This is a genomic window from Paenibacillus sp. FSL K6-1330, assembly GCF_037976825.1.
Classification (GTDB): domain Bacteria; phylum Bacillota; class Bacilli; order Paenibacillales; family Paenibacillaceae; genus Paenibacillus_AQ.
In genome coordinates, this window is the sequence record NZ_CP150269.1 from 260,344 (window position 1) to 318,014 (window position 57,671).

The 57,671-nt window shown below is 50.4% G+C and carries 43 protein-coding genes, 1 pseudogene and 1 other annotated feature (2 of these 45 only partly in view); of the genes and pseudogenes, 29 read left to right on the forward strand and 15 right to left on the reverse strand.

Annotated elements, in window-relative coordinates; genetic code table 11:
* Positions 1-538 carry the 3' portion of a Fe(3+)-hydroxamate ABC transporter permease FhuB gene (gene fhuB / locus NYE54_RS01250; RefSeq protein ID WP_339269415.1) on the forward strand. The gene continues 1,454 nt to the left of window position 1, outside the view, so 538 of the gene's 1,992 nt are visible here — the last part of the coding sequence; its start codon lies beyond the left edge, outside the window; the stop codon is at positions 536-538.
* A gap of 131 nt (positions 539-669) precedes the next feature.
* On the opposite strand, the gene NYE54_RS01255 is transcribed toward fhuB, so the two are convergent.
* A complete protein-coding gene (locus NYE54_RS01255) occupies positions 670-1,602 on the reverse strand; it encodes a helix-turn-helix domain-containing protein (RefSeq protein WP_339269416.1) in 933 nt (310 codons plus the stop codon).
* A 147-nt stretch (positions 1,603-1,749) separates the two neighbouring features.
* On the opposite strand from NYE54_RS01255, the gene NYE54_RS01260 reads away from it, so the two are divergent.
* Positions 1,750-4,539 (forward strand): sugar-binding domain-containing protein, encoded by a 2,790-nt coding sequence (locus tag NYE54_RS01260; RefSeq protein ID WP_339269418.1) that lies wholly within the window; start codon positions 1,750-1,752, stop codon positions 4,537-4,539.
* Positions 4,540-5,219: 680 nt separating this feature from the next.
* On the opposite strand, the gene NYE54_RS01265 is transcribed toward NYE54_RS01260, so the two are convergent.
* The 3 genes from NYE54_RS01265 to NYE54_RS01275 form a co-directional block, all read right to left on the reverse strand.
* On the reverse strand, positions 5,220-5,840 hold the full coding sequence (locus NYE54_RS01265; RefSeq protein WP_339269420.1) for a class I SAM-dependent methyltransferase: 621 nt from the start codon (positions 5,838-5,840) through the stop codon (positions 5,220-5,222).
* A 262-nt stretch (positions 5,841-6,102) separates the two neighbouring features.
* Positions 6,103-7,284, reverse strand: a complete 1,182-nt coding sequence (locus NYE54_RS01270) for a phosphotransferase (protein ID WP_339269422.1) — start codon at positions 7,282-7,284, stop codon at positions 6,103-6,105.
* Between the two features lie 263 nt (positions 7,285-7,547).
* The gene (locus tag NYE54_RS01275; RefSeq protein ID WP_339269424.1) at positions 7,548-8,210 is read right to left on the reverse strand and encodes a M50 family metallopeptidase; all 663 of its coding nucleotides are present in this window, start codon (positions 8,208-8,210) and stop codon (positions 7,548-7,550) included.
* A 138-nt stretch (positions 8,211-8,348) separates the two neighbouring features.
* Here NYE54_RS01275 and NYE54_RS01280 point away from each other — a divergent pair, with 138 nt between their 5' ends.
* The 16 genes and pseudogenes from NYE54_RS01280 (at position 8,349) to metG (ending at position 34,853) form a co-directional block, all read left to right on the forward strand.
* Positions 8,349-10,322 carry a TerB N-terminal domain-containing protein gene (locus NYE54_RS01280; RefSeq protein ID WP_339269425.1) on the forward strand — a complete coding sequence of 658 codons (1,974 nt, stop codon included), beginning with the start codon at positions 8,349-8,351 and terminating at the stop codon, positions 10,320-10,322.
* A 62-nt stretch (positions 10,323-10,384) separates the two neighbouring features.
* A complete protein-coding gene (locus NYE54_RS01285) occupies positions 10,385-11,722 on the forward strand; it encodes an ATP-binding protein (RefSeq protein WP_339269426.1) in 1,338 nt (445 codons plus the stop codon).
* Entirely contained in the window at positions 11,719-13,938 is a 2,220-nt protein-coding gene (locus tag NYE54_RS01290) for a DEAD/DEAH box helicase (RefSeq protein WP_339269427.1), read from the forward strand. Before NYE54_RS01285 ends, NYE54_RS01290 begins: the two co-directional genes overlap by 4 nt.
* On the forward strand, positions 13,931-14,374 hold the full coding sequence (locus tag NYE54_RS01295) for a hypothetical protein (RefSeq protein WP_339269429.1): 444 nt from the start codon (positions 13,931-13,933) through the stop codon (positions 14,372-14,374). Before NYE54_RS01290 ends, NYE54_RS01295 begins: the two co-directional genes overlap by 8 nt.
* Entirely contained in the window at positions 14,332-14,742 is a 411-nt protein-coding gene (locus NYE54_RS01300) for a hypothetical protein (RefSeq protein ID WP_339269431.1), read from the forward strand. Before NYE54_RS01295 ends, NYE54_RS01300 begins: the two co-directional genes overlap by 43 nt.
* Positions 14,743-14,916: 174 nt before the next feature.
* Positions 14,917-15,936, forward strand: coding sequence for a LacI family DNA-binding transcriptional regulator (locus NYE54_RS01305; RefSeq protein ID WP_339269432.1), 1,020 nt, complete (start codon positions 14,917-14,919; stop codon positions 15,934-15,936).
* Between the two features lie 117 nt (positions 15,937-16,053).
* Positions 16,054-17,043: an ABC transporter permease subunit gene (locus tag NYE54_RS01310; RefSeq protein ID WP_339269434.1), complete on the forward strand. Its 990-nt coding sequence runs from the start codon at positions 16,054-16,056 to the stop codon at positions 17,041-17,043.
* Between the two features lie 24 nt (positions 17,044-17,067).
* Entirely contained in the window at positions 17,068-17,952 is an 885-nt protein-coding gene (locus tag NYE54_RS01315) for a carbohydrate ABC transporter permease (protein ID WP_083659649.1), read from the forward strand.
* Between the two features lie 95 nt (positions 17,953-18,047).
* Entirely contained in the window at positions 18,048-19,691 is a 1,644-nt protein-coding gene (locus NYE54_RS01320) for a sugar ABC transporter substrate-binding protein (protein ID WP_339269436.1), read from the forward strand.
* A 121-nt stretch (positions 19,692-19,812) separates the two neighbouring features.
* On the forward strand, positions 19,813-21,153 hold the full coding sequence (locus NYE54_RS01325) for a glycoside hydrolase family 30 beta sandwich domain-containing protein (RefSeq protein WP_339269437.1): 1,341 nt from the start codon (positions 19,813-19,815) through the stop codon (positions 21,151-21,153).
* Positions 21,154-21,335: 182 nt separating this feature from the next.
* Positions 21,336-23,048, forward strand: a complete 1,713-nt coding sequence (locus NYE54_RS01330; protein ID WP_339269439.1) for a PrpR N-terminal domain-containing protein — start codon at positions 21,336-21,338, stop codon at positions 23,046-23,048.
* Between the two features lie 237 nt (positions 23,049-23,285).
* Positions 23,286-24,275 (forward strand): 2-keto-3-deoxygluconate permease, encoded by a 990-nt coding sequence (locus NYE54_RS01335; RefSeq protein ID WP_339269441.1) that lies wholly within the window; start codon positions 23,286-23,288, stop codon positions 24,273-24,275.
* 15 nt (positions 24,276-24,290) lie between these two features.
* Entirely contained in the window at positions 24,291-25,592 is a 1,302-nt protein-coding gene (locus NYE54_RS01340; protein ID WP_339269443.1) for a four-carbon acid sugar kinase family protein, read from the forward strand.
* A complete protein-coding gene (gene pdxA, locus NYE54_RS01345; RefSeq protein ID WP_339269445.1) occupies positions 25,589-26,593 on the forward strand; it encodes a 4-hydroxythreonine-4-phosphate dehydrogenase PdxA in 1,005 nt (334 codons plus the stop codon). Before NYE54_RS01340 ends, pdxA begins: the two co-directional genes overlap by 4 nt.
* A gap of 1,296 nt (positions 26,594-27,889) precedes the next feature.
* Complete coding sequence (locus tag NYE54_RS01350) at positions 27,890-32,524, forward strand: isopeptide-forming domain-containing fimbrial protein (RefSeq protein ID WP_339269447.1); 4,635 nt, start codon at positions 27,890-27,892, stop codon at positions 32,522-32,524.
* 367 nt (positions 32,525-32,891) lie between these two features.
* Positions 32,892-33,161, forward strand: a binding site (T-box leader).
* Between the two features lie 46 nt (positions 33,162-33,207).
* A pseudogene (gene metG, locus NYE54_RS01355) lies at positions 33,208-34,853 on the forward strand (methionine--tRNA ligase).
* A gap of 612 nt (positions 34,854-35,465) precedes the next feature.
* Here the strand turns inward: metG and NYE54_RS01360 are convergent.
* Together NYE54_RS01360 and NYE54_RS01365 are read right to left on the reverse strand one after the other, a co-directional pair.
* Positions 35,466-36,320 carry an alpha/beta hydrolase gene (locus NYE54_RS01360; RefSeq protein WP_076322631.1) on the reverse strand — a complete coding sequence of 285 codons (855 nt, stop codon included), beginning with the start codon at positions 36,318-36,320 and terminating at the stop codon, positions 35,466-35,468.
* A 345-nt stretch (positions 36,321-36,665) separates the two neighbouring features.
* A complete protein-coding gene (locus tag NYE54_RS01365; protein WP_339269449.1) occupies positions 36,666-37,784 on the reverse strand; it encodes an ATP-binding protein in 1,119 nt (372 codons plus the stop codon).
* Positions 37,785-38,015: 231 nt separating this feature from the next.
* Here NYE54_RS01365 and NYE54_RS01370 point away from each other — a divergent pair, with 231 nt between their 5' ends.
* Entirely contained in the window at positions 38,016-38,888 is an 873-nt protein-coding gene (locus tag NYE54_RS01370; protein WP_339273355.1) for a GNAT family N-acetyltransferase, read from the forward strand.
* A gap of 89 nt (positions 38,889-38,977) precedes the next feature.
* On the opposite strand, the gene NYE54_RS01375 is transcribed toward NYE54_RS01370, so the two are convergent.
* Both NYE54_RS01375 and NYE54_RS01380 read right to left on the reverse strand, forming a co-directional pair.
* The gene (locus NYE54_RS01375) at positions 38,978-40,021 is read right to left on the reverse strand and encodes a hypothetical protein (protein ID WP_339269451.1); all 1,044 of its coding nucleotides are present in this window, start codon (positions 40,019-40,021) and stop codon (positions 38,978-38,980) included.
* A gap of 308 nt (positions 40,022-40,329) precedes the next feature.
* Positions 40,330-41,094 carry a DeoR/GlpR family DNA-binding transcription regulator gene (locus NYE54_RS01380; protein ID WP_076322628.1) on the reverse strand — a complete coding sequence of 255 codons (765 nt, stop codon included), beginning with the start codon at positions 41,092-41,094 and terminating at the stop codon, positions 40,330-40,332.
* A gap of 252 nt (positions 41,095-41,346) precedes the next feature.
* Between NYE54_RS01380 and NYE54_RS01385 the strand changes: the two genes are divergently transcribed.
* The 5 genes from NYE54_RS01385 to phnX are packed head-to-tail and all read left to right on the forward strand — an operon-like array spanning position 41,347 to position 46,679.
* A complete protein-coding gene (locus tag NYE54_RS01385; protein ID WP_339269453.1) occupies positions 41,347-42,099 on the forward strand; it encodes an ABC transporter ATP-binding protein in 753 nt (250 codons plus the stop codon).
* A complete protein-coding gene (locus tag NYE54_RS01390) occupies positions 42,092-43,708 on the forward strand; it encodes an ABC transporter permease subunit (protein WP_339269455.1) in 1,617 nt (538 codons plus the stop codon). Before NYE54_RS01385 ends, NYE54_RS01390 begins: the two co-directional genes overlap by 8 nt.
* A 43-nt stretch (positions 43,709-43,751) precedes the next feature.
* Positions 43,752-44,747, forward strand: a complete 996-nt coding sequence (locus tag NYE54_RS01395) for an extracellular solute-binding protein (protein ID WP_339269456.1) — start codon at positions 43,752-43,754, stop codon at positions 44,745-44,747.
* A 22-nt stretch (positions 44,748-44,769) separates the two neighbouring features.
* Positions 44,770-45,864: a 2-aminoethylphosphonate--pyruvate transaminase gene (gene phnW / locus NYE54_RS01400; RefSeq protein WP_339269458.1), complete on the forward strand. Its 1,095-nt coding sequence runs from the start codon at positions 44,770-44,772 to the stop codon at positions 45,862-45,864.
* A complete protein-coding gene (gene phnX / locus NYE54_RS01405) occupies positions 45,861-46,679 on the forward strand; it encodes a phosphonoacetaldehyde hydrolase (protein WP_339269460.1) in 819 nt (272 codons plus the stop codon). Before phnW ends, phnX begins: the two co-directional genes overlap by 4 nt.
* A gap of 172 nt (positions 46,680-46,851) precedes the next feature.
* On the opposite strand, the gene NYE54_RS01410 is transcribed toward phnX, so the two are convergent.
* Complete coding sequence (locus tag NYE54_RS01410; RefSeq protein ID WP_339269462.1) at positions 46,852-47,799, reverse strand: alpha/beta hydrolase; 948 nt, start codon at positions 47,797-47,799, stop codon at positions 46,852-46,854.
* A 216-nt stretch (positions 47,800-48,015) separates the two neighbouring features.
* Here NYE54_RS01410 and NYE54_RS01415 point away from each other — a divergent pair, with 216 nt between their 5' ends.
* A complete protein-coding gene (locus NYE54_RS01415; protein WP_339269464.1) occupies positions 48,016-48,453 on the forward strand; it encodes a DUF3888 domain-containing protein in 438 nt (145 codons plus the stop codon).
* A 148-nt stretch (positions 48,454-48,601) separates the two neighbouring features.
* On the opposite strand, the gene NYE54_RS01420 is transcribed toward NYE54_RS01415, so the two are convergent.
* Positions 48,602-50,350 (reverse strand): M28 family peptidase, encoded by a 1,749-nt coding sequence (locus NYE54_RS01420; RefSeq protein WP_339269466.1) that lies wholly within the window; start codon positions 50,348-50,350, stop codon positions 48,602-48,604.
* Positions 50,351-50,517: 167 nt separating this feature from the next.
* Entirely contained in the window at positions 50,518-51,279 is a 762-nt protein-coding gene (locus tag NYE54_RS01425; protein ID WP_339269468.1) for a kanamycin nucleotidyltransferase C-terminal domain-containing protein, read from the reverse strand.
* A 196-nt stretch (positions 51,280-51,475) separates the two neighbouring features.
* On the opposite strand from NYE54_RS01425, the gene NYE54_RS01430 reads away from it, so the two are divergent.
* A complete protein-coding gene (locus NYE54_RS01430) occupies positions 51,476-52,189 on the forward strand; it encodes an SAM-dependent methyltransferase (protein ID WP_339269470.1) in 714 nt (237 codons plus the stop codon).
* 131 nt (positions 52,190-52,320) lie between these two features.
* On the opposite strand, the gene NYE54_RS01435 is transcribed toward NYE54_RS01430, so the two are convergent.
* Both NYE54_RS01435 and NYE54_RS01440 read right to left on the reverse strand, forming a co-directional pair.
* A complete protein-coding gene (locus NYE54_RS01435) occupies positions 52,321-52,938 on the reverse strand; it encodes a GyrI-like domain-containing protein (RefSeq protein WP_339269472.1) in 618 nt (205 codons plus the stop codon).
* A gap of 98 nt (positions 52,939-53,036) precedes the next feature.
* Positions 53,037-54,014, reverse strand: a complete 978-nt coding sequence (locus NYE54_RS01440; protein ID WP_339269474.1) for a YafY family protein — start codon at positions 54,012-54,014, stop codon at positions 53,037-53,039.
* Between the two features lie 159 nt (positions 54,015-54,173).
* Between NYE54_RS01440 and NYE54_RS01445 the strand changes: the two genes are divergently transcribed.
* Together NYE54_RS01445 and NYE54_RS01450 are read left to right on the forward strand one after the other, a co-directional pair.
* Positions 54,174-54,839 (forward strand): TetR family transcriptional regulator, encoded by a 666-nt coding sequence (locus NYE54_RS01445; protein ID WP_339269476.1) that lies wholly within the window; start codon positions 54,174-54,176, stop codon positions 54,837-54,839.
* Between the two features lie 311 nt (positions 54,840-55,150).
* Positions 55,151-55,894 (forward strand): SDR family oxidoreductase, encoded by a 744-nt coding sequence (locus NYE54_RS01450; protein ID WP_339269477.1) that lies wholly within the window; start codon positions 55,151-55,153, stop codon positions 55,892-55,894.
* A 166-nt stretch (positions 55,895-56,060) separates the two neighbouring features.
* Here NYE54_RS01450 and NYE54_RS01455 read toward each other — a convergent pair whose 3' ends face one another.
* Positions 56,061-56,639 (reverse strand): TIGR00730 family Rossman fold protein, encoded by a 579-nt coding sequence (locus NYE54_RS01455; protein WP_339269479.1) that lies wholly within the window; start codon positions 56,637-56,639, stop codon positions 56,061-56,063.
* Between the two features lie 218 nt (positions 56,640-56,857).
* Here NYE54_RS01455 and NYE54_RS01460 point away from each other — a divergent pair, with 218 nt between their 5' ends.
* Entirely contained in the window at positions 56,858-57,175 is a 318-nt protein-coding gene (locus tag NYE54_RS01460; protein WP_098741415.1) for a MazG-like family protein, read from the forward strand.
* Positions 57,176-57,353: 178 nt separating this feature from the next.
* Here the strand turns inward: NYE54_RS01460 and NYE54_RS01465 are convergent, their stop codons facing one another.
* Positions 57,354-57,671 carry the 3' end of an electron transfer flavoprotein subunit alpha/FixB family protein gene (locus tag NYE54_RS01465; RefSeq protein WP_339269481.1) on the reverse strand. It continues 660 nt past the right edge of the window, so the window shows 318 of its 978 coding nt (coding positions 661-978); its start codon lies off the right edge, out of view; its stop codon occupies positions 57,354-57,356.

Consider the following 57,671-nt stretch of genomic DNA (forward strand, 5'->3'; position numbering starts at 1 on the left):
TGCCGCGCTTGGTTCTGCCATCATCAATCTGATGATCATTCATGCGAAGGTCGACGTAGCGCCCGCATTATCCTGGATGGCGGGAAGCACGTATAACCGGGGCTGGACGGAGGTCCAGCGGATTGTTCCCGCCATTCTGATCCTGCTGCCTCTGGCTGCGTGGCTCGGGCGGAAGGTGGATCTGCTGACGTTCAGCGAAGAAAGCTCCACCGGTCTTGGCCTTCATGTACGGAATACCCGGATGTACGTCGCCATCATTGCGGTGCTGTTGGCTTCGATTGCCGCAGCCAATGTCGGCTCGGTCGGCTTTATCGGACTGCTTGCGCCGCATGCCGCCAGAATGCTGGTTGGGGCCCGCCATCGGCAATCGATGGTTATCGCTGCGCTGCTCGGCGGAATTTTGCTGGCTGGGGCAGACTGGATCGGGAGGGTGGTCATGATTCCGAAGGAACTGCCTTCGGGTATCGTTACCGCGCTTCTGGGTGCGCCGTACCTGTTATATTTGATGGGGAAAACCAATAAACTGAAACATAAATAACCGTATGTTGAATATCCAAAAAGGCTATTCCATAGTCGCCAAGAGAGGTGACATGGGATGGCCTTTTTTTGTCTTCAATCGGTTGATTATTAGATTTGCCTCGCTTTGCTTCTTCTGGCTGTGGTCGGCTGTTAGGCTTCCGTGTACCGCACAAACGACAGGATGATATCCTGCGGATGATCTCCGAAACCCGAACCATATAGATTCAGGCCGTTCGGGTGCTCGGCGTCTTTCTTCACTTCAAAGCGGACGCGGATGGGCCGGTTAAAGGCAAGCTCCAGCGAATCGATGGTCGTAGCACTGGATTCGTGGCCATTGACCTGGCTGCCCTGCTTGGTTACGCGCCATTCCGTCAGCATGCCGTACTCACTGCCGCTCCTCCATTTATCCGGGGTGAGTTTCCCCTTGCGATCACCAAAATCACCGGGACTTGTCCAAGTGCCTACAGGGAGGTCGTTGATGCTAACGGTGATGTCGGATGGCCAATCCTGCTGGAAGGAAGGCGCCTCAGAGCTAAGCTCCGCGCGGATGCGGAGCTCATCAAGAGCCGCTCCAGGCGGCATAGGGTTCGCAAAATAATATTCGATATATCCTGATCCCGAGAACCAGAGCAGCGCAGCCTCCGTTCGTTCCGGCATGTAAAAGGCGCGTGGATCGTCAGGCGATCCGATCAGAGAACCGTCCCGAGCTGCCATGCCGCAGGTTGGCTCGATATAGCAGTGGGAGAACATACCGATCGGCATGTGGATTTCTTCCGTGCGCTGCAGCCCCTCGCCGGGCTTCGAGGGGAGTTCGAGAAAAATGGAGCGGCAGGTGACGGCGCAGATTTTTTCCCGATTCGCTCCTTGCGAAGAGACGATCAGATCCGCTTGCTCTAGCATCTGGACATTAATGGATACCGTAGGCTGCGCAATCCCAAGCGCCTCCGCCAACTGACCGACACTCATCGGTTTATCGCCGAGCGCTTCAAGGATGCGAACACGGACATCACTGGATAGGGCCTTGGCTACTTCCACGATCCGGGATGCCGGATAACGGTTGGTTTCCAGCTTCGATTCGTTCATAATCCCCTTCCTTTACTGAAGAGTTGTAGTAGCTCCAAGTGTACAATAAATTCGATGTATTGTAAAAGTATAATGTACATTGCATTTATTATATACAGGTGCTAGAATAGGGGCAAATTCAGAAAAAGGAAAGGTTGTGTTCGCTTCATGAAGACTCCTGTAGCACCCTCCATTCACACGGAAATTCCGCGCGCGGAGTACCCCAGACCGGATTTTGAGCGAAAAGACTGGTTGAATTTGAACGGCCAGTGGTCGTTCCGGCTCGATACGGAAGGATCAGATGAGGTACGACAGCAAGCGGGTACGAGTACCGGTGATGACACTACTGCCTTACAGGGCGGAGACGCTAGCCTTTTTACCTCAGAGATTACGGTGCCGTTCTCTTGGGTTAGTCCCTTGTCCGGGATTGAGCGTAACGAGAAGGGGGTTGGCTGGTATCGTCGGTCCGTGAAATGGGAGCCGGCGAAGAAGCAGTCCCGAATCTTTCTGCGGTTTGGCGCCGTCGATTATCTGTGTGATGTATGGGTCAATGGCAAGCATGTCGGCTCGCATCAAGGCGGCTACGGAACCTTTGAATTTGACGTGACAACGGTGTGGGATTCGGCAAAAGATAATACGATCGTTGTGCGTGCAGAGGACTTCGACCATAATTACCAAGCCCGCGGGAAGCAGGGGTATGGTGAGATCCGGGGCATTTGGCAGCCAGTTTGGCTGGAGGCCCGGCCGCAAACCTACATGGAGCAAGCCATCTTTACGACTTCTATTGACGGTCAGATCGAGTTGAAATCCAAGATCCAGGCTCAAGAAGCAGGCGTAGCGACACTCCAACTCTCGTTTGCGGAGGGCTCGGTTACGCATCAGGTGGAGTGGGAGCTGCAAGAAGGCGCGAATGAACGGACAACGGTATTCCAAGTCCACGAACCGCGGCTGTGGAGCCCCGAAACCCCTCATTTATACGAAGGGGAGCTGCGCCTGGCGGGTTCCTCGGGCGAGGATGTCGTCCATACTTATTTTGGCATACGCGAGATCGGAACGGCGAAGTTTGATGGACGGGATTATCGCTGGATTACGCTCAACGGAAAGCCGGTCTATTTAAACGGGACGCTGGACCAATCCTACCACCAGACAGGATTTTTCACCTATCCGACGGATACGGAGATGCGGGACGAGATCTATCTGATGAAACGGCTTGGACTGAACTTCGTGCGAATTCATATCAAACCGGAGGAGCCTCGCAAGCTGTATTGGGCGGATAAACTCGGGATTCTGGTGATGGAGGATATGCCATGCTTCTGGGGGAATCCGGATGAAACGGCACGTTCTGCTTATGAACGCGAGGCGCTGGAAGTGATTGAACGGGACCGGAATCATCCGTCGATTTTTTCATGGGTCATGTTTAACGAAACTTGGGGACTCCGTACCGACAGTAAAACGACGGGTTTAACGGGCGGAGAGGAGCAGCACAGCTACTATCTTCCGGAGACGCAGGAATGGGTAAGGGAGAAATACAGATGGGCCAAGGAGCTGGACCCGACTCGGATTGTGGAGGACAATTCTCCATGCGCTTACGATCATGTGGAGACGGATATCAACACGTGGCATTTTTACATCAATGGGTATGAACCGCTGCGCAATCATATCGAGGAGATTGTCCAGAAGACTCATCCGGGATCCGAACATAACTATATCGGCGGCAATCAGCAAGGCGATGCTCCGCTCATGAACAGCGAATGTGGAAACGTGTGGGGAATTGACGGAGGAGCCGGGGACAGCGATCTCGCGTGGCATTACCGTTACATGCTGAACGAATTCCGGCGCCATGATAAGCTGTGCGGTTTCGTATTTACGGAATTCCGTGACGTGACAAACGAATTCAACGGCTACTACCGTCTGGATGGGACGGACAAAAAATTCGGGTATGAGGATTTTGTGCCGGGCATGACGATCGCCGACCTGCACACGCCAGACTTCATCGTGATTGACGCACCGCCTTGCCAGACGCTGGAGCAAGGGGCTGAGGCCGTCATACCGCTGCTGCGCTCCAGTTATTCGGATCAATACCATGGACAGAAGCTTATTCTGGCTTGGGAATTATCCTATGATCAGCTCGGAACGAAGGTTGTCGCTGATCAAGGGACCTTGGAAGTGGCCTGGGACGGCTACGGTGTTACGCCACTAACGGAATTGAAGCTTCGCATGCCGAAGACCGATGCGGTTGCGATCCTCGGAGTTCGTCTCTTGAATGCTGCGAACGGTGTGGTAACGCGCAACTTTACAACGTTTGATGTGCGTGGAGGACAGGGACAGGGGAACGATGGAGTGGAAGGCAAAACCGTAAGCATCCCGGTTAACACATTCCGTAAACAAAGCTTCGCCTATATGTGGGAGGCCCTTCAAGGCTCCAAAGTGAATGGCGGCGGAGAAGGCCGATTCGTCTATGAGGTGCAGCTGCCAGATCATGACGAACAGCCGCTGATCCGCGATATCGAGATTTTCTTCGAGGCTGGCGCGAAACGCTTATTAGCCAGAAATATCGAGGGTGCACGGCATCGCACGCACGGAATCGACTTTATGCACGGGGCGTCGGCAGACGTGGAGTATAACCCAAGCACTTATTATATGACGGATGAAGAGCTGCATGAATCCCGTGTATCCGTGTGGGTGGACGATGTCCAAATCGGCGAGGCTGTGCTCACGGATGATCCGGCCGATAGCCGAGGCGTTCTGTCGTGGCACTATCAGCCGGTCAACAACCTTCTGGAAGAAGCTGGTTCGTATGGATACTTGTGCCAGTCGCAGGTACCGGGGAGACTCGCGGCAGAGCTTGACCGCAAGCGCAGCTTCAGACTGGAGCTGCGGGCCGAGGAGGGCGGCATCAGTCTGTACGGACGGAATGCGGGCCGCTATCCGATCGATTTGTTGGTACGGTGCCGGTGATCATGGCAAATACAAACCATTAATGTAGAGTATAATACGAAGTGGGCTGTCCATTTGTAGTGAATAACTACGTGCCGGGCAGCCCATTTTTTATGGGGATTTTTCGTCTCGATGGTCCTAAGGTTGGAAATATGGTGTTATCTGATATTCTCGCCTTCTTTGAAAATAACGCCGCTCTCTTTTCTTACTTAGTCTGTGCGTGCAATTATTTCAGTAAAAAAACTCGCTTGGCCTAGATGGACGCCCTAATCCCAATCCATATAAAAATTCACCACGAGCTTTTCTTGCCCACAATCAGGACAATCTAGTGCTGTGTTTTGGAGATACTCTAAAGGCTTTGATGGCATTGGAGCTGTACAGCGCGGACATACGTAACGGTTCGTATACGTTTGAGAATCTGATCTCATATGTAAATATGGTTCATTTAGTAGATAGCGGCACTTCTGACATACATACAGACCATCAAAGCAGTCAAAAGTCGAATCCTTCTCATGCATAAACTCTCTGATTCGTTGTCGACCGACATCCTCCTTATACCATTCTAAGATGGAAATCAAATTAATATATTGAAATCCAATACCTAAAAACACCTCTTGATTATAAGAGCAGTGACCACAGCTCAATTTACACGCCTCTCCCATAAACTTAACCACCAATCAAGAATAATCTTGTATAAGATGTCAACTGATTTTTCTAATAACTATTTTTCTATACATCCCTTTCAGCATGACGGGTTTATCTTCTTCTATAATTAAATTTTTATTATTTCTTAGGTACAACGCTTCAAAATTCAATCCAATATCTGTTCCTAAGACTTTAATGAGTGGTCTAAACAACTTTTTTGATAACGAGAGTTTATTGTTACTAGGGGTAAATTTATCGAAAATAACGATCCTTCCTTCTTGTTTTAAAACTCTACCCATTTCTTGAAAACACTTGTCAGCATCAGGTACTACGGAAAGAATTAGACTTCCAACCACATAGTCAAACGACATATCGTTGAATGCCATATTTTGAGCGTCCATTTCTAAAAACTTAATGCGAGAATTCTTGAATTTCGCTCTTGCTTTTCTCAACATATCTGGTGAGAAATCTATAGCCGTTATATCTAAATCATAATGGTTCAATAACTCTAAATCAGCTCCTGTACCAACACCGACAAAAAGTATCTTTTGTGTGTTATTGAAGGGGGTCTCTTGGAATATTTGTTTTCGTGTCTGGAGAAAAATGCTTGAATTGAAAATTTTATCATAAATGGGTGACCAGATTTTATAAATAATTTTATTCCAGTTGTTATTCATTAGTTGGTTCTCCTGAATGTGATTAATGTTACTTCTGACAATCAAGGGGCTAATGCACGTAGCGGAGTTTTCGATATTCCTTTATGTATTCCATGCTTTGATTCATATAACAATTTCACCTAACATTCTTGAATTCACGACGCCGAGAGCCTTAGAGCGCTGCTCTTAAGCTCGCATATGTGTCCCGGCATACGTTTTCTCGCTCTATTCTTCCGGGACCGAGGGTCGCTAGGACCGCAGCATGAATGCGGTGTTATCTGATTTAAATACGCTCTTCGATTAAGCTGCGTTTTTCTTTTAGTATAAGTTTAATGGAATTCGCTTTCGCGGCCATTTGTTTATGTACTGTAATAATGCAATCAAGGCGGGTAAGTTTTTCTCTGAGTTTAATATTATTAGGCTCGTCTTCTAACTGAGCCATAATGGAAAAGAACTGTGGGACCTCCCACACACTTCTTAGGGCAGTGCTTAAACAGAATCCATACCTCACTAATCTTATGTCACCCTGCCATCCCATATCTCGCAACCCCTCCAGGTATGCATTATATAAAGAGTTCTGAAACTTCATATATTGGTCAGGCGGAATAATTCCAAGACTCATGTTCACCCCGAATAACTTACCCAAGTCTTCGCCAATACCGGATATACTCATGAACTGCCAGTCAATTAGAACGAGTTGACTTTCGCTCTCTTCTTTTTTAACGAGAAACATATTCATCTGGCTCATGTCTTGATGTGCCAATACACGCGGCAGCTGTTGGAGCGAGTCTATTGAAGAGTCAATGTTACCGAGCAGATCTTGATACCAAGCCCAAGTACTTCGCACATTGTCTGTAGCTATTCGACTTACATACTCCTCCACATTAGGAGCATACATGCGGCATGCAATCGACCATGATTTGAGCCAAGCCCTGCATATCCACTCATGTTCAGGCATCATTTTTATTCCTTTAAGATAGGCCCCATTAAAACGGCCTAATTGTCGGGCGATATATGAAAATTGCTCAACTGTTTTTGCGTATTCGCCCTTAATATATTCCATCCAGATCCATATGGTACCATCTTGTTGTTCTTCAACCAAATAGCTCTCTGCACCATAAATAGAATCGGGAAGTTCTCTTAAAACTCCTGACTCAAATACAAGTGCTTCACGTCTCCAGTAGTTGTGATGTTCAAAGTTATCTTTCTCGGGTGTGTCTGGCTTAATGATTTTTAAGATAACGCACCACGGCTTCAATTCGTTATATAGCTTTACCAACCCATGCAAACGAAATATACCAGAGGTTGTGAAGTTTGGAGTCTTATAACCAATATCATCACAAGTTATTGACACAAGTTCAGCAGTTGAATTTCCATGTATAGATTCAATACAAGCGTTGATCTGGTCAATCTTATCCTCTATAGGTATGTTGGAATTATTCTTCAATATAATTTCTGAGTGCATTTAATCTATCCCTTTATTTAATTTTTACTTGCATTGATTTTAGATAATGTTTTCTCTACGAATTCACCCATTTCCCACATAGAACCCAATGGTCAAATTCGTCTAATGCACATATACAGTATATTAGACGAAGAGGAGGCCAATCCTGCTCCATCTCCGACAAGATTGCTTCACATGAAAATCAAGCCCTTATAAAAAAGCCAGCGTCATCCCAATGGTTGGATAACGCTGGCTTCTTTTGCCTGTCTTCCGACTAACCTGTTTCACCGCTTCTTCCAGAACAGCTGCAGCGCCATCTTCGCGCACCATAGGGAGAACAGCAGGAACAGCAGCGCCCAGACGAAGGCCGGGAGCACGGTCATGTTAGCCAGGTTGGAGGCGTCGCCCGCTTGCTTGGGCTGGGTCAGCGCCATGGTCAGGAGGGTTAGCGGACCGACTACAGATTCTTCCAGCACGAGAAAGGCGAGCAGCAGGTAGTAGAAATTACGGACCTTCTCGCCAAGGAAATAGAAGATCAGATTCACGATCATAAAAATAATGAGCCACCATAATCCATAGCCGGCGCGTACGAAGAAAATGATCATGATGAGGGCAAGCACGGTAATGGTGATCAGGCCGGTGTCCTGTTTTTTCTTGGCATAGCCGTAGAACATCAGAATGGCGAACAAGGATGCCGACATATAGCCTGCAAGCGAGACCACAATCGGACTCCAGCCACCGGAAGCCAGCATGGAATAGGTCACGCCGCTGTGATCGGGATTCAGCTCGATGCTGAGCACCCGTCCCGACATGAGAAGGGTCATGACGGCATGCCCCAGCTCATGGATCATCGTATCCAGGATACGGAACCAGGAAGAGAAGGGGATCAGTCTTGTCAGAATAGCCGCACCCACTAGAAATAACAATGCTTTCAGCCATTTATTCATTCGAAGGTCCTTTCAGCATAAAGTCATTCGCTAGACTATCATTCCGTCCATTATAATACAGATGAGAAACATGTGAAAATCGATTAGTCCCTATAGGTTAAATGGTATAATTGAAGTTGTGACGGAGGTTCATATTCGATGAAAAACGATAAGCCTAACAACGACAATCACATAGAACATATAAGACATACTACGCTCGTGAATGACCAAGGGATTCGTTTTGCTGAATTTGAGCTGGCCGGCGACGAGCAGGACGTCTCGTTACCGGACAAGCCATCAGATCATCAGGGGCAGGAACCCGTTGATTCTGCTGCCAGAGCGAAGGAATCCCTGATTGTGAAGCCGCAGGAGCCGCTGGATATGAATTGGGGCGAGGACTTCCGCTACGTGACCAAGGAGCAGCAATTCGTGCAAAAGGCAAGGGAGCTCGCATGGCATGTAGAGGGAGAGGCCCCTTTTGTAGCTTTCAAAAGCTATTGGCCGACCTACGACCAGATGGCCAGCGACCAGTTCAAATGGTATTTTTACTGGCGGGAGGAAGTAAGGTCCGGGCGGTACCCGGATACGGACTTATCCTATTTGTTTGTCTATTTTTACGAGCTGATCCATGGCGTGGGCTGGAGCGATCCCCTGCAGGGCTATGCATTGATGGAGCAGGCGTGGACGGCCTACCGGAAGCGTTATGCCAAGCTGGATACGTACCTGCGGGAGTGGCTATATGATTTTATGATCGTGCATGGTCTGGATATGCCGATCCGGGAAACGTATCAGCGCTTCCCGCGCGTCTTGTCCGCTGAGCTGAAGGAGAAGGAATGGAAGCGTCGGTTCTCTCTCCAGCCCGTGGAGCTATCATGGGAGCTGCTGCTGGATTTGCTGGATTATGACGTGGAGAAGAGCCGTTTTTACCAGGAGAATGGCCGCAAGGACCTGGAACAGTACGCCCCGAAGGTGATTGCACTCGTGGACAGTTACTTAGCCAAAATGAAGGGGCAGCGCTTCATCGACCGCTTTCAGCCACGGCCCCGGCAGGTGAAACGGCATTTATTCCGCAGCGCGGTGTACGATCATGGGTTATACGGGCGAAACGTCGTGCTGACGGTGGTATCCTTAAGCGAGTACGCTCCTCTGCGCTCCTATATAACGGGGCTGGTTCGCTTGACCGAGAATAAGCTGCGGGAATTGAGAGGCTTTAAGGGACGGCTGCGCGGCCAGGATGCGGTTGAGCCCGAAGTGGAAGAGATCGTCACCCGTTATCTGAAAAAAGAGGTTCAGGAGCAGCTGGAGGCTCAGCGCAAACAGGCGATACCGGAGGTTCAGATCGACACAGGGAAGCTGCACAGATTACAGCGGGAGTCGGACCAGGTCCGCGACATGCTGCTTACGGAGGAAGCCGGGCAGCAGGCTGAGGTGATCAACAGCCAGCCGGTACCGGAGTCTGCTCCGTCAGTTGGAGCCTCTCCAGGCCACTCCGAAGATGCGGGAACAAGCACTAACATGGCTTCGCCTTCCAAAGGCCGTTCCTCCCGAAAATCGGCGGCGAAGAAACCGGACGTGTTCCAAGCTGTGATGGATTTTGATGCGGACCCTTATGAGCCGGGCGCCATAGAGGTGCGTGAACAGCTTGACGATGCAGATGTCATCGTTCGTTCCGTGAACACGGAGCAATCAGAATCAGAAGTAACTAACGGAAGGTCTATGGAGCCATCAGGGAACACTGATGATCGCTCAATGCAATCCATGGGCCCTCTAGATGAACATTCATCTGAGGCTGGGGGTATCCATGTTATAGACCCGCACGTCGTAGATGAAGAGGCCTTTACAATGATGCCTACAGTAGGAGAGCAGTCGTGGCAATGGGAGGTAGAGGATGAGGAATGGCAGGAGCTCGCAGAGCGTCTTAATCCCATCCACCTGGAAGTTCTCCACGCCCTCAAGGCGGGACCGAACCGGCCGGGGCTGCAGCAAATTGCGGAGAAGGCCGGTTCTATGCCGGCGTTATTGCTCGATGAGATCAATGAGGCCGCGATGGATACCATCGGTGATCTTCTGATCGATGGTGAGGCCATTACGGATGATTATATAGATATGCTGGAAACATTGAAGTCCGTATAACCGGACGGATTGAAATCGATTGGACTCGTTATGCTTGTAAGATGCTTGAAAGAGGTGGAACTATGACGAAACTAAAAATACCGAAACGGCTCACAACGGCCCTCGTAAACTCTTTAACGGCAGGGGTTGTGCCGCGGGTGGGGCTTGAGTTCATCGCCGTCGGCCGGAAGCCGGAGGTGGAGTCGATCCTGCGCGATATGGATAATATCGCCGAGGGCGGCGCTGCTTTCCGCCTGATTACGGGCCGTTACGGAAGCGGCAAAAGCTTCCTGCTCCAGATCATCCGCAATTACGCGATGGACCGCGATTTCGTGGTGGCGGATGCGGATCTTTCGCCGGAGCGGCGGCTGGTAGGTACGAAAGGGCAAGGGCTTGCCACTTACCGTGAGCTGATGACCCATCTGTCCACGAGGACGCGTCCGGACGGGGGCGCGCTGGAGGCCATTTTGCAGAAATGGATCGCCGGGATCCAGCAGGACATCATGCAGGAGACGGGTATGCGCCCGGATGATCCTGCCCTGAACGATCGGGTGGAGCTGCAGATCTATGCGGTGACCAACGGCATGCAGAATCTGGTGCACGGGTTTGATTTTGCGAAGGTGCTGGCTGCTTACTGGAACGGCTATAAGCTTGGTGACGATGACCGCAAAGGGGCAGCGCTGCGCTGGCTCCGCGGGGAAGTCCCGACGAAGACGGAGGCGCGCAAGGACCTTAGCGTTGGGGTCATTATCGATGACGACAACTGGTACGAGTATATGAAGCTGTGGTCGGAATTCACGGCTGCCATCGGTTATAAGGGATTGCTGCTGTTCATAGACGAAGGGGTGAACCTCTACAAAATCACCAACAGCGTGTCCCGCCAGAGCAACTACGAGAAGCTGCTGACCATGTTCAACGACACGATGCAGGGCAAAGCGGAGCATTTGGGCATCTATATGGGCGGAACGCCGCAGTTTGTCGAGGATGAGCGACGGGGACTGTTCAGTTATGACGCGCTGCGCTCCCGCCTGATTGACGGGCGTTACGGCAGTGGTTCGCTGAAAACCTACACCTCGCCCATTTTGAAGCTGGACATGCTGTCGTATGAGGAGATTTTGATCCTCCTGCAAAAGCTGCGGGATATTCACGCTCTGCACTTCAAATATGAAGCGCAGTTAACGGATGATCAGCTGATCGCGTTCATGCAGACGGCCGTGAATCGGCTGGGAGCTGAGGAGCTGCTTACCACCCGCGAGGTGGTGCGGGATTTCATGGATCTGCTGCATACGCTGCATCAACATCCGGAGGCCACGTTTGAGGAGCTGTTAGGCGAGCGTGCCGCAGTGCTGCCGCAAGGCAAAGGGGCCAATGATACCAATTCGGATGATCTGGACGATCTGCTGGCGGAGTTTGAGTTATGAGTACGAACCCTTTTTCCAGACTGGCCCCGTTCATTCAGGAGTTCATCTATAAAAAAAGATGGGACACGCTTCGCGAGGCGCAGGTGGAAGCCTGCCGCGTCCTGTTTGATACGCCGAATCATCTGCTGATTGCTTCGGGCACGGCATCGGGCAAGACCGAAGCCGCGTTCTTCCCGGCGCTGACGGAGCTGTACAACCTGCCTTCCAGCTCGGTCGGGATTCTGTATATTGGGCCGCTTAAGGCGCTGATTAACGACCAATTTGAACGTATCACCGATTTGTTGAAGGAAGGCCAGGTGCCGGTATGGCATTGGCATGGTGATGTGTCCCAGGCTGAGAAAACCAAGCTGATGCAGAAGCCGTCCGGCGTGCTGCAGATTACGCCCGAGTCGCTTGAAGGGCTGCTGATGAACCGGCCGAACGCCATCCCGGCGCTGTTCCAGGATCTGCGGTATGTCATCATTGACGAGGTTCATGCCTTTATGGGGGCCGACCGCGGCATTCAGGTGCTGAGCCAGCTGACCCGGATCGAGCGGATGGCTTCCTGCTCGCCTCGCCGTATCGGGTTGTCAGCAACGCTTAGCGACTATGAGACCGCAGCCGGCTGGCTGGGTGCGGGCACGAAGAACGCGGTCGAAGTCATCGCCCCGCAAGGAGGACGGAAGCTGCGGCTGTCGGTCGAGCATTTCTCCTTCCCGGATGCGCGGGATGAGAAGCAGGCGGAGCAGTTGGAGCTTGCGCGCAAAGCCTATTACGACTTCGTATACGACAACACGCATCTGAAAAAAGCGCTGGTCTTCACGAACAGCCGCTCGGATGCCGAGCTGACCACGCTCGAGCTGCGACGGATTGCAGCCAAGCGCGAGCAGCGGGATGTCTTCCATGTGCACCATGGAAGCATCTCCGCGATGCTGCGCGAGGAAGCCGAGGCCGCGCTCCGCGAAGGCCCGGGGCCAGCAGTTGCGGCTGCCACCCTGACGCTGGAGCTCGGTATCGATCTCGGCGAGCTGGAGCGGGTGATCCAGCTTGGCGCGCCGTACAGCTGCTCCAGCTTCGTTCAGCGGCTCGGCCGCTCCGGCCGGCGCGGGGATCAGGCCTCCGAGATGATGTTCCTCTGTCCGGAGGACGAGGACGAGGAAGCCATGCTGCCTGCACGCATGCCATGGATGCTGCTCCGGGCCATTGCCGTCATTGAGCTGTATATTCGCGAGAAGTGGGTCGAACCGCTGGCCCTGCGGAAGAAACCGGTGGGCGTGCTTTACCATCAGACGATGAGCACACTCAAGAGCATGGGCGAGGCTGAACCGCCGGATTTGGCGAGAGCGGTGTTGACGCTGCCGGCTTTCCGCGGCATTGAGCCGGAGGAATATAAGGAGTTCTTGCAGTATTTGCTCCAAACGGACCATATCCAGCGGACTGAAGAAGGCAGTCTGATCATCGGCCTTGGCGGGGAGAAGATCGTGAACAACTACCGCTTCTATGCGGTGTTTAAGGACGATGAGGAGCATGTCGTCTATAACGGGTCCGAAGAAATCGGATCGATTACGACCGTGCCGCCGCCGGGCTACTGCTTCTCGCTCGCGGGCAAGCTGTGGAAGGTGGAGGAAGTCGATACGAAGCATAAGGCCCTGTATGTGAAGTCGGCCAAAGGGAAGGTCGATACCTTGTGGCTTGGTGCAGGCGGCGATGTGCATACCCGCGTGGTGCAGAAGATGCGTGAGGTGCTGGCCGACAGCGCTATCTATCCGTATCTGGCGCCGGGCGCGGTGAATCGACTGGAACGGGCTCGTCGTCTCGCCCGGGAAAGCGGACTGCTGAAGCAGGTGGTCATACCGGCGGGCGGCGACTCCCTGTTCATCCTGCCTTGGGCGGGCAGCAAACAGTTCCGCACGCTGGAACGATTGCTGAAGCGTAATCTGTCCGAGCGGCTGGCGCTGCGCTCCATCGTGCCGATGGAGCCGTATTATATGGTTGTCGCGGGTAAGGTCGATAATAAGACGCTGATGGAGGAAATTAAGAAGGAACTGATGGATTGTGAGGACGCTGGCGCGCTCCTCGATCCGGATGAAGCGCCGTATCTCGGCAAATATGACGAGTTCGTTCCGCCGAAACTCGTTCGCACCGCTTTTGCCGCCGACGGATTGGATCTGGAAGGACTGGCTGAGGTGCTGGGAATGGCATATGGAGCAGCAGGAAGGGGAGCTATGGATGTGTGACAAGGAAGAAGTACTTCCTGGTGGCAATGTGAACGAAGTGGTACGTATCGGAAATAACGTTCACCGTACGACTAAATGGAGTTCCTCCGTGCATGACTTGCTCCGACACTTGGAGAAGCAGGGCTTTGAAGGCGCCCCCAAGTTCATAGGTATTGATCATAGCGGTCGCGAGATCTTGTCCTTCATTCCTGGAGAGGTGCCGGGAAACCAATATCCTGATTTTAAGCCCTATATATGGTCGGACCAGGCCCTTATCCAGAGTGCAGCGTTGTTACGGCGTTATCATGACGCCGTACAAGGCTTTGCAGCAACTTCAATCCAACCGGAGGCTGCGCATAACTCTCAGGCTTCGGAGGAATGGGACGATGAAGTGATCTGTCACAATGATGCGCTTTGTACAATATCGTGTTTAGAGACGAAGTACCGATTGCGCTGATCGATTTTGATTTGGCTGCGCCAGGTCCACGAATCTGGGACATGGTTTATATGCTGTACACCTCAGTCCCGCTAGCAAGCTTTGCAATAGATTCCACTACAGGGACATCGATACCTTATCGATCCGAATACCATGCAGCGGATCGCACTCACAGAATATCGCTGTTCTTTAAGTCTTATGGTGTAGCACCACCTCCCAACATGAAAGTTTGGACTATAAGACGCATCGAGGCATTATGCGATACACTTACAACCGGTGCGGCACAAGGCAACAAGGCATACCAGAGAATGATCGATGAGGGGCATGTGGCCCATTACGAAAAAGAGATTCAATTTCTGCAGGCACACTTTGAAGAGTGGTACCGATGAAGGGTACCGCTTTGAAGAGTGCCTGCTTTTTCAATATGTCTGACTACCGAGGGGTGGGACTAATCGAAAAAATATTTGAAACCCCTTCCAAAAAAGCATTGTGTTCACCTCACATGTATGGTAACTTATGTACATAAAAACGTTTTTATCGCAAAGGAAGAATGGAATGGTTATATGGGCAAAGTAACAATCAAGGATGTGGCAAGAGAAGCCGGAGTCTCCATTTCTACGGTTTCGAATGCATTAAATGATGTAGATGTATTAAACCCGGAGACCAAATCCCATGTGCTGAAGGTGGCGGAGCGACTCAATTATGTACCTAACCTGAACGGAAAGTTGTTGAAGTCGGGGAAGACCAAGATGCTGGGCTTCTTTACAACAAGCGTGTCAGGGCCTTACTTCTACACATTGGTGGAGTCGATGTCACGGGAATGTGACCGTCTGGGTTATGGATTGAACGTGTTTGTGACAAAGGATAAACAGGTGATTATGAGCAATATTATGGGCGGCCGGGTCGATGGCGTCATTATTTTCGAAGAGCTGAAGATCGACGATAGAGACATCGCCGCCATGGAGAAGGACAAGATAAAGGCCGTTTTCCTGGATCGCGAGGTTCAGAATGAGACGATGGGCAGCATCATATTCGACTCTTACGTAGCCGGTTATGAAGCAACCAAGTACCTGATCAGCCTGGGGCATAAGAAGATCGCCTACATTTCCGGCGTGGATACGATGTTTGACAGCGTGCAGCGGAAGGAAGGGTATCTGGCTGCGCTTAGGGAGTGCCAGTTCCCGATCGACGGAGACTACATACTGCAGGGCTATTTTGAGGAAGAAGGTTCCTATAACGCCGTCAAATCGTTTCTTCACTTACACCCCGGGAAAGTGCCGGATGCTTTTCTTGCCGGTAATGATGTGAGTGCCATCGGCTGCATTCGGGCTCTGAAGTCCCATGGATACGAGGTTCCGCAGGACATCAGTGTCGTGGGCTTCGACGATATCGATATCGCGCAGTATTTTACGCCGCCTTTATCGACCGTACGCAATCAGATTGCCAGACAGGGGATTCTGGTCGTGGATCATCTGGTGCGCATGATTCAGAAGAAAGAGAAGGGCAAGATTCAGAAGCTTCCAGGGGAGTTGGTCGTTCGCGGCTCCAGTCATGTGAAGATGAATCGGAATGAATCGGGTTAAGCGAAGAAAAGAAATCACACCAAGGCGGTTTTTTAAAATGATTTTAAAAAATCAGGGGTTTTTTTCGCCCAAAATAAAAACGTTTTTATGCGGGTTTTGATCAAAGGAGGCTAAGAGGTGAGCGAAACAGCTGCAGTTCAGTCAACCGGCACAAGCCCGGTTCAACCAAACGGGAAGAAGCCGTTGGGGCAGAGGATCAAGGAATTCTTCATCGATTACAAGCGGCAATGGGAGCTTCAATCGATGATCATTCCCGGCGTTATCTTCATGTTTATCTTCTGCTACATCCCGATTTACGGTTTGACGATTGCGTTTAAGAACTACACCGTTATCGATACGTTGGATTCCGCTCCGTGGGTGGGGCTGGATAATTTCAAAATTATTTTGTCGGACAAGTATTTTTGGGATTCCGTCGTTAACACGCTGGGCATCAGCTTCTTGAAATTGGCGATCGGCTTTGTCATTCCGATCATTCTGGCCATTATGATTTATGAGGTCGGCATGGGGCGTTTCAAAAAATTCGTCCAAACCGTGTCGTATCTGCCTCACTTCTTGTCCTGGATCGTATTGGGCGGCATGCTCATTACCTGGTTCTCGACATCCGGCTTGTTCAACGAGATATTGCTTAGTCTGGGCCTGATCTCGCAGCCGCAAAACATTTTGCTCGACCCGAGCAAATACTGGTGGATCGCGACTTTGTCGGATATATGGAAAGAGGCCGGATGGGGAACGATTCTGTATCTGGCGATCATGGCCAAGATTGATCCGACCTACTATGAGGCCGCAAGAATTGACGGGGCTAGCCGACTAAGACAGATTTGGAACATCACCTTACCGAACATGAAGATGATTATCAGCTTGAACCTGATCCTGACTGTAAGCGGTTTATTGGGATCGAATCTGGATCAAACCCTGGTGCTCATGAATTCGCAGAACCGGGAAAAGGCCGAGGTCATTAACTCGTACGTGTACCGGATGGGTATGACGCAGGGCGATTTCTCTTATGCGACCGCCGTTGGTTTGGGTGTATCCATCATCTCCGTCATTCTGCTTGTTACGGCCAACAAAGTGACCAGTAAATTGAATGATAATCAATCCGTCCTGTAGGTCATGCAAAAGGGAGGCATTACGGTGAATTTGAAAGCAGCAAAAGGGGATCTCGATAGCCGGATCTTTGATACGATCAACATCATTTTACTGGTTACGTTTACCATCATCATTGTCGTTCCGTTATGGAACGTTGTCGTTTCATCCTTTAGCTCGGGCAGGTCTCTTGCCGAGGGCGGGTTCATCTTCTGGCCTACCGAATTCTCGCTTGAGAATTATCAGGCCGTGTTCAGGGATGCAAACATATGGAATGCCTTTTTCATCTCGGTGGCCAAAACCGTGATTGGTGTCATCACGCACGTGTTCTTCTGTGCCATGGTGGGTTACGGCTTGAGTAAAAAATACGTCCGCGGCCGCAAGTTCTATGTCGCAATGGGTGTCGTCACCATGTTTTTCTCGGGCGGCATGATTCCGACGTATTTGTTAATCAAAGACTTGGGGCTGTTAAACAGCTTCTGGGTTTATATTATCCCCGCTCTATTAAGCTTTTACGATGTCATTATTCTGATGAACTTCTTCCGAAACGTGCCGGATTCCCTGGAAGAGTCGGCGAAGATCGACGGCGGGGGCGACTGGAGGATTTTCCTGAGCATCTTTATTCCTCTTTCCATGCCGGCCATGGCGACGATTGCCTTGTTTAACGGGGTCGGGCAATGGAATGATTTTATGACAACCAAATTGTATATCACGGACCAAGCGCTCTATCCATTACAGATGATGCTGTATGAGATTATTGTGCAGTCCCAGACGCAATCGATGCAAAACATCGGGTCCGTCGCGATCCAGACGACCACCAAAGGGGTCCAACTAGCAACCATTGTCGTGACGACGCTGCCAATTGTTGTGATGTATCCAATATTACAGAGATATTTTATCTCCGGCATGATGCTCGGAGCTGTTAAAGAGTAGAGAAGCTGCTCTTTAAAGGAGTGGAGCAGAAGCAAGCCTGTAAAAGATTGGGGTCTAACAAGTAAGCGCTTTTATTTAAAAGGGAGGGTTACAGGATGTTGATGAACAAAGCTTTTGGCAAGAAAGGACTTACGCTGATTACGGCACTGATGGCAGTTGTGCTGGTTGTGAGCGGCTGCGGCGGATCAGGCGGCAATTCCGGCTCCAAGAAGGAAAATTGGGTTTCGATCGAGGGTCGTTATACACCGGATCCCGAGACGCCGGCTTGGCAGCTGGATAAAAAAGAAGAGACGACCGAGCTGACTTGGTACGTGAATGCGGACTGGTGGAACACGGATTTTGGCAAGGACGTTGTAACCAAGAAGATTAAGGAAGACCTGAACATCAATATCAAATTCATCACGGGTGACGACACCAAGCTGAATACGTTTTTTGCCGGTGGGGAGATGCCGGATCTGATCACGACGTTTGACTCCAACTCCCCGGTCGTGCAGAAGGCGGCGACATGGGCGCTGCCGCTGAACGATCTTGCCGAGAAATATGATCCATACTTCAATAAGGTAGCGGCGCAGGATACGCTCAACTGGTTCCAACTGAAGGATGGCAAAACCTACGGATATCCGAACTACTCCAATACGCAGGAAGACTATGACAGCGGTAACATTCCGGCCAAAACGGCATTTATTATCCGCAAGGATGTTTACGAAGCGTTAGGTAAGCCTGTTATGGGAACGCCGGAAGAGTTCCAGGCCGTTCTCGCTGATATCAAGAAGCAATTTCCTGCTCTGATTCCACTCGGCTTCAACTCCATTGGTGAAGGAACGGGCTCGCTTGGCGACGTGCTGCAGGATTTCATCGGCGTGCCGTTGGAGGAGAATGGCGGTTTCTATAACCGTAACCTGGATGAAGATTATCTGACTTGGGTGAAAGCGTTCAATACCGTGTACCGGGACGGCGCGATTAGCGATGACAGTTTTGCCGATGACGGAACGGCTTTTGAAGAGAAGGTTAAAGCAGGCAAATACGCAACGATTATGCTAGACGGTACGCCGCAGCAGGGCGGTAACCTGCAAAGCTTCTACAGCAACAATAAAGGGAAAGAGTACATTGCAATTGACGGGCCGCAAAGCACGGCAGGGCGTAAGCCGATGTTGAATCAATCCGGCATCACCGGCTGGATGATTAGCTTCATTACGAAAAAAAATGCAGATCCTGCCAAGTCCATTCAGCTGTTCACGTACCTGCTAAGCGAAGAAGGACAAATGCTGATGAACTATGGCATCGAAGGCGAGACCTACCAAGTGAATGCGGACGGAACGGTTGAGTTCCTCCCTGCCGTGAAGGATCTTCAGATGAACAATCCGGATACGTTCAAGAAGGATTACCGCATGGGCGAATTCATGTTCTTCGGGCATGACCGCCATAAAGCGCTGAGCGGGGATGCTTTCCCGGATGCGATCAAGCAAATGCAGGAATGGGGAAAAGGCAAGCTGACGCCGCACTTTATTTTGGAGAATATCAACCCGGATCAGGGAACGCCGGAAGCGCGCTCTCTGACAGCCATCAATACAAAATGGAACTCCACGCTTGTCAGCATGATTCGTTCCAAGGATGATGCAGCCTACAACAACCTCTTAAACGAATACAAAAAGTTCCTGGACGATAACAACTGGGATAAAATCGTCGAAGTCCGCAATGAGAAGATGAAGGCGAACAAAGAGAAGCTGGGCCTGAAATGAGTTAACGTTTATGGATGGGAGAGCCCCTTTCTTGACAGGGAAGGGGCTCTTTCCAAGTTAACTTTCAAATAGGGCGGGATAGGAAAGCCAGAAGACCATAAGAAACCTGGAGGGAAACAGCATGCTGAACATGACCATCTACCAGTCAAACGGGGAAGAGGAATTATTCGTTAGGAAAGACAAGGAGCAGCTAGCTCCCGGAACTTCGGACGCGCAGCATACGGTTGTTATCGATGAGGAGCAGACGTTTCAGGAGATGGACGGCTTCGGCGCGTCCTTCACGGACTCCGCTGCTTATCTGATCCATCAAGTGCTGGAGACGAAGCAGCGTTCGGAGCTCATGACACGATTGTTCGATCCGAACGAAGGTATCGGGTTATCCGTACTCCGCCAACCGATGGGCGCATCCGATTACGCGCGAGACTTCTACAGCTACAATGATATGCCTGAGGGCCAAACGGATGTGGAACTGAATCAGTTCTCCATTGCGCATGACGAGGAAGATATCATTCCTCTCCTGAAGGAAGCGCTGCGGTTGAACCCGGATGTCAAGCTAATGGGTTCCCCATGGAGTCCGCCAGGCTGGATGAAAACGAGCGGGTCGATGATCGGCGGAGAGCTGAAACTTGAATACTATGCGGTGTATGCTAATTATTTTGTACGTTACATTCAGGGGTATGAAGCCAACGGGCTGCCGATTTATGCGATCACGCCGCAAAATGAGGCATTGTATTCGCCAGGACATTACCCCGGCATGATCATGCTGCCCGAGGCGCAAAGCGATTTCATCAAGAACCATCTGAAGCCGCAATTCGTTAAGAACGGCATTGATACAAAAATCCTTTGTTATGACCATAACTGGGACAAGCCGGACTACCCGCTGACCGTTTTTGAGCAAGCGGGTGACGCCGTGGATGGTGTCGCTTGGCACTGGTACGGCGGCAAGCCGTCGGCCCAATCCGAAGTGTTCGATGCATTTCCGGGGAAAGAGGTTCATTTCACGGAAGGATCAGGCGGGGAGTGGATTCCGCCGTTCGAGCAGGCCTTCTCCAATGTGATGCGAACCGGAATCGAGATACTCCGCAATCACAGCAAGTCTTATGTGCTGTGGAACATGGCGCTGGACGAGAAGAACGGACCTGCCGTGCCGGGCTTTGGCAAAAGCACCTGCCGCGGCATTGTGACGGTGAATCAGCAAACGAAGGAGCTTACCTATACGCTGGATTTCTATGCACTGGCGCATTTTAGCAAGGTGATCCGTCCGAAAGCGGTTCGTATTGCTTCTACCAGCGATGAGTCCATCCGTTCGGTAGCATTCAAGAATACGGACGGTTCGATTGCCGTCGTTATGTTTAACGACAGCGAGCAAGAGGAGAATGCTGCACTGCATATGCAGGGAACGGAGCGGCTTAACCTCCGCCTTGCACCGAAAAGTGCCGTGTCCGTTTTAATAGAGGAGTAATTCTGAGGCAACAGTTCATAGATTTAGACAAGATAAGGCACCTTTGTCGGCGCCGTTAGCCCTTTCGGTTGATGGTTGCCTCGGCGTAGGTGTCTTTTCATATATAGAGTTGGTTATTTCATATAGAAACGGTAGAATAATAACAAGAATAAGGTTTACCAAAGAAAATACAGGTGACAATCATGACCATTAAAACGTTATTTATTGCTCCGTATCCCGCTATGAGCCATTTAATAGAAGAATGCCGGAAGGAAGAGCCGGAGCTGGAAGTCCGAGTCGAGGTCGGCAATTTACTAGAAGCGGTTCCTCTGGCAAAAGAAGGCGAACGCCTGGGATATGACGTGATCATTAGCCGGGGCGGTACGGCCAAGCTGATCGAGCCCGAGGTGGGCATTCCCGTTATCGATGTCCATGTTTCAGGCTATGACATGCTGCGCGTGCTCACCTTGGCCAATCATTTTCCAGGCAAAAAAGCCATTGTGGGCTTCTCCAATATTACGCTCGGAGCCAAAGCCATTACCGATGTGCTGGATATCGAGGTGGATGTGTTCACGGTAGAGAAGGCGCAAGAGGTGGACCGGCTGCTGGAGGATCTGAAGGCGAAGGGCTTCGAATTAATCATGGGCGATGTGGTGACGATGGAGGCAGCCGCCAAGCACCACTTGGAAGGGATTCTGATCCAATCCGGGCGCGAGGCCATTTTCGATGCGTTTCAAAAGGCCAAGTCGGCGTTTCGGTTACATGAACGGACGCAGTGGGAAATATCCTTTCTGCAAACACTGCTGGAGGAAACGGCCGCGAACCTTACCGTATTGGATGCTGAGGGAGAGGTTGTATATGAACAGTGGCCGGATTTCGGTTCCTGTCCGCTCCCTGTGGAAGCCTTACAAGCCGATCTTCGGCTAAACCGGGAGGCGGAGGCCTCCATCCTGATACATGAAAACGGAACCCGGAAGCTTAAACAGAAAAGGACGCTGAAAGTGATACAGGGAAAACGGTACTACCTGTACACTTTTTCCGAGGTGAAGCAGAATGGGGAGGCCGCAGGCTATCATGTCGAGGCGATCACCCAATTGCCGATGTTGATTTCGCAAAGCGAAGCGATGCACGGTTGCCTGCAGCGGATCGAGGATCTACTGGACAGCCGCATCCTGATTCTCATCGGTGAAGCCGGAACAGGCAAGCAGCTGCTCTCCCGGTATATTCATTACCGCAAGAACGAAGGCCAGGGCTTGTATGTCCGGCTTACCGCAAAGCAGGCCATGGCCTTGTCGGGAAAAGACGAAGAAGAAGCTTGGGACAACGATATCCGCACGCTCTACATCCATGGATTGGAAACGATCGCTCCACAAGAAATGACGAATTTGAAGCCGTGGATGAACGAGATGAAAGACCGGGGGTTCACGATCATCCTCTCGCTGGAAAAGGATGATTCGAATTATCATCCACTCCTGCTGGACGAGGAGGCGGCAAGAATCGCCGTGCCGGCTCTGCGTGAGCGCAGGGAGGACATCAAGCCGCTGGTGACTTATTATATTGCGTCCTATCATGGAACGTTAGGGACTTCACCAATCAAGATCAAGGATGAAGCGATTCTCCTGCTGACCCAGTACGATTGGCCGGGCAACGTGTCGGAACTGAAAATCCTGCTCCAGGACGCAGTGACGGAGGAGAAGGGCTACGTGATCGGCAAGCCACTCATTTCCCGGCTTCTAGCCAAGAAGGAAGAACATCCGTCAGCTGCGATGGGCCCTGAGTTTCTTCGCGGTACGCTGGATGAGATCGAGAAGAGGATTATCGACGCGATTATGGAGGAAGAACAATTTAATCAGACGAAGGTTGCGGAACGGCTCGGAATCAACCGTTCGACCCTGTGGAGAAAGCTGAAACAATAGTTTCAGCTTTTTTTGTTTTGCGATCAATAGATCCCTCCGTTTCGGTAGATATTAGGGGAGTAGGAATATATTACAACAAGCTAGAGACAGCGCTGCAATCAATTGTTTAAATTTGCAACAATTAATCCTTAATATGTTGCAAATTTAATTGAATGCACTTACAATTATCCATGCAAGCGATTTCAAAATGAAATCACTGTTTAATATTGAAACAATTATTAAAGGGGTGTTACAATAATGAAGATTAAAGCGACGTTGGATCGGATTCCTGGAGGTATGATGGTGGTGCCGTTGCTTATTGCAGCAGTCATCAACACCTTTGCACCGGATCTACTCCGGATCGGGAATTTCACGGAGTCTCTATTTGTAAACGGTTCAAGTACATTGATTGCGCTGTTCCTCCTCTGTACGGGGGCACAGATTAACGTCAAGTCCTTTGGTGTTTCCGTCGGAAAAGGGGCCACGCTGCTTGTCACGAAGTGGGTGGTCGGCGCAGCGTTCGGTCTGATTGCTTACCTGTTTGCCGGAGAGAATGGATTGTGGCTGGGTTTGGCGCCGATTGCCGTCATTGCGGCGATGACCAACAGTAATGGGGGATTGTTCGTAGCCTTGGTAGGCCAATACGGCAGTAAGGAAGACCGTGCCGCCTATTCACTGCTTGCCCTGAATGACGGACCTTTCCTCACCATGGTTGCGTTATCGATCTTCGGCGCCATGGGATTCGTGGACGGCATGTTCTCCTTCGTGTCCTTTATCTCCGTTCTTCTTCCGATTATTGTAGGGATGGTGCTGGGTAATCTGGATGAAGAGATGCGCAAGTTTTTGGACAAAGGCAGCTCCATGCTGATTCCGTTCTTTGCATTTGCGCTCGGAATGGGCATTGACTTCGGAGCGATCGTGGATGGCGGCTTGTCGGGTATCATTCTTGGATTACTGACGGTTTTTGTTACAGGTACGGCAGGATACTTTGTGTTTAAAGCATTGAAATGGAATCCGATCGTGGGGGCTGCGGAAGGCTCCACAGCCGGTAATGCCGTGGCTACGCCTGCCGCGATTGGGGTGGCGAATGCATCCTTTGCGGCATTTACCGATATTGCGACGGTGCAGGTTGCAGCGTCCGTGGTAACGACCGCCATCCTGCTTCCTTTATATGTCGGATTTTTAGTGAAGCGTCTAGAGAAGAAAGGGCACTCATTTGATACAAATACAGCAGATGCCGAATCATAGAAGGTGTGATGAAATGTGATAAAACAAATTGGAATCATCGCGGACGATTTGACCGGTGCGAATGACTCTGGCGTACAATTGGCGAAGAAGGGACTGGTTTCCACCGTTGTATTCGATCATCGCCATTACCGTCAGGACACCCGTGCCGAAGTGTTGATCGTGGATACGGATAGCAGGGCGAAACGCAGCGTGGACGCCTATGAAGCGGCGTACGAAGCCGCTCATTTCCTTGAAGAGCAGGGTTGCCGCCACATCTACAAGAAGCTGGACTCCACCTTGCGCGGGAATGTTGCAGAGGAACTGCGGGCGGTGCAGAAGGTATTCCAACCGGACTTGGTGCTGATCGCCCCGGCTTTTCCAAAAATGAACCGTACGACGGTACAGGGACATCACTATGTTCAAGGTGTACTGATCACCGAGACGGAGTTTGCCAAGGATCCCAAAACGCCCGTCATGGAAAGCTATATCCCGAAGCTGCTGCAGAAGGAAGGAGAGCCTGAGGCGGTGCTGGTTTCATCAAGTCAAGTGCGACAGCCCGCCGAGCAATTTATGCCATGGCTCCAATCCAAGCTAGCGGAAGGTCAAACCTGGTTTGTATGCGATAGTGAGACGGAAGCGGATTTGCAGGCGATATCGGCATTATTTTCACAGCTGGACAAGAAGATTCTATGGGCTGGTTCTGCCGGACTAATCGAATACTTGCCGGAGGCGCTGTCTCTGACTTCCATGGAGAAGGGGAGCCAAGACTGGGCCCAGGCGGATAAGGCGCTGATCGTATCAGGAAGCTTGTCCCAAACGACCCGGCGACAGCTTCGTGCCGTCGAAGATATGCCTGACTCGTTGATGCTGGAGATCGATCCGGCCGCACTGATTCGTGAAACTTACGATACAGAGGAGGCCCTGCAGCAAATCGCACAGGATATGGACAAGCGCTACCTGGTCCTGTACGTGGACGCTTCGGAAGAAAACCGCAGACTTGCAAAAGAAGCAGGGGATGAGCGAGGATTATCTTCAACCGAGGTAAGCGAAGCGATCTCCCTGGGACTCGGAAGAATGACAAAAGCCATTTTACAGGCATACGCTGAGATCCAGGGGTTGGTATTAACCGGCGGTGATACGGCTAAGGCTATCTGTATCGAACTTGGAATGGGAGAAATGCAGCTGTATTCGGAAGTAGAGCCCGGCCTGCCGTTCGGAAGGCTTCAGGGCATGGAGAAAGGTTACTGGACCGTCACCAAAGCCGGGGGCTTCGGCAATGATCAATCCCTGGTAGATTCCTTGCACTATATAACAAATAAGAAAAAGGTGAGAACATGAGCCAGCATAAACCGGTTATCGGGATTACAATGGGAGACGCCGCAGGCGTAGGTCCTGAAATTATACTCAAGAGCCTCATGAATGAGGAGATGTATCATATTAGTCACCCGGTTGTGATCGGGGACGTGAAGATATTGGAGCGGGCAAAGGCCTTTGTGGGCAGTGACTTGGCTATAGAAGTGATTACTGCCGATGAGCTCGAGCAGGTGGACTACCGTTTTGGCACGGTTCATGTGCTTGATCTGGATCTGCTCCCAGCGGACTTGCCGATTGGACAAGTTGCTCCGGAAGCTGGACACGCCGCGTTTAAATTTTTGGAGACGGCCATCGAATTGGCGAAGGATCATAAAATTCAGGCTATATGCACCGCTCCGCTGAATAAGGAAGCCCTGCATAAAGGGGGCCATAAATATCCGGGCCATACGGAGATTCTGGCGGATTTGACCGGAACGACGGACTACTCCATGATGCTGTCTGCACCGAATCTGAAGGTCATTCACGTTACGACGCATGTTGGCATCATCGACGCTGTCCGTTCGATAAACCCGGAGCGCGTATACCATGTCATTAAGCTTGCTCATGAGACACTGCAGAAGTCCGGCATCGCCGCTCCGCGGATTGCCGTTTGCGGAATCAATCCTCACGCCGGCGAGAACGGATTGTTCGGATATGGCGAAGAGGAAGAGAAAGTCATACCTGGCGTCGAGAAGGCACAGGCGGAAGGAATCCAGGTCGTAGGCCCGCTGCCGGCCGATACGCTGTTCTTCCGGACGGTTCGCGGTGACTTTGACATCGTAGTGGCTATGTATCACGATCAGGGGCATGGTCCCGTCAAAGTGCTTGGCTTGGATGCAGGCGTCAACATTACCGTTGGCCTTCCGATTATCCGCACCAGCGTCGATCACGGAACGGCGTTCGACATTGCCGGTCAAGGCATCGCCGACGAGAAAAGCTTGATGGAAGCGATCCGTCAGGCGGCGGAGCTGGCGCCTAAAGTCTAATGATGTTGTTGATGGGCGGGTATAGCGGCCGCCATTACCTTTTTAATCGAAGTGACAGCAGAAGATTCCGCAGGAATCAAGCTGTCCATGACAAAAAGATGACTCCACCTGTGGGGTCATCTTTTTTTATTGTTCCTCCAGTCTGTTTGCTGTAACGGAATTCGTTCCTCATGACTGGGATAGTCCAAACACGTAAGACTCCCAGCCTGAAAATGTACGGAACCGCTTGAGCAGAGCCCGCAAGAAACTAAAGATGATGCTGGAGAAGAAGCTGGAAGCGATACGGGATGGCAGGGAAAGGGCGATAAAAGGTGCGCATCCGTCCCCTTGACTTTATCCACTGTGAAGTTCAAGTATGATTTTTCGCTAACATGAAAAGCTCGGATAACCCCAATGAAGAGAAAGGGTGTTTTGGTGACGTCTTTGAATGGGAAGCCTCGGCTGCCGCGAAAAAATCGCGGCTTTTTTTGTATAACAATATAAACATCGTGCCCAAGGCCCAATGAGCAAAGAGTGGCCCTTTAGTCTGTTTAGCTCAAAGTGTATCTTTAGTAATGCTTTTCATAAATAGAAGATTAGAGTACTAGTAGTGCCGAAATCAAATTATAGGTCCCAGGGAGGGTGGGATTGGTATAATATGGCTGTTTTTTTTGCATTTGAAGGACATATGTAGAAGGATGTCGTATTCCCACACCATAAAATCTTTCTTAGTGGGTTACCGTGGGGCAAGTCTTTTTTTGATTAGAGTTCCATCAGAATGGCTTTCCTTTCATGGTAACTCGCAAGCTTAACTGTCAGAGTGAGAGGGGTGATCATCCGAGTACAACTAACAGCTTGAAATGAATCAAGGACATCCGCTGGGTCCTGGGCGAAAGACAGCAAACAGCTCTGTTTCATTTGCTACATAGAGCACCTTCATGTTCTTTGTATTTGCACCGGCTGATGCTTTGGTTCATTGATCAATTAACGCGTTACATAATGATGCTAAAGGAGACCTCGTTACATACACAAGCGAAGTAACTCTTAAAGAGATCATGCAGAATTTTGAAAAAGGTTAGATTGTGTGAGGAATGGGTAGAAACGTCGAATTGTGCGGTTTTCGGTATAAACAACAAGGCAGGAAGTCAGTTGTCTTTCTCTTAACTTGCAATTAGCAACACAATGCCTTTTACCACGCACCCGCCATGCTGCAACCTACACGGTTCGCAATATGGATGTTGGTTTAGTCGACGGATTAATTATTTGACAGCATTGGAATGGCCCCAAAGCCTTCCCATTGAAGATAGGGAGGAAACAATGAAAAGAAAACCGATAATCAATCGGCGGTTTAAGTATTTGATGGCTGTTTTCATCATTTTGTTTGGTCAGATTCTACCTCTATACCCTCAAAATGCAGAGGCTGCAGCAGGAAAATGGCTGAATTTTAAATATGATGGATTCCCCGAAGATACTTTCAAACAATCGTTTACCGTTAATGGCGCTGCCCAGGTGCCTCCAGGGGAGAATTTTATACGATTGACACCGGCGACTACACAACAAAGCGGATCTGTATTTAACAATACCGCGCTTTGTCCTAGAGATAACTATTCATTCAGTACAGCCTTTTCGTTTAAAATGAGTAATCCAAGTTCTCAAGGTCCAAGCGACGGATTGACCTTTACGATCCAGGCTGGAAAGACCAGTCAGCATGCAGAAGGAGGCGGCTTGGGATATTACGGTATCCAACCGAGTTTTGCCGTTAAATATGACACATTTCTAAACACTGTATATAAGGATCCTTCTGCAAACTACGTTGGACTTGCGGTAAATGGGACGGTAACCAATGATCAAGCAGGCTGGTTTACCGATTTAGGTCCGTATAATACGGCGAATAACACGAACTATGTATTGTCTAACGGAACCATGTACTACACGTGGATCGAATACAATGGTTCAACTCAGAATGTTCAGGTTTATCTGGGCACTTCGCCGGATAGGGTAAATGCCAGAAAGATAATAGATGTCAATGACATCGATCTTAGTTCGATATTTAACGGACAATCGTTTTTTGCCGGTTTTACGGGATCAACAGGGTCTCCGAATTACGAGACTCATGATATCCATAGCTGGTATTTTGTGAATGAGTACGCTCCGATTGAAACGCTCAATCCGCAAAATGATTACGAACTGAACCAGCCGCCAACCGTGCCGGGTGATTCAAAAATCACGGCGGTAAACACCCCCGTATCCGGACAAGTAAACGGCACGGACCCAGATGGAGATTCATTGACGTACGCCAAAGGCGCGACAGATCCTCAGAACGGAACTGTGACGGTTAATGCGGACGGAACTTGGACTTACACTCCAACGCAAGCTTTTATCGGTCAGGATAGCTTCACCGTCATCGCCAATGACGGCAAATGCGCCAAGACCGAGGCTACGATTAACGTTGAAGTATCGGACTCGGTTCCGTCAACGAATCAACCTCCAGTCGTGTCGGATGATCGGGTGACGACGGAGAAAGATACACCTGTATCGGGCGTTGTGGATGCCACCGACCCGGACGGAGATCCATTAACCTATACCCCTGGCAAGGATCCAACGAACGGGAACGTCACGGTTGATAAAGACGGAAACTGGGCCTATACCCCGGATCCGGGCTTTGTCGGCGAGGATCGCTTCACTGTCATAGTGGATGACGGCAATGGCGGTAAGACCGAAGTTGAAATTATCGTTGATGTGACGGATCCGACTACTCAACCCCCACCTAATGTATGTGGAGAAAGAGTAGCAATGATTAACGGTAGTTTTGAGGATCCGCTTTATACGCCTAATGACCCTAGATTTGATAGATGGCACGAAAGTTATCCATGGTATCAAATTAAACAAGAGGATGTTCCAGGATGGCAAACAACGGATTCTCTTGGTGAATTCGACGCTATGAATAAAGACTTGGCAGAGGAAGCCAGAAATGAGTTGCCGCCTGATGATCCTCATATGGCTTGGGCCGTTGACCCAGCCCATGGCAAACAGTTTGTCGAATTAAACTCAAATGATGCTTCGCAATTATATCAGGATGTTAAGACAACGCCAGGACAAACGATATATTGGCGTTTGGCTCACAGAGGTTTACTTGGCGCTGACACCATGGCAGTTAAAATTGGCCCGAGCTCGATGGTGCCAGGAAATTTGCCTACCGTTGAGACTATCAGCACAGATAATAAAGCATGGAAATATTACTCAGGCACATATACAGTTCCTGCTGGTCAGACCAGCACACGTTTTGGATTTGAATCCGTATCAACCTCAACTGGAGCTCAAAATGCGGGCAATCTCTTAGACGATATCTTCCTTGGTACGACGCCTTGTGTGACGGCCAACAAGACCGCATCTCCACAAGAAGTGAATGCCGGCGATGAAGTAACCTATGAGATTCAGATCAAAAACGAAGGCGGAGATATCGCCGCAAACACGAGTGTTACGGATCTCATCCCGGAAGGAACGGAATATGTTCCTGGTTCCATGAAATGGATCCAAGGTTCGACAACCAAGGACCTGACGGACAAGGCTGATACCGATGAAGGTCAATTCGATGGCAGCAAGGTCAGCATTCAGTTAGGCGACTTGGCCAATACGAGCCAATTGGCTGATGGCGTTACCGTGCAATTTAAAGTCAAGGTTTTAGCGAGCGCCGCCAATCAGCAAATTAAGAACAAGGCACAAATCAGCTACGATAACTTATTGACAGGCGATACCGAACAAAAGGAAACGAACGAAACCACAACACCGGTCCGTTTCAATCCGCCTGTTCTGGAGTCCAACAAAACGGCCGTCCTTCAAACCAAGGCTGCCGGAAACACGGACCCTGACCATCCTGAACCAGGCGATACGCTGCGGTACACGATTCAGGCACGGAACACGGTCGATAACAGCTTCGTCAGCAGTTTGGTCATCTCGGACGATCTACCGGCTGGACTGCAATATGTACCGGGCAGCCTGAAGGTCGATGGCGTTCCCGTCACGGATGACAAAAGCGATCAAGACGACGGTTTTTATACCGATGGTCAAGTGATCGGCCTGCTCGGGGATATTACGGATACCAAGTGGCATACGCTTGATTTCGAAGCGATTATCGCGACCGGGCAAGCCGGCAAAAACATTCGCAATACCGCTATCGTTGGCGGTGAGAATGTGAGCACGCCGAGCAATGCCGAGGAAGTCGTTCAGGTCTATCCGCGCCATCCGGTTGTAGAATCGGAGAAGATCGCAGAAAACCTGGATGCGGGCAAAACCAATTTTGAAGTCGGCGATACGATTGTCTACACCATTCGGACAAGAACGGTGACGGATGACGCGTATATCTCGAATCTAAAGATTACGGATACGCTGCCGGCAGGATTGGAATACGTGCCAGGTTCCTTAAAAGTGAACGGCAAAACCGCTACTGATGCAGAAGGCGACGATGAAGGCCATGTGGTGACCGGCTCTGTGTATGGCGGATTCGGCGACATCTGGGATAAGGAGTGGCATGAGCTTCAATTCCATGCGACGATCCAAACCGGACAAGCTGGCAAAGATATTCGAAATATTGCCGATGTCAGCGGTGACAATTTCGACGAGCCAAGTATGCCGGAAGAAGAAGTCCAGGTCTATCCGCGTAAACCGGTCATCGTATCGGAGAAGTCCGCAACGAACCTCGAAGCGGGCAAGGATACGTTTGAAGTCGGCGATACCGCAATCTATTCGATACGGACAAGAACGGTAATAGGCGATACGTACATGGCCAATCTGGTAATCACCGATACGCTGCCTGCAGGTCTGGAATATATTCCGGGCAGCTTGAAGGTAGACGGCGTTTCGGTCACCGATGACAAGGATAGCGACAAAGGTCATTATGCTTCAGGTCAGGTCGTCGGTCACGTTGGGGATGTATGGGATACGAAATGGCATACGCTGGAGTTCCGGGCGAAGATCGTAGCAAACGCCGGAGAGTCGATCCGAAATACCGGGGAGATTACCGGGGACAACATCGATCAACCGAGCCGGCCAACGGATGAGATTGTGGTTGAGAACGGTGGCACACCGCCAGTGGACCCACCGGTTGATCCGCCAATCGATCCACCAGTCAATCCACCGGTAGATCCAAATCCACCGGTCACGCCGCCTGTAACACCACCGACTACGCCTTCCCCAGTCATCGAGTCACGGAAGACGTCGCGGGATCTGAATGGCGGCAGCACCGCGGTCGGCGATACGATGGAGTATACGATCTCGGCACGCAATACCGTTAGCGGCAGCTATGTGTCCAACCTTGTGATTGCCGACATCCTGCCAGAAGGGCTTGCGTATGTAGCAGGCAGCCTGAAGGTGGATGGCGTTTCCGTCACCGACAACGCAGATGGCGACAAAGGCCAGTATGTTAACGGCAAAGTGAGTGGTACCTTTGGACGGATTGCCGATACCGAATGGCATACGATTGAGTTCAAGGCAACCGTCAAGGCGGGACAAGCCGGTAAATCGATCGAGAACATCGGTGAAGTCACGGGTGATAATGTGACAAGTCCGGAGAAGCCATCGAATGTCATCGAAGTGACGGACAACGAGAACCATGATGGTAACAATCCGAATCCGGGTGGAACGGGAGATTCCGACGGAGATTCGAATGAAGACCCGAACGGGAATTCGAACGAAGGCTCGAATGAAGACACGGATGGAGATTCCGACGGGGATTCGAACACCGGGTCACAAACACCGGACGATCATAACGATTCAACATTGGGCGTATCGGATTCGACTCCACAAGATCCGGCTCAATCTGGAGATCAGGCAACGAACCAGCTTAACGGAAATAAACTACCGAATACGGCTACGAATATGTACAGCTACATGGTAGCCGGAGCTATTCTGCTTCTTGCAGGCTTGCTTCTGCTCAGAAGAAGAAAAAAAGCATAGGCTAAAGAAACAGCTGCCCCCCAGGTGAATTTGACTTGGGGGGCAGCTGTTTATTGTATAAGTATCCTTTTAAAGGAGAAATGGTCATTGTAGACGTAGTCTCTCAGAGAGGAACACACTTCTTCAGACTGTCGAGACTTTCTCGACAGCCATATTATGTCCAGTTCTCACTCTTACTCAGCACACCATTTCTAATAGAGTCAAAGCGCATGAAGCGCTTTTTTTCGATACCAAGTGATTAAAACCGACACGAAGCAAGAAAACACTGCAAAAATGAGGCTTAAGATCCGGTTGGCTTTTGCTATACACCCACTTGACACCAAGAGCAGTGTTCGGGTATGATTTCCAGTAACTTGAATAACCTTAGACAAAAGCAATGAAGAGAAAGAGTACCTTGGCGACGTCTTTGAACAGAGAGCCCCGGCCGGTGAAAAGGGGTAAGGAACGAACCTGGGGAATATGGTCTCTGAGCTGTACACCGAAACCCTGTAAGGGTTGTAGGCTGTACCGGATCCCGCACCCGTTAACGTGCTAGGGTATACACGCGATATATGGCGTCGTACCCGAAGAGGTGAATGCCGCAAGGCATGAATGAAATTGGGTGGTACCACGTGAGCGGCAAGCTCTCGTCCCTTTTGGGATGAGGGCTTTTTTTGTTGTCAAAAAAAAGGAGGAAGATTGACATGACGAACATTTTTATCGGCGGTGCCTGGCCTTATGCCAATGGGTCCTTACATTTGGGGAGGCTTGCAAGCCTGTTGCCTGGAGACGTATTGGCACGTTATTTCCGCGCGAAAGGCGATCAAGTCTTGTACGTATCCGGCAGTGATTGTCATGGAACGCCCGTGGCGGTTCAAGCCATTCAGGAGGGCGTGGCTCCGGGGGATATTGCGGATCGGTACCATGGGGAGTTTGTGGATTGCTTCGAACGGCTGGGTTCTCCTACAACTTATACACGCGAACCGATCAGGCGTTTCATCACGCCGTGGTGCAGGAGCTGTTTCTGAAGCTGCTGGAAAACGGCCATTTGTATCGAAAAACCATGAAGCAAACGTATTGCGAAACCGATCAGCGGTTTTTGCCGGACCGCTACGTGGAAGGAGACTGCCCCGTATGCGGCAGCAGGGCCCGTGGCGATCAGTGCGACGCCTGCTCCACGATACTTGATCCGTCCGACCTGACGAACAGGGCCTGCAAAATTTGCGGAAACCCTCCGGTGGAGCGTCCTACCGAGCATTTTTACGTATCGCTGTCGCATTTTCAGGGTGAGCTGACGGATGATTTGAATAACGCTCATGGCTGGCGGGACAATGCGGTGCAATTGACCCGAAGATACTTGGAGGAAGGGCTCCAGGACCGGGCAGCTACGCGGGATCTGACCTGGGGCGTGGATGTCCCAGTTCCGGGCTTTGAGGATAAGAAAATCTATGTCTGGATCGAAGCGGTAAGCGGCTATTTATCCGCCAGCAAGCAGTGGGCCGCGGAAACGGGCGGCGATTGGGAATCCTTTTGGCGCAAGGGACGGGGCGAGGTTACGGCTTACTATGTTCATGGGAAGGACAACATTCCGTTTCATACGTTGATCTGGCCTGCCTTGCTGAAGGGGGCCGGGGGTCTGCACTTGCCGGACCGAATCATATCTTGCGAGTACATGACGCTGGAAGGGAAGAAGTTCTCGACCAGTCGGAATTGGGCCATATGGGTGCCGGACCTGTTAAGCCGTTACCAGCCGGACTCGATTCGTTATTTCCTCATAGCGAACGGCCCCGAGAAGCGGGATACGGATTTCTCCTGGAGGGAGTTCATTCACAGCCACAATGGCGAGCTTCTTGGTGCGTTTGGGAATTTCGTCAACCGTACTTTGGTGTTTGTGAATAAATCGTTTGAGGGGAAAGTGCCCGAGGGCTGTATATCTGAAGAGTGGCAGAGCAGGGTTGAGGCATTGTACTGCGAGTCCGGGGCGCTCATTGAGGATGGGCGACTGAAGGAAGCGTTGGAGTCAATCTTCAGCGTGGTGCGCCTGGCGAACAAATATTTTGATGAACAGAAGCCGTGGATTCAGGTCAAGGAGGATCGCGAAGCGTGCGGGACAACGCTGTATACCTGCGTTCAGATCATAGCCAATTTGGCGAATCTGCTGCAGCCGTTTATTCCGTTCTCTTGCGATAGGATACGAGGCTTTCTCTCGCTGGAGAAGCCTGTGTGGGAGTGGTGCCGTGTTCCGGCTGGCAGGCCGATTCATGACGTAGAGCTTTTGTTTGAGCGGATCGATACCAGCCGGATTGAGGAGGAAACGCGTAGGCTGGGGGAGTTATCCGAAAGGGAGTAATTGATTTAAGTGGCTAAGATTCAACTGACCCAAGGAGTGAGTAGTAAGTGATCAAGGAATGTAGTGGATCCAGTGCTAGAGCAGCAAGTAATTAGGGGTCTAGAGGTCAAAGAAGCAAGGGGTTTAAGTGGTCCAAGGAACAAAGGGGTTAAGCGATCCAAGGAGCAAGTGATTAAAGGGGCCATTAGCGAGTGTCAAAGAAGAGGAGGCTGACCCGATGGTCCATTGTGACTGAGTACGGACTGCGATTTTGAGGACTGTGGTTCCGCTATTCCGTTGTTTCTTGGCATTTCGTAGGGTCATGCGGACAGGAGATCCGCTATTCTTAAGTTTTTACAAGAATGAGCCGTGATTATGGTGCATTAACGGAACCTGTGTCCGCATGGGTTTAAAAAACGATGGAATATCAGCAAATAACGGAACCTGTGTCCGTATGGACTTAAAAAAGGAGCGGTTTTCAGCGAGAAGAGCATCCATCCGGACGATGCCGCTGAAGCCGTATGAAGCGAGAGTTTACCGGTTAATACTCAAGTAGACGTAAAAGGAGCCCCCAGCGGAATGCTGAGGGCTCCTCTTCATTACAGTAACGGCATACGTTGTATCTTCACCGGATTAGTTGTCCGTTTCATGAATCCAATCTGTTAATATGGCATCAAAAAGCTCAGGCTCTTCGAACATCGGATTATGGCCGCTTTTTTCAAAAATGACCTTCTTCACGTGTTCCTGCGAGTCGTCTACAGCATCCCAGAGTGATACGGGACTGACCAAATAGTCGTACCGTCCAAGACCGATGAGGACGGGCTTGGCAACCTCTTTCAACGAATCGATCAGATTGAGCCGTGCGAAGGCTTCTCCCCATAAATGATCCATGACGGGCATGCTGGTGAAGACCCCTTCCCACATCCAAGCCGCATCATAAGCATAGTCATAGAAGCTGTGCGCTCCCATTCGGATGCACATATGAGCAAAACGACGTTCCGGCTCTCTCTGGATGTCCCCCGCCAGCAGGGCGATATCCGCTTCAAACTGCCGTTTCCGTTCAGGGCTTGCCGTTTCATTGAAAAAAGCGATGCTCTGCTGCTGCCGCTCCGGGCTGTTGGTCGGGGCCGTGTTCAGCAGGACCACCTTCCGGACATGTTCCGGATATTTTTTGGCATACTCCAGCGCCATGAAGGCATGGCCCGAATGCCCCAATATAATAAAATCCTCCAGTTCCAGCGTTTGCCTTGCCGCTTCGATATCATCCAGAACCTTATCCAGCGCATAGTCTTCCGGCTCCAGTGTCCGAGGGGGCTTCACAAAGCCTCGATGGTCCAGGAAAATCAGTTGAAATGAAGTGTAGAGTTGTTCCGAAAACAAGCGGGGGTAGTAAATACTGCTTCCCACCACCAAAATAGGCCTGCCGTTTCCACGAATGGAAACATTCAATGCAAATCCTTCGCTTATTACCGTACTCTGTATGCTCATGTGTATCGTCCTCGTTTCGTTTTTTATTTAATCGCACCATCCCCTTTCCTGTTCTGATTCCATTACATTCTCCATAGAACGTTCCAGCATTCTATATCACCTCGATTAGCGTTCGTTCAAGCTCAGTATAGCACCAGACATGGGTTCGGTCGACAGCCATCCAAGCTTGCCCGGACCCCACACCCCACACCGTGTGTCTCTACCACCCGGACCGGTATCGTTCCAGGACCGTTGCTTCAGCCACGGTTTGCATAGGGAGCAGTACACTCGATGTGGCATCTGAGCGTACCGCTGCTGTAAAAAAGCACGGTTCACATTCTTCGAACTGCCCCTTCTGCAGCTCCTTTATTCAGCGGTAACGCGGATTGTTAGGGTGAGTCCAGGATAGTCGGCGGCAATTGCGCTCTTGCGCTCCATGATGCGGTCAAATTCAAAGGCAGAGCTGAATAATTCCGGCTCAGGCTTGAATGTCACGCTGGTACCTGTCTCCTGAGTCATGCCGACAATCTGAAGCCCGGTCTGCGGAATGCCGTGCCTGTACTCCTGCCGGTATATGTTCCCGTCACGGCGAATTTCCACGGTCAGCTGCTTGGAGAGGGCATTGACTACGGCGATGCTGATGCCTTTTTCGGCGCCGGGGACCAGAAAGTGTGCGCTGGCGTTCAATTGGTGGACATCGGTTAGTACCGATTGTACGACTGGGATGTTGGAATTCGGAAGGGCCTGCACAGGTATGCCTCTCCCGTTATCGGTAACCGTCACGCTGCCATCCTCATGCAGGAAAATGCCAATCTGATCGCCATACCCGCTCGTGTGCTCCAATACTGAATTTTCCACTACGGCCCAAAGCAGCTGATGAATATCGAAGCCGTGCGAGGTTCCAAAATACATCCCCGGATTGTTGCGGGTTTCGGTCATCTCCAGGTAATCGCTTGTATCGAGCAAATCGCCTGCAGCAGACAGCAGCAGCAGGAACGGCAGGCTCCGATGCTTAGGAAGAGCGTACCGGCCGCCCTGCTCCTGCACAAGGAGATCCGCGCCGAGCAGCGCTTTGAGGTGGTGATACAGCTGACCCGTCGTTCCCATATTCAACCGTTCTACCAGCTCGGAACCGGATAGGGGCTCTGCCATGACGGCCTTTAAAATATCCAGGCGCTGCTTGTTGCCCAGTGCTGCGAGGATTTTGGCAGCCTTCTCGGTGTTCATGTCCAGCAATTGATCCATTCGCCGTTCCTGCGGCTCCCAGCGGATGTTTTGTCCGTTCAGGTGCACTTGCCCGGAGTAGAATACGGAGCCGTCTTCGAAGGTTGCTTCATGTATCGTAGGTGCTGTTGCGATTTCTTGGCGGTGTTGGTTTGATGCGGATACAGGTTTGCGTTCCATAAGAGCTTGATAAACAAGCTGCTGCAGCTCTGCCATTTGATTCTTTAAGACATCCATCTCATAAACCAGATCACGTGTCATGTGGAATCATCAACCTCACTTTATCAATATTATGTTATTACGTAATTATTTTATTACGTAATTCCAACATTGTAAACCCGTATTAAGGAAATAGGTACACGAATAAGCGATTTATTTATCTATAGTTGTTTTTTATCTATGTTTATCATCCCGGGTCGTCTTACAATGAACGCAAAGGTTGGTGACATTCATTTGGGTGAAAGAATCATACGGAATTTTAAGCAGGACGATATGCCTCTGCTGGGGGAGCTGTATCAGGTTGTATCCGCAGCGGATGCACTGTTTTGGTGGGTAGGTGACCAGGACAATTGGGGCAACGTGTTCTGTGCTATTGAAGATGGGAAGATGGTGGCCAAGGGACAAGTGGGCATTATTAACGTGATCCCGCCTGGATGTGAGCCTACCTGCAAGCATCACATTTATGTGAATCTCAAGGCTGTACCACAGCGGGAGCGGGATTATGATCTGTTAGGTGAAATGTATAAGGTGCTCTATGAACGTGCCCTTGCGTTAAAGAGGACGCTGCCGGAGACATACGGGACGTATTTGTGCGTGGGCAACTATGCCCATGAGATCGGCAACAACACTTTCTTTACAGAGGATATCGGATTTCAGCCGCTGGAGAAGTTGTATTCAATGAAGCGGTCACTTAATGAGCCTTTACATGCCTTGCCGTTAGATGATCGCTATCGCTATCGACTGTGGAAGATGGAATCTGCGGAAGAGGAAGAGATGTATCTAAAGCTCGAGGCTGAGGTTTGGCCGGAAGCGCCGCTGGGGCTTGGACGATTACGGGAATACAAAGGGCATCCCAGCTGGACTGCCACGAATGTCCTGGAAGGGGACACGATAATCGGCAGTACCATGGCATGGGTGGAAGAAGGGAACGTCGGCGTGATTGAAGATGTGTTTGTGAGAGAACCGTGGAGACAACGGGGAATCGCCAAATATCTGCTCTACCGTGCCATGTCCTATCTTCAGGCTCATGGATCCGTCTCGGTAAAACTTCAAGTGAAGGCAGCCAATGAGACGGCGTTGTCACTCTATCATTCGGTTGGCTTTGCCAAAGATCAAGAGGAGCATCGATTTTATCTGCCTTTATAACCGAAAGGCCGCTAATACAAAGACCACGCCAAGAAATAATCCTGACGTGGTTTTTTTCTATATAAAATGAGGAGTTATGAGGTCGATCCTTACCCGCCTGTTACATTCGGATTGGCATCCAGAATACCTTCCGTGACGCTCCACAGTTTTGGCAGGAACCGAAGAACCTTGTCGGCCCGTTGCAGCAGGTCATCGGTGGACGTTATGCCGAGATCCGCAAGGATGGCCTCAAAAGAAGGGGCATACTGCTCTTGAAACTCAGGAGTCCCGTCAACTTCCAATATGTTGTGGCATCGAGCGAAGGTGGCCACCATCCAGAAGACGGCCTCTCTATGGCTTCCGTTTAGGATCAGCTCGCGGCTGCCGTCAATGGCAATCGGTCTTGCATCCGGCGTAATGTCACTGCTGAAGAAGAAGGGGGTCTTGGCAATCGCAGCAGCGGCATCGAAGGTGCGGGCCAGCCCATTAAGATGATGGAGCGCTTGTTCGGCACTCATGTCTTTACAACCCAGTAGTTGTAACAGTTCGTCGTAAATTACCTCTTGGTCATATTCCTTGAGCACATCGTGAACCGCCGCATAGCGCAGCCTGACCGTGGGGTTGCGAAGAGCAGCGACCAGGAGCAAATGGGTGGTTACGCCGGTAGGGAACAGCCATGAGGTAACCTGGCGATGCCAAGGGGCAGAAGGATCTATGGAGCGGAGTCCGGTTATGATTCGTTCGCGTACGTTCTCACAGCGGCGGGCGACCCATATCCGGTCGGCAAAATGACGCGAAACCTCCGTCTGCAGCTTACGCAGCTGCCCGGTTGGATCGGACATCAGGGTATCCACACGGAAGCTGCCCGCAAGATGATAGGATGTTAATACCTGCTCGGGCGAGGCGAGGTCCCGCCAGGACAGGTAGGTGGCTTCGATCAAAGCATCCTGGTAGATAAATTTTCCCAGCTTAAGAGGGGGCTCCGCATCCTGGGTAACAACAACGATGTCAATGTCCGAGGACGGAGCCATCTCTGCTTCATCCGGCTTTCCAACCGTGGAGCCACTAAAATAGGCACCCATAAATCCAGGCTCCCTGCTGGCATGCTGCAATACCCAATCCGTCGCCGCTGCGCGTGCTGATCCAACGTTCATAACCTTTATTCCTCCTCTACTTGCATGGTGTCTCACATAATTAGAAAAAATATCCTGTTTCTCACTACATTATATTGACTTCAATTCGAATGTACAACCGCTTACAAGAAGAGACTTGAGCTTTCACGTTTATGAAAATACGGGATTACAGAAGAAGAGAAAATGATACGGGTCCAAGAGATTCGCAAGGGCTTGGCACATATAAATTAAAAGTTAATACGGGTGCGTGCCTGTGTGAAACCGAAACGGACATTCTCTTATCGTAAACATTCAGCGAGGAGGAACGCCCGTTTTTTTGGTCTTTTATTCTATTCATCGGCAATCACTAGCGTTGAATTGGTTTTTTTGAATTTTGGAATGAAGCTTGCATGGACATTCGCATCGGTCACGATCATATCAATTTTGTCGAGCGATGCGATGGAAATGGTGACGTCTTTGCCGAACTTGGTGCTGTCCGCCATGACAACCACCTCTTTGGACAGCTCGATCATTTTTTTGCGCGTAATGGCTTCTTCCAGGTTGTAGTCGGAGATGCCTTTTTCAATCGTAATGCCGCTGCAGCAGATGAAGGCTTTCAGCACATTCAGCTCGTGAAAGTTGAAGATGTATTCATACGCTACGACGGATTGTTCTTCCCTACGGATTTTGCCGCCGATCATAATCAGTTCCACATCGCTGTCCATCAGCTCAATCGCAACCGGCAGCGAGTTGGTAACGACCGTCAGCTTCTTCTTATGCTTCACGTATTTGGCCATCTGATATGTGGTCGAGCCGCTGTCGATATAGATGCAATCGCCGTCATGAATGAATTCGCTGCATTTGCGGGCGATCCGATCCTTCTCTTCCAACTGGCTGACCATGCGCTCGTCCATGGAGGATTCGCCGAACCGGGACTCCACGAGTTTAACCCCGCCATATATCTTCTCGATCCGCCCCTGCTTGGTCAGGGTGTTCAAATCCCGGCGCAGCGTATCTACAGAGACGTTCAGCTCTTCCGTTAGCTCCGTGATCTTCAATACTTTTCGAATCGTTAGCAGCTCAAGTATTTTCTTCTGCCTCTCCAGTGGAAACATTCGCTCACCCATTCAATCTGCATTAGTAGTTGATGCCTGTATTCATGTCTAGTTTACCGATTCGCCTGGCTATGTTCAATAGATTTACCTATATTATTCCTGAGTTGGGCATCAATTATGGATCAATATGGTCAATAGTTGGTATTGATGTATGAATGATATATGCATAATTTACTTACATTTAACAGTTTCCATGATTCTTATTTACATATGGTTTCTATACTGAGGATGTGTTTAAAGGAGGTGAGCCGTTTGCTGAAGCTAGAGCATATTAGCAAACAATTCGACGATAAAGTGGTTTTGGATGACATCAACGTAGAAATCGGTTCGGGCGAAATCGTGTCACTGCTCGGTCCGAGCGGCAGCGGGAAGACCACATTACTGAATATTATTTTGGGACTCACCCGGATGGATCAGGGAAAAATCGTGTTCCATGACCAAGATCTGAGCAACGTACCGATGAAGAAGCGCGGGTTTAATATCGTTTTTCAGGACTATGCCTTATTTCCCAATCTGAATGCCTACGACAATATCGTATACGGCCTGCGCAACAAGAAGGGGAGCGTGAGTCAGCAGGAGGTACAGGAATATATCGACTTTCTGGAGCTTCAGCCTCATGTGAACAAGCGGATCGGCGAACTGTCAGGAGGGCAGAAGCAGAGAGTGGCCCTGGCCAGAACGCTGGTCACGAAACCGAAAATCCTGCTGCTCGATGAGCCGCTCAGCGCGCTGGACGGCGTGATCAAGGAGTCGATCAAGCAGCGGATTCAATCGATTGCCAGAGAGTTTAACCTGACCACGATTATTGTGACGCATGACCCGGAGGAGGCGCTGACGCTCTCAGACAAAATCCTGATTATCCATCAGGGGCAGATCGCCCAATTCGGCACACCCCAGGAGATTGTCCATCATCCGAGCAATGATTTTGTGAAGCAGTTTATTATCAAGCAGCTGCACATCAAAAGGCAGAACATCTACAATCTGTTCGGTGAGCAGTATGCATAACGTGAAACCGGAAATGCGGGTCATCTTTACCGTCATCCTGTTATTGTTCGCCGTGTTTCTGTTCTTGCCGCTGCTCATCTTGCTGATCCGTTCCTTCGAATCCGATCAGGGGTTTACCCTCGGGCATTATGTATCCATAGGGTCGAATCGGGAATTCATCGCAGCGATTGGCAACAGTGTGAAGATATCGGGCATCACGGCGGTAATCACAACTGTCCTCGGGTTTATACTCGCGTATTCCATTCATTGCACCAAAATATATCGGCCCGTCAAAGGCCTGCTGAAAACCGTCATCATCATCCCCATGCTGCTCCCGACCATTACATATGGGTTCGCCATTATGTATTCGTTCGGTAATCAGGGGTTGATCACCCGGCTTGCCGGACGCAATCTGTTCGAAATCTACGGATGGAACGGACTGCTCATAGGCTACGTCATTTACACGCTGCCTCCAGTATTCCTGTTGATCCATAACGCGTTTAAATATATTGATAAAAAATTCATCATCGTCTCCAAGTTAATGGGTGACGGAACGTTGAGAAGTTTCCTGAATACGATTTTGCGTCCCTTGGCCGGAGCGCTTGGCGGAGCCTTTGTGCTTTCCTTTATCTTAAGCTTTACGGATTTTGGGATTCCGGCTTCGGTTGGCGGGACCTATCCGGTCGTGGCAACGCAGCTGTATCAGGTGATGCTGGGCTCCATTCCGGACTTCAACCAAGGCGCCGTCATTGCGGTCATGATGCTGATCCCCGCCGTGTTCGGCATTTGGCTGCTGAATTACTTGGAAAAATGGAATTTCCACTATGACAAGCTGTCGGATATCGAGCTGCCGCGGCAGCGCGTGCGGGATATCGCCTTCGGCATAATGTCATCGGTCATCGTGCTTGGAATGCTTTCCATTTTTGCCGTGATGTTCATTGCGCCATGGCTGAGCAGTTACCCCTATGACATGACGTTTACGCTTAAGCATGTACGGGACGTGTTTCAATCGAGTGATTTAACAGGGGTATACCGAAACTCCCTCTGGGTCGCCTTCTTGACGGCGCTATTCGGTACCTTGATGGCGTATGGATCAGCACTGCTCAATGTGCGTACATCGTTAAAAGCTCGATCCACGGTGGATATGGTATCGATGATCACGAATACGGTGCCTGGCATGGTGCTGGGGATATCCTACCTGCTCTTCTTTAATGGAAGCAGTCTGAAAGGAACCTTCATCATTATCGTTCTGTGCAATATTGTTCATTTCTTTACGACGCCGTATCTGATGGCCAAGAACTCCCTGTCCAAGATGAATCCTTCTTGGGAAACCACGGGGGAACTGCTCGGTGACAGCTGGTTCAAGACCGTTTATCGGGTGATCCTGCCAAACTCGGCTTCAACCGTCATTGAGATGTTCAGCTACTATTTCATCAACGCCATGGTGACGATCAGCGGCATTATCTTTCTTGTATCCGCCCAGACGTCGCTCGTAGCCAGCAAGATCAAAGAGCTGCAGCATTTCGCCAAGTTTAATGAGATTTTCGTGCTGTCGATGCTGATTTTCTTCACAAATCTGATCATCAAGCTGGTGTGCGACGCATTACAGAGGAGAACGGCGCATCGGTAACTTATTTATTAATACAAATAAAAAACAAGGAGTGGAGTTAATCATGATGAAGACGCTTAAGGGAATGCTGCTGTCATTGATCGCAATCAGCATGGTGTTGGCTCTGGCCGCTTGCGGCAGCGGAAGCGCGGGGGAAGCGAAGAAGGTGGTCATCTACACCAACGGGGATGAAGAGGCCGTCGCCGCAATGGAAACATCGTTGAAGAATGCCGGATACGAAGGACAGTATCTCGTGCAATCCCTGGGTACATCCGAACTTGGCGGCAAACTGATGGCTGAGGGGAACAAAATCGAGGCTGATCTCATCACGATGAGCTCATACTTTATCGAAAGCTCGCAGACCAAGCACTCCATGTTTAAGGATTTGGCTTTTGACACAGGCGCTGTCGGAACTTATCCGAAATACTACACGCCGATTCTGGCGAATACCGGCTCTATCTTCGTGAATACACAAGTGCTGAAAGACAAAGGCTTGCCAATGCCAACCTCCATCACGGACCTGACCAAACCGGAATTCAGCGGACTCGTATCGATTCCGAATATTATGGATTCCTCCACCGGTTGGCTGCTGGTTCAGGCGATTATCAACCAATACGGCGAAGATGCGGGACGTAAGGTGCTCCATGACCTGATCGCTAATGTGGGACCGCATCTGGAGAGCTCGGGTTCCGGTCCGATCAAGAAAGTGCAGGCTGGAGAAGTGGCTGCGGGCTTCGGACTCCGCCATCAGGCGGTAGCCGCCAAAGCTGACGGTGCACCGATAGATTACGTGGATCCGGTCGAAGGAAACTTCTCGCTAACCGAGTCGGTTGCGGTGGTGGACAAGAAGAATGCCACAACGGATTTAGCGATGAAAATGGCCGAGACCATCGTGAAGGATGCCAGAAAAGACCTGATCGTGAACTATCCGGTGGCCCTATATGAAGGGGAGACCGTGGATGAAGTCAACAAACCTGCGTACTCGATGACCTTCGAGAAGCCGCTGACGGTGGAGCTGCTGGAAAAGCATCAGCAATTCTTCAATGGATCTAAAGAATAAGCCAGCATAGGAGCGATGCGAAATGAATACCTATAAGCTTTTGACACCAGGACCTTTGACGACAACCAAGACGGTGAAAGAGGAGATGCTCTTTGACCGCTGTACATGGGATGATGAGTATAAATCGATTACGCAAAAAATCAGATCGCAGCTCCTGGCACTCGCCGGGGCGGATGCGGCACAATACACAGCGGTACTGATGCAGGGAAGTGGAACGTTTGCCGTCGAAGCAGTGATGACATCCACCATATCGAATGACGATAGAGTGCTGATTGTAACGAACGGCGCCTATGGTGAGCGGATCGTCAAAATGGCAAAGTATATTGGATTGAATTATGAGGAGTACCAAGTGAATTACGATGAACATCCAAGCGAGGATGAACTGCGAGCTATACTGCATAAGGATGAAGGTATTACGCATATCGCAATGGTACATTGCGAGACGACAACCGGGATTCTGAATCCGCTGGAGATGGTCTCGACGTTGTCCAGAGAATATGGAAAGACCCTCATTATCGATGCAATGAGCAGCTTTGGCGGCATGGAAATCGATGTTCAGGGACTTGGCATCGATTATCTCATCAGCAGTGCGAATAAATGCATCCAGGGCGTTCCGGGGTTTGGATTCGTCATCGCCAAGCTGGACAAGCTTGCAGCCTGCGAAGGGATTGCGCGCAGCTTGGCGCTCGATTTGTATGATCAGTGGAAAGGCATGGATCAGGACGGAAAATGGAGATATACTTCGCCGACCCATGTCGTGGCTGCCTTCTCCAAAGCGTTGGATGAGCTGAACGAAGAAGGCGGTGTATCGGCGAGATTCAGCCGTTACCAGAATAACAATCGCCTGCTGCGTGAGAGATTGGCGCAGATCGGCATCCAGTCTTATATTACTGATGATAAGCAATCTCCGATCATCACGACATTCTTATTCCCGAGTGAAGGGTTTAGCTTCGAACACTTTTACGCTTATATTAAAGAAAGGGGCTATGTGATATATCCGGGCAAGCTGACCGACGTGGATACCTTCCGAATTGGGAATATCGGAGAAATCTATGAGCAGGATATCGAACAGTTATGTCATATTATCGAAGAATATAGGGGAGTGATGGCACAATGAACCGAATCGAAGGCGTTATATTGGACTGGGCCGGAACGGCTGTGGATTTTGGATGCTTTGCACCGGTGAACGTGTTTGTCGATATTTTTAAGAATGCGGGCATTGAAGTGACGATGGCTGAAGCAAGAGCACCGATGGGGATGCTGAAGATCGATCATATTCGTGCCATGCTATCCATGCCGAGAGTGTCGGCGCTATGGGAAGCGAAGTACGGAAGAGCCTTCGATGAGCAGGAAGTGGAACGGCTGTATGCAGAATTCGAGCCGGCGTTGATGGCTTCTTTATCCGAGTACACGGACCCGATTCCGGGTGTTATTGAGACGGTTGAAGCATTGAAGGGTCAAGGCTTGAAGATTGGTTCTACGACAGGTTATACGAGCAGCATGATGGAGGTCGTGGTGGCAAATGCCCGGCAAAAGGGCTACAGCCCGGATGTCTATTTCACGCCGGATGACACGAATTCCCAAGGAAGACCTTATCCGTACATGATTTATCGGAACATGGAGTCTCTGCGGTTATCGGCATCCTGGAAGGTCGTTAAGGTGGGGGATACCGTCTCGGACGTAAAGGAAGGCGTGAACGCAGGTGTATGGTCGGTTGGCGTTGTTATCGGCAGCTCGGAAATGGGCCTGAGTTCAGAAGAGTATCATGCCCTGTCAGAATCAGACCGGGAAGCTGCGATCTCGAAAACCGAACAGACATTTATCCAGCATGGGGCCGACTTTACGATTCGAACGATGGACGAACTGCCGCAGTTAATCGAGAGAATTAACGACATGCTGGCTGAGGGACAAAGACCGGGGATTCAGCGCTAGGAACCATTCAGGTCTTTCGATACGCGGATGAAGTAAAAATCACGCAAATAGATGCGCAAATTGAACAGGCAACCCGAGCGCCTGAAAGGAAAGGAAGCAGCGTTATAGGCTTCCCCCTCACCTCGCACCAAAAAGAGCAGTCCACTTGGGCTGCTCTTTTTCTTCATTTCTCTTATTGCACGTACGTGCCAATAAACTCTGTTACTTCGCGGTCATATCCCTCGGGGTCGAACTGGCGCGCCATGCCGTGACCTGCTTCGGGGACGATGAACAACTTCTTTTGCTCCGGACCATTCTCGTACAGCTCATACACCATCTCGGTAGGTACGAACAAATCGCCGCCGCCATGAATGAACAGCATCGGGGTCTTGGACTTCTTGACCTGCTCCAGGGCGGATGCTTCACCGAAGGAGTATCCAGCGCGGATCTTGGTCAACAGGCTTGTGGATTGAAGCAGCGGGAAGGACGGAAGCTTATACATGCGCTTCAGCTGATAGGTCAACTCATCCGTGACCGAGGTATACCCGCAGTCCTCGACAATGGCTTTTACCTGGGCAGGAAGCTCTTCGCCGCTGGTCATCATAACCGTTGCGCCACCCATGGACACGCCATGTAGGACGACTTGAGCGCCTTCACTCGTATGCCCGATGACTTGATCAATCCATTTCAGATAATCCTTGCGCTCCGGCCAGCCGAAGCCGATGTAATCGCCTTCGCTTCGTCCGTGCCCTCGCGCGTCGGGAAGAAGGACGTTGTAACCCAGGTCCTCATGGTACATTTGGGCGAATCCGCTCATCTGCTCCGAATGACCGGAGTAGCCGTGGGCAATGATGACGGTTTTATCCGTTGATACTTTGGCAGGTAAAAAATAAGCATGCAGCTTCAGACCGTCGTCTGAAGTAAGGTTCCATTCCTCGAAGCTCTGCTGGGCCCACCAATCCTTGCTGTCCGCAAAGGGATTGTCGATATTCGAGTTGGCTTCCAGGTCGGGGTTGCCATTCAGAAAGCCCTTGTCGGCGCGGGCAATAGCGACGTTATAGAAGTAGAAGCTTGCTGAAACAATAATGATAGCTAGTAGTGCGATGATAGCTGCTGACATGATCATAATCCTTTTTTTCATGTTGATGTATATCCTCCCCGTATTCCATGGAACACGATGAATGAAGGTGATAAGGAAGGCATATGTCGATACGATATCGTTCCTTCCACCTATCATATCGCACGTACCCTAATTAATCTATGTCGCGGATCACGTTCGTTTCGCGGGTGTTACATCAATCCTATCGGTTGGGGTAGCCTAAAGATAAAGAGCTGCAGCAGGAGGCGAGAGAGAAATATGAACAAACCCTTCATCAGCCTAATCCTTGCCGTCGTTATGGTTATGGGTTTACCGCTGCCGTCCCATGCCGAGGGGGCCTATTCTTCACCGAAGAAGGATAGTGCACAGCTGCAATATCAGGATATGCTAATGCTATTTCTGCTTCCTCATATCGATAAAGCGGTTCGCGGGCATTATATCCATACGTTGAAGGAGCAGCCGCTTGTCTATCCCTACTTTGTGGATGTGACCGGAGTGAAGAGGGTGAACGGATTTCGCGGTTTTCATTTCATCATTACGCTTGAGGCCAGCCCGACGGTCGGTCCCCATATTATGGTGGGAAAGGACCGGCTTGTGTTTGAGGTGGCTCCGACGATTCCCGGCGGTATGGTCAAGCTGGTGGAATACAAACATCTGGAGACGTATGAGCTCCCCCCGCTTGGCAAGATATCGTGAAGTAACGGCGGTGAAACCAATCCAATGTCACATCCAAAAAAACAAGCAAACGCAGTTCGCGCGTTTGCTTGTTTGGCATGGACATAACGGTACGTTTATCGGGTGTCACACCCTCAAGCATTGAGTGGCAGCAGGGTGCCTGTAATGATTAACGCATCTCGAAAATCGGTCGATCCGGTCCAGGATCGGCCTGGATCCAGCCGATGGCGAGCAGAACGACGACGGCGATGAAGGCAGCCGGCAGTACCCATTTCCAGGCATATGCGAGCATTCGTACAGCCGGGGACATCATGGCAAGTATCAGCCCGATCAGTACGACGCTGAATAGGTGAATCCCTGGCGGCAGCATGAGGAACACAATATGAAAGACCGAAGTAAACATCAGAACAGGGATAAGGGACGTTCCCAGTACAATAGCCGGATGGTTTAAGGATTCGATTGGGTCCCGGGTAAATGCCGCCCATGTCAATGCCGCAAACTGGACCAGCAGCGGAATCGCAAATAAATAGCTTGCACCCGGCAGGAACCAGGTTGAACCAACAAGCAGCAGCAGGAACAGGAATGCGCCCGCCAGCAGCATCTCCAATTCATTCACTTTCTGCACGATCCAGCGGGTGAGTGCAACATGAATGATGAAGGTTACCAGTATAAAGCTGACACTGTACAGAAACGAATCATAGGTTGCGCCTGTGGGCTGCGTCATTTTGCCGGCCCACAACGTATCGACCAGCGACCACAAGCCAAAGCTTAGCGCTGCCGAGAGCACGACGGCCAGAATCGGGGTTAGCAAGCTGATCAAACTTCCCTTTAGGAAGAGTCTAGAGATGCGGGCAAACAATACCGCTAAAGCCAGCCATATCGCCGCGAACACCACGGTGATCGGGACCGCCCATTTTGCAGGGTAATGAACCAGCAGGCCAAATAGATTGAAGTAAATACGGTCGTCTGTTGAAGCCAGGTCAGTCAAGTCGAGATTGCCAAAATGCTTTGCCATGGCGAGTGCATTCTCGCCTTGATGCTGCATGGTTTCAAGGGAGACGTTCTCCGTGTTGTCCATCGGGGTATGATAGGCTACCCACCCATCGCCATAGGCAAAGTTCAGTCCCGGGAGACCATGCTCAAGCGCCACCGTCAGATCGGTATCGTTCGGCAGTTGTTTGTAGAGGTCCACCAAGAGCGAGTTGCTGACAGGATTGGATACGGCCTTGGCGTATTCTTCAATGATCCGACTATTGTTGTCGCTGGTCTGGAACATAAGGGAGGATCCTTTTGATCCTCGGGCTTCAAAATTCGCAATCATGCCAACCTCACGATGCTGTGGGTCACGGAAGAACACTTCAGCCCCCAGCAGGCCTTTCTCCTCCCCGTCTGTCAGCAGAATCCATATGTCATTCTGCGGTGGAGGCCCGGCTTGGATCGCTCTTGTCGTTTCCAGCAATGAAGCTATGCTTACCGAAGCATCATTCGCTCCGGGTCCGGTAGGGACCGAGTCATAATGGGACATAAGCAGGAGCGGTTTGCCCGATCCGGTGCCCTTAATGACGCCCAGAATGTTCGTTAGCTGAGTGTCGGTGTCGATGTGCTTGGTTGTCAGGCGGTCATTAAATTCTTGAACGTCCGGGTTCAAGCCGAGTTGCTCCATCTGTTCCACCAAGTAAGCTCTGACTTCCGCATTGGCAGGCGAACCCATCGGATGGGGCTGCTGTGCGATCTGCTCGACATGCGCCATCGCGCGTTCGGCAGAGAATTCGGTTGCGGGTGCATCGATGCTGCTGGCCTGCGGCGGCTTCTCGAACCACAGCATGAGGGAGATAAAGAGTATGACGGTGAGGATGGTTGTAAGCGGCAGCCAATAAGGAGGTTTGTAATCCGGCGGTCTACTCAATTGAATTTGCATGATAAATACTCACTTCCTTTTATGATCATTCAGGCGTTTCGTAAAGCGATCTTTCATCGTATGTAAGAAACGTGCTCTTACACAGCGTAGTTCCAGAATATGACATGTGTCAACATAAGATTGAGAATGATCAGCTTTCCATGCATAACACAAAGCAAGAGCCTCCATCAGAATGGAAGCTCTTTAGATTTATATTCAATATTCATTTTTTCATACCATGCGTTCAGTCCGGTCCAGAGCTGTTCACAAAGCTCATATACATGATCGATCTGGAGAAGCTGACCTCGCATGACCAATTGCGCAAGTTCATCGTATCCGGAAGGCCTGGATTTCAGGGACAGTGATTCCTCCAATGTCTTGGCTCTTGTATTGTAAAATGTTCGGTTGGCAAGTCCAATCAGCTTGGCGGCCTGCCAGGTCAGATCTTTGGCCCCGAGCGGGAGGTAGCTAAAGTTACCGGATTGGACGTTGTTACGTATTTTGCCCATCGTTTCGTAGGGTTCCCAGATCATGAATACCCGCATCGTTTCTTTGATGGCTTCCTCTGAAACCTGGAGGGGCAGCTTCCGAATCTCAGCGAGCAGGTTCGCCGGATCGTAGATTTCCTGTAGATGGACATAAGCGCCAGCTGTAATCGCCCATGAGTCGTCCACAGACGCGGCAGCCTTCAGTATGTCCTGTTTTTGTTCCATGCCGATTTCGATTTTGAAAGGGGGGTATATGAATTCGTGTCCGGTAAGGGAGACTCCGTCCTGTGTAACAACTTGAAGTTCAATGTCCGAGTAAGGGCCATCAATCCCTTGCGCGATCGAGCCGTACAGGCCAATGGCCAGAATGTCATCGCCGTGCAATTGAAGCAGCCGGTCTTTGATTTGATGAATGATGTTCATTTTCTCTTCTCTGGTCGTAGCCGCAGGATAAGGTAACATAAGGAAATCCCCTCCGAAATAAGTTAGTTATCAATATTATAATATAAATAGAACGGTTGAAAGCGGAGTGGAGTTTGGGATTCTGTGAATAAATATAAGGGTTATCCGGCATTCCATCATATGATAATATATGCTTACGGATGTGGGAAGTAGTGGTCGCCCCCGCACCCACAATTAATAGCTGAGGTGAGAAGAGATGAGTAGAGCTGAGCAGAGTCAAGGCAAGACCAAACAGGAATTGGACCGGGTTGTATTTATTGGCCGCACGTTTGAAGAGTACACGTTTATGTTTGATTTGGAAATGTCAGAGCTTACCGGCAAAAGCATATTGGATTGCCCCTCCGGAGCGTGTTCGTTCACCGCTCACGGTTCGAAGCATGGTCTCGATATCACGGCCAGTGATATTGCCTATGATCACAAGCCGGATGACCTGGAGGCCAAGGGACTGCAGGATATCGGGCATGCGATGGAAACGATGGAACAGGCGAAGAGTAATTATGTTTGGGACTATTACGGAGATGTAAAGGGGCTTCGTCGGCATCGCCAGCAAGCGCTCCGTGACTGCGTCCAGGATATGAGGGAGTTTCCGGATCGCTATGTCGCTGCAGTACTGCCGGAGCTGCCTTTTGCTAACGAACAGTTTCACCTGGTGCTGTCCGCCCATTTTCTGTTTATGTACAGTGACCGATTGGATTATGACTTTCATGTCCAGACGATTCGGGAGCTGCTGCGAGTGGCCTCGGAAGTGGTGCGCATCTTCCCGTTGACCGATTTATCGGGGAGTCGTTACGGCCATTTGGACCGCTTGATTCATGAGCTGGAGGCAGAAGGCTTTCGGGTAGCGGAAGTCACTGTGCCTTATGAGTTTATGAAGAACGGCAATTCGCTGCTAAGCATTCGTAAGAGATAGACAGACAGACGGATAAAATTAAGATATAGAATGAATGTAAAATAAGGGAGGGAGCCGGCAATCAGCTGGCTCCCTCTTTTGGTTGGGATGGTTTTTGCAGAGTGGACGTGCGCTCTAATTCTCTATTAGTTCTAATTCTCCTGTCTTACAGGAGCACGGAGAATGGTTTTCATGGAGGCGGCGGCGGCTTTTCGTGGATCGGACAAATAAATCTCATGATGCAGCCCGTCCTGGACGTAATGATGCTGTTCCATGTAGGCATACATTTTCGCCAACGTATCAGGCTCCGTGCTGTAGGGGCCGATATGCATGATTTGGATGCATAGTCCCTCATGGATCGTTTCCAACACCACTTGTTGAATGGGTTCCAGATGGTTTTTCTTGGAGAAGGCTTTGTCCCGCGCGGAACTTACGATCTCCGAGGTGACGAACGCCGGCATCCGAATGAGCAGCTTCCAATGCCATTCCTCTTTCGGAACCTCCAAACCGTACCGATCCGAGTTAACCCACCATTGTCCTTCAAGTTTAGGAACGGTAAAATCCTGAATTTCCGCCTTGCAATGTCCCTTAACGCCATAGGCAACGGTATAAAGCGCCTCGGTAGCATCCTCGAAAAGAGAGCTTTCGGGCGCACCTTGACCTTCGAATGACAGATAGAGCAAGGGGTCGAACTGCACAAGCTCAGGGGTGTTCCCGGCTGTGTAATAGGTTTTATCGCTTTTGGCTAAATCGAGTTTAGGAAGCGTCATACGTAAATCTCTCCTTTTTGGTCATGATTTACGGCTATCATAAACCAACTTCACTGACTGCATAGGAGTCAGTGAAGTTATCTGAAGTTATCGAAGGATCAGTCCTCGTAATATGCGGCCAGGTCTCGGGCTGTCTCGGAAAGAATGGTTCGCAGCTGCTGAGGCTCAAGTACATTAATTCCTCTGCCATAAGAAAGCAGCAGATAAGGCATGTATTGCAGCATCCAATCCGGATGCATACGGAATTCGGCTTCGTCGTCAGTTCTTCTTGTGACAAGATAAGGCTGCAGGAACCACTGGTTGCATATCGCGTCCAGGACCTCGGTGAGCCCTTGAAGGCGAACGGTTACCAACGTCGTTTCGTTCTCCTTCGTATTCTGATCCTGATACTCATGAATACGGCTCATGTAGTCATGTACCGAGAAATGCTCCGGCATTTCAAACGTGCGGCCTGTTAAGGACAGGCTGTTCATCCGGTCTACCCGGAATACACGGAGGGCTTCCCGTTGATGGCAATAGGCAATCAAATACCATTTGCCGAGCCGGTAGATCAGCCCATAGGGATCAATGTGGCGCTCCTCCGCGGAGCCGCTGAAGGACTTCGCATATTGAAGGATCAGGGTTTCCCGACTGGCAATGGCTTGCTCTAACTCGCGCAACATAGGGTGAAGCAAGGCACTCTGGGATGGCGAGGGGATATGGATGCTGCCGACATGACGCCTCAAGTCTTCCAATTGGGATTCCTGAAGACGGTGTTCAATTTTAGTTCGTGCTTTTTCAAGAGCATCCGTAAACGGATAGTCCGCTTGCCGGGCAAGAAGCACACTATGTTCCATGGCTTTAAGCTCGGTAAGTTCGAAGAACAGCGGCACGCTTAAAAAAGAGTCGGGCAGCCTGAACCCCCCGCCATGCCCCGATTCGGATATGATGGGGACTCCGCTCATACCCAGTGTGTCGATATATCGGTAGACCGTTCGGACACTTAACTCAAGTCTCTCCGCCAATTGCTCGGCTGTCATTTTTTTATGGGATCGAAGCAGCCATAGGATGGATAACAGATAGTCCAGCTTAGCCATGGACAGCACTCGCTTTCTTCATGTTATTTAGGTTAAATCCGGATTAATGAAGCTATTATAACAATCCATGAGGGGGTGTGATCAAGGGTATGAAGAGGGGATTCCAGGTATAACAAATAACAAAAGTTCAATATTGATATTGAATGATGGTTTGTTATAATGTGTTCAACAGAGAGGGGGCGTAAAGATGGGCAGTTGGGCGGAAAATCCAAGGTCTCTATGCTCATTGAACCTATGTCACATGATCAACCATTAACGAAAGAAGCCATATTGGACGCTGCCGAGCAGACGCTTCGGCGCTATGGCCCTGACAAGACCTCGGTTGTCGATGTTGCCAAGGCGCTTCAAGTGAGCCATGGATCTCTATACCGGCATTTTCCCAGCAAGGCCGCTCTGAGAGAAGCCGTAACGGAACGATGGCTGCAGCGGATTGCGGATCCGTTACAGAAGATTGCAGACGGAACGGAAGGCAGCGCCGCTGATCGCTTGCGATTATGGACGGATACCCTCATCCGGGCCAAACGGGCTTATGTCCTTGAGGATCCCGAGATGTTTGCCATGTATACGACCGTGACGCTGGACGCCGTCAAGGTGATTGATACGCATGTGAGGCTGTTAATTGGACAGATTGCCCAGATCATCGATCAAGGGATGTTTACCGGTGAATTTAAGCCGGGCCAGTCGGAGTCGGTGGCAAAAGCTTTTTTCATGGCAACGTCCCTGTTTCACCATCCGGCGCATGCCTCTCAGTGGACCTCGAAGGAGATTGAAGCCGATTTTGACTCGGTGTGGGCGCTATTGTTATCTGGAATCACAAAACAGTAAACAGGCGAGAATAATAGTAAGCGGGAACTAAGCAGTGCTCGCGGCCGCCGTTATGCGATACTGCAAAAGCACCGCGGGAGCTAGCGCGGTGAGATCACCACCTACGTTAAAAAGATGCTATTCTTGGCGATACTCGCATGGGATAGCGTCTTTTTTTGTTCTCATTCAATTACAAATGACAAAAATATAAAATTGTCACTTGTAATTTGTTATATAGAGACATATAATCAAATTACAAAAAAGACGTACAGATCAGAGGATCCATCTGATGAGATATTCGTGCACCTAATTCCTATGCGGGAGGTTGTATCATGGCAAAGAGTTTATCGGGCAAGGTAGCTATCGTAACGGGAGCATCAAGAGGCATCGGGCGTGAAATTGCGGAGAGGCTTGCGGAAAACGGGGCTAAGGTGGTTATAAACTATGCGAGCAGCCCCGCTAAAGCTGAGGAAGTGGTGAGCGCCATTAAGCAAGGCGGCAGCGAAGCCCGGGCCATTCAAGCCGATATAAGTCAGGTAGCAGCAATTGAACGTTTGTTTAGTGAAACAATCGAGGCTTATGGCGGAATCGATATTCTCGTGAACAATGCCGGCATCATGACAACCAAGCCGATTGCGGCCATGACGGAGGAAGATTTCGATCAGCAGTTTGCGATTAATGTGAAGGGGACTTATTTTGCGATCCAGCAGGCTTTTCACCATATGAATTCGGGCGGGCGCATCATCAATTTCTCGACGTCTGTAGTTGGGCAAATGTTCCCGGCGTACAGCGTATATGCTGGCACGAAGGGCGCTGTAGAGCAGTTTACGCGTCAGTTGGCTAAAGAATTCGGACCCAAAGGAATTAGAATTAACGCTGTGGCACCCGGACCGATTAATACGGAGCTCTTCACGGTTGGCAAATCGGAGGAACAGATCGCGGGAATCGCAAGCACGAATGCTTTCGGACGTCTGGGGGAACCGGACGATGTCGCAGGGGCCGTCCTTTTTCTGGCCGGCGAAGAATCGAAATGGATCACAGGTCAAACGATCCGCGTGAACGGCGGGTTTGTGTAATACTCGTCAATATTGCAAAACAAAAAAGGCACCGGGGGTCCGGTGCCTTTCGTTACGGGATACGGTCGATCCGTGGAGAAGGTCATAATTACGCATCAACCTACTTGTGAGTAGAATGCTTCCCCTGAATGTGGGGGGAATGATCGATATTCTCCGTAAACGTCCCTTAATCTAGGTCCTTCCACTTCAAGTCCAGCGTCGGAGGCGTGTAGCTATCCATGAGCTCGAGCAGCTTGAGCGGGTCATCGGAGAGGTTGATCAGGTTTAAGTGGGAGGCATTGGAGAAACCTTCCGTGATACTGTACTGAATCAGCTTCATGAACGGTTCATAATACTCCCGGACATTGAGCAGTCCGATCGGCTTCTGATGAATTCCAATTTGCGACCAGCACAATACTTCGAACAATTCCTCAAAGGTTCCAAAACCGCCCGGCATGGCGATAAACCCGTCGGACAGTTTCGCCATCGTCGCTTTGCGCTCATGCATATCCGCTACTTCAATGAGCTGGGTCAGCTCGGTATGTACAATCTCACCTTTAAACAGTCCGCTCGGCATCACACCGATAACTTCACCGCCATGCTGCAGAACGGCATTAGCCACTTCACCCATCAATCCGATATTGGAGCCGCCGTATACAAGCTTATATTGGTTGTGAGCAATGTGTCTGCCGAGCTCGGCAGCTTTCGCTTGATAGTCTGGGTGTTCCCCCATGTTCGATCCTGCAAATACACATATAGATTTCAATTCGCACACTCCTTGACAAGATGTTGATATTTCATTTGAGTAATTATACTATATATAGTGATTTATGTCATGGCATCGATGGACTATACTGTTAATGCTCATCAGATGGCACCTACTTATATTATGGCATACATGTTAGCATTATCATGAGTTTGATCTTGAATTATGTAAAAAGTAAAGGTTAAGTGATCCCAGGGAATCGCGGAGGTAGCACAAGCATGGATATGAATGAAGCGCAGCAATGGATTAAACAGTTTTACGGGGAGCGAGGCTGGACCCAGTACGGTCCCTTTATTCGCGTTGGTTTTTTGATGGAGGAGACAGGGGAAACGGCGCGTGCCGTCCGCGCTTATGAGATCGGCAGGGACCGCCCCGACGAGGAGGTTCAATCCAAGGAACAGCTCAAGCAGGATTTGGTGGAGGAGATCGGCGACGTGCTCGGCAACATTTCACTGTTGGCGGATCTTTATGGCATTTCGCTGGAAGAAGCATTTACGGCCCATCAGCAGAAGCTGCTGAAGCGGTTTGGTTCTTAAAGGTGATACGCTAGACCCTGTTTTGCATCCCATTGACGAGGCTGCCCCCCAGGAATGATTCATAGTCGAAGGGGCATTATTACGGCAAAACTTACGAAGTAAAAGGCTGCCCCAGGTCCCTTGGACCTTTTGGAGCAGCCTTTTTTGACATATATCGTGGGATAAACCATTAGAAGTCTTACGATACCAGGACCTTGCGGAATTCCTCCGTCAGCAGCGGGACGATATCGAACAGATCGCCGACGATGCCGTAATCGGCTACCTTGAAGATCGGTGCCTCAGGGTCTTTGTTAATCGCAATAATGACCCGCGATTGGCTCATGCCGGCCAGATGCTGGATGGCGCCGCTAATGCCGCAGGCAATATAGATCTCGGGCGTGACCACTTTGCCGGTCTGCCCGATCTGGAGCGCGTAATCGCAGTAGCCGGCATCACAGGCTCCGCGCGATGCGCCGACGGCCCCGCCGAGCAGGTCCGCGAGCTCCTCCAGCGGCTG

Bases quoted from the DNA above. Each gene is read 5' to 3' on its own strand.
- NYE54_RS01330 (WP_339269439.1), top strand. From the start codon at position 21,336: ATGACCATTAAAACGTTATTTATTGCTCCGTATCCCGCTATGAGCCAT.
- NYE54_RS01285 (WP_339269426.1), top strand. From the start codon at position 10,385: ATGACGAAACTAAAAATACCGAAACGGCTCACAACGGCCCTCGTAAAC.
- NYE54_RS01410 (WP_339269462.1), bottom strand. From the start codon at position 47,799: ATGAAAAAAAGGATTATGATCATGTCAGCAGCTATCATCGCACTACTA.
- NYE54_RS01395 (WP_339269456.1), top strand. From the start codon at position 43,752: ATGATGAAGACGCTTAAGGGAATGCTGCTGTCATTGATCGCAATCAGC.
- NYE54_RS01390 (WP_339269455.1), top strand. From the start codon at position 42,092: ATGCATAACGTGAAACCGGAAATGCGGGTCATCTTTACCGTCATCCTG.
- NYE54_RS01365 (WP_339269449.1), bottom strand. From the start codon at position 37,784: ATGACACGTGATCTGGTTTATGAGATGGATGTCTTAAAGAATCAAATG.
- NYE54_RS01325 (WP_339269437.1), top strand. From the start codon at position 19,813: ATGCTGAACATGACCATCTACCAGTCAAACGGGGAAGAGGAATTATTC.
- NYE54_RS01420 (WP_339269466.1), bottom strand. From the start codon at position 50,350: ATGCAAATTCAATTGAGTAGACCGCCGGATTACAAACCTCCTTATTGG.
- NYE54_RS01375 (WP_339269451.1), bottom strand. From the start codon at position 40,021: ATGAACGTTGGATCAGCACGCGCAGCGGCGACGGATTGGGTATTGCAG.
- NYE54_RS01425 (WP_339269468.1), bottom strand. From the start codon at position 51,279: ATGTTACCTTATCCTGCGGCTACGACCAGAGAAGAGAAAATGAACATC.
- NYE54_RS01295 (WP_339269429.1), top strand. From the start codon at position 13,931: ATGTGTGACAAGGAAGAAGTACTTCCTGGTGGCAATGTGAACGAAGTG.
- NYE54_RS01270 (WP_339269422.1), bottom strand. From the start codon at position 7,284: ATGCACTCAGAAATTATATTGAAGAATAATTCCAACATACCTATAGAG.
- NYE54_RS01335 (WP_339269441.1), top strand. From the start codon at position 23,286: ATGAAGATTAAAGCGACGTTGGATCGGATTCCTGGAGGTATGATGGTG.
- phnX (WP_339269460.1), top strand. From the start codon at position 45,861: ATGAACCGAATCGAAGGCGTTATATTGGACTGGGCCGGAACGGCTGTG.
- NYE54_RS01460 (WP_098741415.1), top strand. From the start codon at position 56,858: ATGGATATGAATGAAGCGCAGCAATGGATTAAACAGTTTTACGGGGAG.
- NYE54_RS01265 (WP_339269420.1), bottom strand. From the start codon at position 5,840: ATGAATAACAACTGGAATAAAATTATTTATAAAATCTGGTCACCCATT.
- phnW (WP_339269458.1), top strand. From the start codon at position 44,770: ATGAATACCTATAAGCTTTTGACACCAGGACCTTTGACGACAACCAAG.
- NYE54_RS01260 (WP_339269418.1), top strand. From the start codon at position 1,750: ATGAAGACTCCTGTAGCACCCTCCATTCACACGGAAATTCCGCGCGCG.
- NYE54_RS01445 (WP_339269476.1), top strand. From the start codon at position 54,174: ATGTGTTCAACAGAGAGGGGGCGTAAAGATGGGCAGTTGGGCGGAAAA.
- NYE54_RS01435 (WP_339269472.1), bottom strand. From the start codon at position 52,938: ATGACGCTTCCTAAACTCGATTTAGCCAAAAGCGATAAAACCTATTAC.
- pdxA (WP_339269445.1), top strand. From the start codon at position 25,589: ATGAGCCAGCATAAACCGGTTATCGGGATTACAATGGGAGACGCCGCA.
- NYE54_RS01440 (WP_339269474.1), bottom strand. From the start codon at position 54,014: ATGGCTAAGCTGGACTATCTGTTATCCATCCTATGGCTGCTTCGATCC.
- NYE54_RS01290 (WP_339269427.1), top strand. From the start codon at position 11,719: ATGAGTACGAACCCTTTTTCCAGACTGGCCCCGTTCATTCAGGAGTTC.
- NYE54_RS01280 (WP_339269425.1), top strand. From the start codon at position 8,349: ATGAAAAACGATAAGCCTAACAACGACAATCACATAGAACATATAAGA.
- NYE54_RS01450 (WP_339269477.1), top strand. From the start codon at position 55,151: ATGGCAAAGAGTTTATCGGGCAAGGTAGCTATCGTAACGGGAGCATCA.
- NYE54_RS01370 (WP_339273355.1), top strand. From the start codon at position 38,016: ATGCCTCTGCTGGGGGAGCTGTATCAGGTTGTATCCGCAGCGGATGCA.
- NYE54_RS01305 (WP_339269432.1), top strand. From the start codon at position 14,917: ATGGGCAAAGTAACAATCAAGGATGTGGCAAGAGAAGCCGGAGTCTCC.
- NYE54_RS01415 (WP_339269464.1), top strand. From the start codon at position 48,016: ATGAACAAACCCTTCATCAGCCTAATCCTTGCCGTCGTTATGGTTATG.
- NYE54_RS01380 (WP_076322628.1), bottom strand. From the start codon at position 41,094: ATGTTTCCACTGGAGAGGCAGAAGAAAATACTTGAGCTGCTAACGATT.
- NYE54_RS01350 (WP_339269447.1), top strand. From the start codon at position 27,890: ATGAAAAGAAAACCGATAATCAATCGGCGGTTTAAGTATTTGATGGCT.
- NYE54_RS01430 (WP_339269470.1), top strand. From the start codon at position 51,476: ATGAGTAGAGCTGAGCAGAGTCAAGGCAAGACCAAACAGGAATTGGAC.
- NYE54_RS01275 (WP_339269424.1), bottom strand. From the start codon at position 8,210: ATGAATAAATGGCTGAAAGCATTGTTATTTCTAGTGGGTGCGGCTATT.
- NYE54_RS01320 (WP_339269436.1), top strand. From the start codon at position 18,048: ATGTTGATGAACAAAGCTTTTGGCAAGAAAGGACTTACGCTGATTACG.
- NYE54_RS01255 (WP_339269416.1), bottom strand. From the start codon at position 1,602: ATGAACGAATCGAAGCTGGAAACCAACCGTTATCCGGCATCCCGGATC.
- NYE54_RS01360 (WP_076322631.1), bottom strand. From the start codon at position 36,320: ATGAGCATACAGAGTACGGTAATAAGCGAAGGATTTGCATTGAATGTT.